Genomic DNA, 56,833 nt, shown 5'->3' on the forward strand with positions numbered 1-56,833 from the left:
GATCACCACATGAACACTTCAGCGAACACTCCCGTCCGCACCCGCAACATCCGCAAGGTCCTCGTCGCCAACCGCGGCGAGATCGCGTGCCGCGTCATCTCGACGCTGCACGAGATGGGCATCAAGTCGGTCGCGGTCTACTCCGACGCCGACGCGCAGGCACCCCACGTCAAGGCCGCCGACGAGGCGGTCCGGCTGGGTCCGGCCGCCGCGGTCGAGAGCTACCTGCGGATCGACGCCGTCGTCGAGGCCGCCCGCCTGTGCGGGGCCGACGCCGTGCATCCCGGCTACGGTTTCCTGTCCGAGAATCAGCAGTTCGCGAAGGCCCTGGCCGACGCGGGCATCGTCTTCATCGGCCCGCCCGCCTCCGCCATCGCCACGATGGGCGACAAGATCACCGCACGCGACGCCGTCACCAAGCGCGACGTGCCCGTGGTGCCCGGCATCTCCCGGCCCGGCCTCACCGACCAGGAGCTCATCGACGCCGCCGAAGGCGTCGGGTTCCCGGTCCTGATCAAGCCCAGCGCGGGCGGCGGCGGCAAGGGCATGCACCGCGTCGAGGACCCGGCAGACCTGCCCGAAGCCCTGGCGACCGCCCGCCGCGAGGCCGCCTCCGCCTTCGGCGACGACACCCTGTTCCTCGAGCACTTCGTCCTCACCCCGCGGCACATCGAGGTCCAGATCCTCGCCGACGAGCACGGCAACGTCATCCACCTCGGCGAACGTGAATGCTCCCTGCAGCGCCGCCACCAGAAGGTCATCGAGGAGGCGCCGTCGGCCCTGCTCGACGAGGCCACCCGCGCCCGCATCGGCGCCGCCGCGTGCGACGCCGCCCGCAGCGTCGGCTACACCGGCGCGGGGACCGTCGAGTTCATCGTCTCGGCGAAGGCGCCCGAGGACTTCTTCTTCATGGAGATGAACACCCGCCTACAGGTGGAGCACCCGGTGACCGAACTCGTCACCGGCGTCGACCTCGTCGAACAGCAGGTGCGGATCGCGCGCGGTGAGGCGCTGTCGCTGACCCAGGACGACATCGTGCTCACCGGACACGCGGTGGAGGCCCGCGTCTACGCCGAAGACCCCGCCCAGGGCTTCCTGCCGACCGGCGGCACCGTGACGCGACTGTCGTGGCCGCGGTTGGCGTCGTCGGGGCCGGCACATCCGGTCGCCGGCGGTCGCGGGCACGGCATCCGCGTCGACAGCGGCATCGAGGCCGGAACGGTCATCGGCAGCGACTACGATCCGATGCTCGCCAAGGTGATCGCCTACGGCGCCGACCGCGCTGAGGCCATCGACCGCCTCGACGAAGCCCTCGCCGAGACCCGACTGCTCGGCGTCGTCAGCAACATCGACTTCTGCCGGTACATCCTCGAACGCGAGGACGTCCGCGCCGGCGCCCTCGACACCGAACTGCTCGACCGCATCGCCGTCGACTACGCCGCACCGCAGCCGGATCCGCGGGCCCTGGTCGCCGCCACCCTCGGGGCCCTCGACCTCGGCAGCCCCGACGACCTGTGGTCCAGCGCCGTCGGCTTCCGGATCGGCGCGCCGTCGCCGGTGGTCGCCAAACTCGTCGAGTCCGGCCGCGTCTACACGGTGTCGGCGCTGATCACCGGCCGCGGCTACGAGCAGCGACGCGAGGGACTGTTCGACGCCGAGGTGACCATCGAGTTCGACGACGACCGCGAGCCGTGGCAGGCGCCGGTGCGACTCCACGAGGTCGCCGCGGGGGTCTTCGACCTCGTCTTCGACGGCCGCTCCCGCCGCTGGGAGGTGGAGGTCGATGCCCGCACCGGCCGCCGTTGGGTGTCGGGGCAGCCGGGAACCTGGATTCTGCAGACGGCCCGCATGCTCTCGGAGCACGATGAGTCTGATGCGGCCGGCGACGTCGTCAGCCCGATGCCCGGCACCGTCGTCGCCGTGCCGGGGGTCGACGGCGCCGCGGTCACCGCGGGCGAGGCCCTCGTGGTGGTGGAGGCGATGAAGATGGAGCACACCCTGCGCGCCCCGATCGACGGGACCGTCGGCATCGAGGTCCGCGTGGGTGAGAAGGTCGACGCACAGCAGCTCCTGGCGCACGTCGTCCCCGAAACCGAGTCCTGACCATCCCGACCACGTCCCTAGAAACCCGCACCATCTAGAAGCACAGAGGAATCACCACCCCATGGAACTGACGCAGGAATACACCGACCTGGTCGACACCGTGCGCGACTTCGCCCAGTCGGTCGTCGCCCCCGTCTCCGCCAAGCACGACGAAGAGAAGTCGTTCCCGTACGAGATCGTCGCGCAGATGGGCGAGATGGGCCTGTTCGGGCTGCCCTTCAGCGAGGAGTTCGGCGGCATGGGCGGCGACTACTTCGCCCTCGCGCTGGCACTGGAAGAACTCGGCAAGGTCGACCAGTCGGTCGCCATCACGGTCGAGGCCGGCGTCGGACTCGGCGCCATGCCGATCTACCGGTTCGGCACCCAGGAACAGAAGGAACGCTGGCTGCCCGACCTCCTCGCAGGCAAGCGCCTGGCCGGCTTCGGCCTGACCGAGCCGGGCGCCGGATCGGACGCGGGCGCCACCGCCACCACCGCCCGCGAGGACGGTGACGAGTGGGTCGTCAACGGCGGCAAGCAGTTCATCACCAACTCCGGCACCGACATCACCTCGCTGGTCACGGTCACCGCGGTCACCGGGCAGAAGGACAACGGACGCAAGGAGATCTCGACGATCATCGTGCCCGCCGGCACGCCCGGGTTCACCGCCGAACCGGCCTACAACAAGGTCGGCTGGAACGCCTCCGACACCCACCCGCTCAGCTTCGACGACTGCCGCGTCCCCCGCGAGAACCTGCTCGGCGAACGCGGCCGCGGCTACGCCAACTTCCTGTCGATCCTCGACGAGGGGCGGATCGCGATCGCCGGTCTGGCGACCGGCGTCGCCCAGGGCTGCGTCGACGAGTCGATCAAGTACGCGCGGGAACGCAAGTCGTTCGGCAAGGCCATCTCCGAGTACCAGTCGATCTCCTTCGCGATCGCCCGCATGGAGGCCCGCGCCCACGTCGCGCGCATGGCGTACTACGACGCGGCCGCCAAGATGCTGGCGGGCAAGCCCTTCAAGAAGGAGGCGGCCATCGCCAAGATGGTGTCCTCGGAGGCGGCGATGGACAACGCCCGCATGGCGACCCAGATCCACGGCGGCTACGGCTTCATGAACGAGTACCCGGTCGCGCGGCACTACCGCGACTCCAAGATCCTCGAGATCGGCGAGGGCACCACCGAAGTGCAGCTCATGCTGATCGCACGGTCGCTGGGGTTGCCGGCATGACCCCCGGCGAGGGCGCCAAGCGAGTCACCCAGCGTGGCCTCTGGTACGAGGAGTTCGAGGTCGGCACCGTCTACGAGCACCGCCCCGGACGCACCATCACCGAGGCCGACAACACCTTCTTCACCACCCTCACCATGAACACCCAGGCGCTGCACCTCGACGCGGCGTGGTCGGCCACGCAGCCCGGCTTCGGCGGGCAGCGACTGGTCAACTCCATGCTGACGCTGTCGACGATCGTCGGGCTGTCGGTGGCGCAGCTGACGCAGGGCACCCTGGTCGCCAACCTCGGCTTCCACGACATCGCCTTCCCCGCGCCGATGTTCGCCGGCGACACCCTGTACGGGGAGACCGAGTGCACGGGTAAGCGGCTGTCGAAGTCGCGGCCGGGGGAGGGGATCATCGACCTCACCCACATCGGGCGCAACCAGGACGGCGTGGTCGTGGCGCGAGCCTCGCGGTCGACGCTGGTCCGTGTCCGACCGGAAGGGGAGTGAGCGTGACCTCCGCAGCACCAGACTCCCGGGCGACGTGGACGCCGGCCGGCCCGGCACTGCTGTTCTGTCCCGCCGACCGGCCCGAACGCTACGGCAAGGCCCTCGACCGCGCCGACGTGGTGATCCTCGACCTCGAGGACGCCGTTGCGCCGGGCAACAAGGCCGCCGCGCGGGAGGCGTTGATCGCCGAACCCGTCGACCCGGAACGGGTCGTCGTCCGGATCAATCCGGCCGACACCGCCGACCATCGCCTGGATCTGGAAGCAGTCGCAGCCACCGCTTACCGCGTCGTCATGCAGGCCAAGGCGGAGTCGGCGGCGCAGCTGGCGCACGGCCTGCCGACGATCGCACTCATCGAGACCCCGCTCGGCGCGGTGCGCGTGGACGAGATCGCCGCCGCCGACAACTGCGTCGGCCTCATGTGGGGTGCCGAAGACCTGCTGGCGGCCATGGGCGGCACGGCGAGCCGATTCGGCGACGACGAGGCGCATCCCGGCCGCTACCGCGATGTGGCCCGGCACGTGCGGGCGCGGGTCCGGCTCGCTGCGGCCGCCTTCGAGGTGGCCGCGATCGATTCGGTCCACATCGACATCGCCGACGTCGACGGCCTCGTCGCCGAGGTGCGCGACGCGGTCGCACAGGGGTACACGGCCACCGCCTGCATCCACCCGAGCCAGGCAGCACACATCCGCGCCGGCTACGCGCCGTCGGCCGAACGCGTCGCCTGGGCGCGCGCGGTGATGGCCGGTGTGGCCGACAACGCGAACGGCGTCTTCGCCGTCGACGGCCAGATGATCGACGCCCCGCTGATCGCGCAGGCCCGCGCCGTCCTGGCCCGAGTGCAGGACGGCTGAGCATGGCGTCGGCGCGGGGTCTCGATACGCTCGCTCACTCCGTTCGCGGGCTACTCGACCAGCCTGCGGGGGCGCTTTCCGATGAGGCGGCCGTTTCAGGGTGGTCGAGTAGCCCCGGCGCGCAGCGCCGCGGCGTATCGAGACCTGCTCGGACGTGGGGGGTCTCGATACGCTCGCTCACTTCGTTCGCGGGCTACTCGACCAGCCTGGGGGAGGCGGCCTTTCCAGGCGTATCGAGACCTGCTCGGCCGTGGGTCTCGATACGCTCGCTCACTTCGTTCGCGGGCTACTCGACCAGCCTGGACGGGGCGGCCTTCCAATGCGTATCGAGACCTGCACGACGCACGACCAGTCACACTTCATCTCACACCCACTGGAGGACACCATGACCGGAACTGACGCCACCCTGTCCTACGCGGCGGGCGAATCCGAGCCCACGCTCCTGAGCCAGACGATCGGCACCACGCTGGCCGCGACGGCCGCCGCGCACGGCGACTCGCCGGCGCTGATCGACGCCGCCGTCGACCGCACGTGGACCTACACGCAGTTCCGGCACGACGTGCTCGCCCTGGCCGCCGGGCTGCTGCGACACGGCGTGCAGCCCGGCGACCGGGTGGGACTGTGGGCGCCCAACCGCTTCGAATGGGTGCTGACCCAGTTCGCCGCCGCCGAGATCGGCGCGATCCTGGTGGTGCTGAACCCGTCGTACCGACGTCACGAAGTGGCGTACGCGCTCGCCCAGTCTGGCACTACGCTGGTCCTGGCCGCCGAACGGTTCCGCGACTCCGAGTACGCGGTGATGCTCGACGACGTCGCCGGCGACCTGCCGGACCTGCGCGAGACCGTCCTGTTCGAGTCCGACACGTTCACCGAGATGCTCGCCGAGCCGACCGCCGACGAGATCGCGAAGATCGCCGAGATCGCCGCCGGCCTCCGGCCCGAGGATCCGATCAACATCCAGTACACCTCCGGGACCACCGGCTCGCCGAAGGGCGTCACGCTGACGCACCTCAACATCGGCAACAACGGTTACCTCGTCGGTGCGCTGCTCGACTACACCGAGGCCGACCGCATCTGTCTGCCCGTGCCCTTCTACCACTGCTTCGGCATGGTGATGGGCAACCTCGCGGCCATCGCCTTCGGCTGCGCCATGGTGATCCCCGGCCCGGCGTTCGATCCCGCCGCCACCCTCGCGGCGGTCGAGAAGTACCGCTGCACCAGCCTGTACGGCGTGCCGACGATGTTCATCGCCGAGTTGGCGCTCTTGGACTCGGGTCGGGCGTTCGACCTCTCGTCGTTGCGGACGGGCATCATGGCGGGCTCGCCCTGCCCCGAGCAGGTGATGCGGCGGGTGATCGACGAGATGAACATGGCGCAGGTGTCGATCTGCTACGGCATGACCGAGACCAGCCCGGTGTCGACGCAGACCCGGATGGACGACGCGCTCGATCGGCGGGTCGGCACCGTCGGACGGGTCGGTCCGCACCTGGAGATCAAGATCGCCGACCCGGAGACCGGGCAGACGCTGCCCTTCGGCGAGACCGGCGAGTTCCGCACGCGCGGCTACTCGGTGATGAAGGGGTACTGGAACGACCCCGAGAAGACCGCGGCCGCCATCGACTCCGAAGGATGGATGCGGACCGGCGACCTGGGCGTCATGGCGCCCAACGGCTACGTCCGCATCACCGGGCGAATCAAGGACATGGTCATCCGCGGCGGCGAGAACATCTACCCGCGCGAGGTGGAGGAGTTCCTGTACACCCATCCCGACATCGTCGACGCCCAGGTGATCGGTGTCCCCGACGAGAAGTACGGGGAGGAGCTGATGGCGTGGATCCGGCTGCGGGACGGTGCGGCGGAACTGACGGCCGAGGCGATCCGCGAGTTCTCGACCGGCCACATCTCCCGGCACAAGATCCCCAAGTACGTGCACATCGTCGACGAGTTCCCGATGACCGTCACCGGTAAGGTGCGCAAGGTGGAGATGCGGGAGCAGTCGATCGAATTCTTGGGGCTCGGATCATGACGGTGCTGGAGCGGTTCGCCGCCAGGTTCAGCGAGCGTGCGGGGCGGCCGCTGACGACGTACGACGAGGTGTGGCAGGCGTCGGTGACCGACCTGCCGGGCTTCTGGCGGACCGTGTGGGAGTTCTTCGAGCTCGACGAGGTGGCGCAGGCGCCCCTCGCCGACGGTGACGCCGCCGTCCTGGCCGACGACACGATGCCCGGCGCGGTGTGGTTCCCCGACGTGCGCCTCAACTACGTCGACGTGGTGCTGCGCCGCGCCGGGCAGCCGGGCGAGGCGATCGTCGGACTCGACGAGGACGGCGTGCGGACCGCGATCACCTGGGCCGAGCTGCCCGCTCGCGTCGGCGCCGTCGCGCATGCGCTGCGGCAGGCCGGGGTCGGCAGCGGCGACGTGGTCGCCGCCTATCTCCCCGACATCCCCGAAGCGGTGATCGCCTTCCTGGCGACGGCGTCGCTGGGCGCCATTTGGTCGGGCTGCGGCCAGGACTACGCCCCCGAGGGCGCCGCCGGCCGCCTGGCGCAGCTGGAGCCGAAGGTCCTCTTCTCGGCCGCCGGCTACCGCTACAACGGCAAGGACATCGACAAGCGCGCCGACTCGGCCGAACTCGCGTCGCTGCTCGGCGACGACGTCGCGCACATCATGGTCGGTGAGCCGGGCGAGGTCGCGGCGACGCCGTGGTCGCAGATCGTCGCCGACACCGACCACCTGCCCGAGCCGGTGAAGGTGCCCTTCGACCATCCGCTGTGGGTGCTGTTCTCCTCGGGCACCACCGGACGGCCCAAGGGCATCGTGCACGGTCACGGCGGCGTGATCGTCGAGCACCTCAAATGCGTCGCCATCCAGTCCGACCTCGACGAGTCGTCGGTCTTCTTCTGGCAGACCGCGCTGAGCTGGATGATGTGGAACTACCAGGTGGCCGGGCTGCTGGGCGGCGCCACGATCATCACCTACAGCGGCTCGGCCCTGTACCCGGACGCCGACCGCCTGTGGCGGATCGTCGCCGACGAGCGCGTCACCTTCTTCGGCACCAGCCCCGGCCAGCTGCAGGCCTCGCGCAAGGCCGGACTGCACCCGGGCGCCGACCACGACCTGTCCGCACTGAAGCTGCTCGGCAGCACCGGCTCCACGTTGGCCGCCGACCTGTTCGACTGGGTCGACGAGAACGTGAAGCACGAGCTGCCGATCTCGTCGATCAGCGGTGGCACCGACGTGGTCAGCGCCTTCGCCGGCGGGACCACCGGCGTCGAGGTGGTCGCTGGCGAACTGTCGGCGCGCTACCTCGGCGTCGGACTGGAGAGTTGGTCGCCGAGCGGCGAGCCGCTGATCGGCGAGGTGGGCGAGATGGTGGTCACCACACCCATGCCGTCGATGCCGGTCAGCTTCTGGAACGACCCCGACGGACAGCGGTACCGCAACGCGTACTTCGCCCACGAATGGGAGGGCGAGGGCCCCGCCGCGCCCGTGTGGCGACACGGCGACTGGGTCACCGTCACCGAGCGCGGCTCGCTGGTGATCCACGGCCGCAGCGACGCGACGTTGAACCGCCACGGCATCCGCATGGGATCGGCCGACATCTACGAGGTCGTCGAGGCGATCCCGGAGATCGCCGAAGCGTTCGTCCTCGGCGTCGACGGTCCCGGCGCGAAGTACTGGATGCCGCTGTTCGTGACGTTGGTGCCGGGTGCGGAACTGACCGACGAGCTCACCGCGCGGATCGCGGGGGAGGTCAAGACGAAGCTGTCGCCGCGACACGTGCCCGACGAGGTCGTCGTCGCGCCGGGCATCCCGCACACCCGGACCGGGAAGAAGCTGGAAGTGCCGGTCACGGCCATTCTCGCCGGTCGCAGCGAGGTCAACGTCGACCCGAGATCGGTCGACGACTACTCGCTGATCGAGTGGTACGCCGAGCGGGGACGCGCGCACCGCTGGTGAGCCGAACGGCCGACGGCGTTCAGCGGACGGTCAGGGACGTGTATTAGCGTGGATTGCATTCGTGGGCCATCACGGGGGTGGCCCGAGCGTCACTGAGGAGTGATTGGATGACTTACCCGCCATCGGGTTCGGGGCAGTCGGGCTACGGTCAGGGCGACGCCGGACAATACGGTCAGCAGGCTGCGTACGGTCAGCAATACGGTCAGCAGGCCGGCGGCTACGGTCAGCAGCCCGGCGACCAACAGTATGGTCAGCAGGCGTACGGGCAGCCCCAGTACGGGGAGTCGCAGTACGGGCAATCACAGTACGGACAGGCGCAGCACGGGCAGTCACAGTACGGGCAGCAGCAGTATGCCCAGCAGCAGTACGGCCAACAGCAGTACGGCCAGCAGGGCTACGGCTACCAGGCGCCCAAGCCCGCGAGCCACGGACTGCCCGCGAACACGCCGACCATCCTGGCCGGGGTCGTCGGCGTGCTGGGCGTCGTCACGCTGTTCTGCGGATTCGTCGACGCATACAAGGCCGACGGTGGCAATTCCGCTTTCCAAGTCTTCAACTCGACGTTCTCGACTCCGTACAGTCTGGTGTCCCTGGCCGGTGTTCTGGCTTTGCTCACCTTCCTTGTCGGGGCGACGAAACACTATGTCGCGCTTATTGCAGGGCTTGCGACGGTTGGCGTGCTGGTCACGATCTTTCAGTTCGCGACGACTGAGCCGTTCGTGGAGTTTTTGGACTCGTTCGGGAAGGAACTCGGTGGCGGCACCATCTCTAAGGCGGCGGGCGCCATCATCCTTCTCGTTACATCGGTTCTGGTGTTCGTAGCCGCAGCCCTCTGGCTGCTGGTGGAGTCCGGCAAGGTCAAGATCGAGTCGGCTGAGGCTCTCTCGACGCCTGCTGCGACCGCCGCACACGCACCGGCGGCACCCGCGGCCGATGCGTCGTCGTATGGCTACGGCGCGTACGGTCAGCAGGCTCCGCCGACCACCGCCTACGGCCAGCAGTCGCAGGCCGCGTATCAGCCGAGCGCCGGCTACGGTCAGCCCGCCGCCCAGTACGGCCAGGCCGAGCAGGGGCAGGCGGCCGAGCAAGCCGGACCCACGTCGTCGCCGTCGAATCCGCTTCCCGCGACCGACACCGATGCCGGCGCGACCACCGCGTTCGTGAAGCCCGAGCAGCGGCCGGAGTCCGGTCAGCACTGAATCTGACAGCATTCAGGCGATCGTCGGGTCGCGGTCCTTCTGGGCCGCAGCCCGGCGATCGCCGTTTGCGCGGCAGCGTCCCTGAGTGAAACCTGTGGGTTGCCGCGCATTCTCTGCGGGGCGCGGCGCGTCGGACGGTGGCCTCACGCGCGACATGACACCCTCAATGGTGATGTCTGCGCCCACTTCCGATTCGCTGGCGGCCCGTCTTCGGCAGGTCCGCCTGGACCGGCGTGCCGACCAGGCGCCCAAGGCGCCGGTGACCTGGGATGTGATCCGGGTGGGCCTGACGGTGCCGACGGTCGCCTGGCTGACGATCTTCCTCACGGTGCTGATCACCCAGGTCGCGTCCGGTGCCGGGTTCTCGAGTCTCGGCGCCGCGACGGCCGCCGGGTGGCTGGCGGTGAATCAGACCGCGCTCTCCATCGGGGGAGTGAGCATCGGGGTGCTGCCCCTGCTGCCGACCCTGCTCGTGGGGTACGGCACCTATCGCGTGGTGCGGCGGGCGACCGCGCACGCCTCCTCGTTCAACGAACTCCTGCGCGTGGCCGGGACCGCGGTGATCGGGCCGATCGTCGCGACCGCCCTGGCGCTGGCCGTGGTGGCCGACGGCGCCGCCGCGAGCCCGATCGGCAACCCGGCGCCCCTGGCCGCCTTCGGGCTCACCCTGCTCGTTCACGGCGTCGCGGCGCTGCTCGGCCTGGTGCCGCGGCTGCTGCATCCCTTTCTCGACGAGTTCGCGATTCCGGCCTCCGACCGGGTCGGTGCGCGGGGCGGTGCCGCCGCCTTCGGCGCGCTGATCGCCGGCGGCGCCGTCGCGGTCTTCGTCGGATTCGTCGTGCACTTCGATGCGGTCGCCGAAGTGATCGGAGCGGGGAACACCTTCGACGGGTATCTCGGCCTCACCGTCCTGTCGATCCTGTATCTGCCGAACTTCGTCGTCGGCGCCGCGGCGATCACGGTGGGGGCGAGCGCGCAACTGGGCGGGACCGTCATCGACGCGTTCAGCACCCACCCGGGCACACTGCCGCCCGTGCCCGTCGCCGCGGTGGTGCCGACCGCCGATGTCGGCGCCGTCGGTGGCCTCCTGTTCCTGGTCCCCGTCGTCGCGGGTGTCCTGCTGGGGTGGTTCACGCGCAGCCACGACGTGATCGCTCACCTGCGCGCCGTCGGCGTGGGGGCGGGCGTGGCGTCGGGCCTGATGGTGATCGCCGCGGGTCTGGCGGGCGGCACGCTCGGCGAGATGGGGCACGCCGGGGTCGGTGTGCCCGCCACCGGCGTCTACGCGTTCGCCGCCGTGGGCGTGACCGCCGCGGCGACCGCCGGCCTGTACCGGCTGCGCGACCATCGCACCGAGCGCGCGGCATCGGCGAGGCCGACGCTCCCGGCGCCGGCGCTCGATACGGCCGCCACTGACAACGAGGGCAGTGGAGTAGACGACGATCACGCGGACGACCGGGCGGCGGACGAGGACCTCGAGGCCGACCCGGCGGATGGGGTCGAGGACGGTGTCGACGTCGACGTCGACGCTGACGCTGCGGGCCCGACTCGGGAGTGAACCGCATTACCAACGCGTATGTGGCGATGTCTGGGCTGATCGGGGCCGAATCTGCCGTCTCGGTGGTAGAAATGCGACGGCACGACCCGGCTCGTCCGAGTGCGCCGCGCCCCGACTAAGCTGTACTCCGTGAAACCAGCCCAGGACGCCCGCGTGCCCGTGGTCGTCATGGCATCCGGAACCGGATCGTTGATGGCCGCAGTCTGCGACCTCGCCGACGCCGACGATGCGCCCTTCCGCATCGTGGGAGTCGTGGTCGACCGCGATTGCGCTGCCGCAGATCGTGCGATCGACGCGGGCCTGCCCGTGGTGCTGTGCGAACTGCGCGACTATCCCGACCGTGCGGCGTGGGACGCCGCGCTGACGGCCGCCGTCGCCGAACTGGCGCCCGCCTGGATCGTCACCGCAGGTTTCATGAAGATCCTCGGCAGCGCCTTCCTGGCTCGCTTCGGCGGTCGGGTCGTCAACTCGCATCCGGCGCTGCTGCCCGCCTTCCCGGGCGCACACGGCGTGGCCGACGCGCTCGCTTACGGCGTCAAGGTCACCGGGACCACGGTGCATCTGGTCGACGACGGCGTCGACACCGGGCCGATCCTCGCGCAGCGCATCGTGGAGGTGCTGCCCGAGGACACTGAAGAGACCCTTCACGAACGCATCAAAGAAGTCGAGCGCGTGCTGCTGCCAGAAGTGGTGCACGCGGTCGTCACCCGTGGCGTTGTCACCGATGGACGAAAGGCACACATCAAGTGAATGCACCCGCAGATTCCGCGGCCCTGGGCGCTCGCGCCGTCAGGCGCGCGCTGATCAGCGTCTACGACAAGACCGGCCTGGCCGATCTCGCGACCGCGCTGCACGCCGCGGGCGTCGAGATCGTCTCGACCGGCTCCACCGCCAAGACGATCGCCGCGGCGGGTGTCCCGGTGGTCGAGGTCAGTGAACTGACCGGTTTCCCCGAGTGCCTCGAGGGCCGCGTCAAGACGCTGCATCCGCGTGTGCACGCGGGCATCCTGGCCGACACCCGCAAGGACGACCACCTCGCGCAGCTCGCCGAGCTCGGCGTCGCACCCTTCGAGCTGGTGGTGGTGAACCTGTACCCGTTCACCCAGACCGTCGCCTCCGGCGCGACCCCCGACGAGTGCGTGGAGCAGATCGACATCGGCGGGCCGTCGATGGTGCGCGCCGCCGCGAAGAACCACCCGTCGGTGAGCGTCGTCGTCGACCCCGCCGACTACGCCCGGGTCGCCGAGGCCGTCGCCGCGGGCGGCTTCTCGCTCGCCGACCGCAAGGCGCTGGCCGCCAAGGCCTTCCGCCACACCGCCGACTACGACGTCGCGGTCGCCACCTGGATGAGCTCGACCGTCGCCCCCGATGTCGCCGACGACGGCGAGGTCAGCCGGTTCCCGGTGTGGACCGGCGCCACCTGGAAGCGCTCGGCCACCCTGCGCTACGGCGAGAACCCGCACCAGGCGGCCGCGCTGTACGTCGACACCGACGCCGCGCCCGGTCTCGCGGAGGCCGAGCAGCTGCACGGCAAGGAGATGTCGTTCAACAACTACACGGACGGTGACGCCGCCTGGCGGGCCGCCTACGACCACGCCGAGCCGGCTGTCGCGATCATCAAGCACGCCAACCCGTGCGGGATCGCGGTCGGCGCCGACATCGCCGAAGCACACCGCAAGGCCCACGCCTGCGACCCGGTCAGCGCCTACGGCGGCGTCATCGCCACCAACGGCGAGGTGTCGGTCGAGATGGCCGAGCAGGTCGCGGAGATCTTCACCGAGGTGATCATCGCCCCGAGCTACGCCGACGGCGCGGTCGACGTGCTCTCGCGCAAGAAGAACATCCGCATCCTGGTGGCGCAGGCCCCCACCGAGACCGGGCTCGAGATGCGTCCGGTGTCGGGCGGACTGCTGGTCCAGGAACGCGACGTCATCGACGCCGAGGGCGACGATCCCGCCAACTGGACCCTGGCCACCGGCGAGGCCGCCGACGCCGACACGCTGCGCGACCTCGTCTTCGGCTGGCGCGCCTGCCGCGCGGTCAAGTCGAACGCCATCCTGCTGGCCCACGACGGCGCCTCCGTCGGAGTCGGCATGGGGCAGGTCAACCGCGTCGACTCGGCACACCTGGCGGTCAACCGCGCCGGCGACCGCGCGACGGGTTCGGTCGGTGCCTCCGACGCCTTCTTCCCGTTCCCCGACGGTCTGCAGGTGCTGATCGACGCCGGTGTCCGCGCGGTCGTGCAGCCCGGCGGGTCGGTCCGCGACAACGAGGTCATCGAAGCGGCCAAGGCCGCGGGTGTCACCATGTACCTGACCGGGGCGCGGCACTTCGCGCACTGAGCCGACCGATCGTGGGCGGGTTTGACGGCCCATGAGCATTCTTGAACTGCTCGGCCTCGTCGTCGCCGGATTCGCGGCCGGGGTCGCCGGTTACGTGACCGGACTGGCGTCGATCGTCAGCTATCCGGCGCTGCTGGCCGTGGGGTTGAACCCGTTGGCCGCCAACGTCACCAACACGGTGGCGTTGGTGGCCGTCGGCGTCGGCAGCTTCGCCAAGTCCGGGCGTGCACTCACCGCGGGCGACGGAGGCCGGTCGCTGGCGCGATCGTCGCTGCTGGCCCTGGTCGGCGGAGTGGTCGGCGCGGCGCTCCTGCTGCTGGCACCCGCCTCCGTCTTCGGATACGTGGTGCCATATCTGGTGGGATTGGCGTCGGTGGCGTTGCTGGTCCAGCCCTACCTGCGGCGGCGGATCGAGCACGGGTCCGACCGTCGGCTCGGCTGGGCGATCGCGGTGTTCGCGGTCTCGATCTACGGCGGCTACTTCGGTGCGGGCGCCGGGGTCATCTTCCTGGCGGCCGCGATGCTGCTCACCAGCCTGCCGCTGTGGCATTCGGTGCTGCTGAAGTCGGCGCTGCTCGGGGTGGCGAACGCCGTCGCCGCGGTCGCGTTCATCATCTTCGGTCCGGTCCACTGGCCGGCTGCCGTCGCGATGGGCGTCGGGTGCCTGCTCGGCGGGTGGATCGGTCCGCCGCTGGTGGCACGGCTGCCCGCAGAGCCCCTGCGGATCGCGATCGGGCTCTGCGGCATCGGGTTGGCCGTGTGGCTGGGGATGGGTGGTTAGGACGTCACGGCACCGCCCGCCGCAGCGCGGCGTACGACAGCCCCGACAGCGCGGCGGCGATCACCAGCCCGCCCACGGCGATCCGTAGCGGCGTCAGATCCAGGAGCCACGAGCCGACCGCCGACCACGCGTCGCCGAGGCTGATGCCCAGGACGGCGACGGCCGCGGCCAGGGCGACGGCGATCCCGAGCACGACCAGCCAGGTCATCCCGAAGCGCTTGTAGACGGTGGCGGCGAAGAAGCCGATCGTGAAGGTCAGCACGGGCGCCATGAAGTACAGGAGCGTCGCGGTCGCCGCGCCCTGATTCCAGATCCACGGGACGGCGAAGAAGTAGCCGTTGACGCCCCACCCGTCGGTCGCCTTCTCGATGAGCCCGCCGACCAGATAGACCAGCGCCAGCAGCAGGGACGCACCGAGCGCGGTGAGGGTGGTCCCGACATAGAACTCGCGGCGCGTGACGCTCATGGCCTGGGAGAACGGGAAGGTCATCGACAACGCCTGGACACCGATCACGGCGAAGTACCAGAGCGGGGCCTGCGAGCCGCCGCCGTAGATCGGTTCGTTCAGATCGGTCACCGAGAGGTCGATCGCGACGTAGATGATCATCGACACCGCGAACGCACCGGCGAAGATGATCAACGGCAGCCAGAGGAACGTCCTCCGGTTGATCAACTGCATGCGGACGACGTTGAGCGTGCGGGTCATCGCAGGGCTCCCTTCGCGGCGGTGAGATGTTCGGTGGTGGAGTGCTGGGTGAGTCGGACGATCAACTCCTGCATGGGGACCGCCGCCGTGGTCAGGCCGAGTTCGGACAGGTCGACGTAGTCGTTCGGCGACAGGCCGCCGAGCGCGGTCACCGACGCGACCGGCCCCATCCGTTCGCGGTGGAGCACCTCGCGATCGCCGAGGAACCGGTCGATCGCCGCCTCGACACCGACGACGGTGAAGGCCAGGCCGCGTAGATCGTCGGCGGACTCGTCGAGCACGAGGCGACCCGCGTCGACGACGAAGACGTGTTCGATGAGGCTCGAGATCTCGTCGATCAGGTGGCTGGAGAGGACGATCGTGCGCGGGTGATCGCCGTAGTCCTCGAGGAGTCGGTCGTAGAAGATCTGCCGGGCGACGGCGTCGAGCCCGAGGTACGGCTCGTCGAAGAAGGTCACGTCGGCGCGGGAGGCGAGCCCGATCACCACCCCGACCGCCGACAGCTGTCCGCGCGAGAGCTTCTTGATGCGGGTGGAGACCGGAATCTGGAAGTCGGCGACGAGTCGGTCGGCGAACGCCTGGTCCCAGTTGGGAAAGAACAGTCGGGCCATCGCGAAGGCGTGGGTGGGGACAGCGTCCTCGGGGTACCGCTGGCTCTCCCGGACGAAGCAGATGCGGGGCAGCACGCGGGTGTTCTCGTAGGGGTCCTCGCCGAAGATGCGGGCGCGGCCGGAGGTCGGGAGGTTCTGCGCGGTGAGGATCGACATCAGGGTCGTCTTCCCGGCGCCGTTGCGCCCGAACAGGCCGCAGATGGTGTCGGCGGGAAGAGCGAAGCTGACCTCGTCGAGGGCGACGGTGGCCCCGTAGCGTTTGGTCAGGCGGTCGGCGGCGATCGCGGGTGATACGGCTGGGGCGGTCATGGCAGATCTCCTTCCGCGGGAGCCGCGGCGGTGGCTGGTGAACGGTGACGGATGAGGTCGACGACGTCGTCGGCGGACAGCCCGAGTCGGGCGGCCTCCGCGAGCAGCGGGGTCACGTAGCGGTCGGCGAAGTCCTCTCGGCGACGCCGACGCAGGGTCTGGCGGGCGCCGTCGGCGACGAACATGCCGACGCCGCGCTGTTTGTAGAGCACCCCTTGGTCGACGAGAAGGTTGATGCCCTTGGCTGCGGTCGCCGGGTTGATGCGGTAGAAGGCGGCGAGCTCGTTGGTCGACGGCACGCGGGTCTGTTCGGCGAGGGTCCCGTCGACGATCGAGTCGGCGATGTAGTCCGCGATCTGCTGGAAGATCGCCTTCCCGTCGTCGATCATCAGGCACCTCGGTTCTGTGGTTAGTTACTCTACTAACTAACCATGCAACCGATGGGCCTCGATTGTCAAGGGTCCACTCCGGGGGCGGCGGTAGTGTTCATCGCGTGACGGAACGGCGATGCCCCTGCGGATCGGGGGAGACTCTGGCGCAGTGCTGCGGGCGCTATCTGACCGGCCTGGGCGACGGGCGGTCCGCGCCCACCGCGGAAGCCCTCATGCGCAGCAGGTTCACCGCCTTCGCGCTCGGCGACGAAGAGCATCTGTTGGCCACCTGGCATCCGCGCACGCGTCCGGCGGCGTGCCCGCCCGACCCGGCAACCCGCTGGCTGTACCTGACCGTCGACGACGTCGTCGACGGCTCACCCCTGCATCGCAGTGGCGTCGTCGAGTTCACCGCCGTCTACCGTGACGACGACGGCCGCGGTGAGCTCCACGAACGCAGCACCTTCGAGCGTGTCGACGGCCGATGGTTCTACGTCGACGGCGTGCATTCGGGTATTCAACCCAACGGTTGACGATGTGCCCTCGCGGGCGCATGATGATACTGAACCATTTGGTTGAATACGGAGGTCTCGATGTCCGACGGGTTGTCTCGCATCTTCGCCGCGCTGGCCGATCCGACCCGGCGGGACATCGTCGCGCGGCTCACCTCGACCGATGCGACAGTGAGCGAGCTCGCCGCCCCGTATGCGGTCAGTGTGCAGGCCGTGTCCAAGCATCTGAAGGTGCTCGAAGGTGCAGGGCTCATCACTCGGTCGCGCGACGGCCAGCGGCGTCCGGTGCACCTCGAAGCGGACGTCTTCGACCTCATGACCAAATGGATCGAGCGGTATCGACGTCGAGCACAGGCGCGCTACCAGCGGCTCGACGCCGTGCTCGCCGAGATGGCGGCGGACCGCACTCCACTCCGATCCGAAGGAACGCCGATCATGAAGACCGACACGTACACCGATGCGGTGATCGAAGCCGACCCGGTACTCCCGATCATCCGCATCACCCGCGATTTCCGGGCCACGCCCGCCCAACTGGCCCGAGCTCACCTCGACCCGGACCTCTACCTGCGCTGGGTGGGACCGGACGGCATCTCCTCGCGCGTCATCGTCTGGGACGCGCGGGACGGGGGCGAATGGAGTTACGTCTCCGAACGCGACGGGCAGGAGTTCCGGTTCCGGGGCTGCTTCCACACCGTCAGCGATGAGCGCATCGTTCAGACCTTCACCTACGCGGGCATGCCCGACGATGTCACGCTCGAGACCCTGCGTTTCGTCGACCTCGGCGACGGACGCACCCGGTTGGAAGCACAGTCGTTGTGCGACTCCATCGAATCGCGCGACGCCTGGCTGCGGTCGGGCATGGAGACGGGCGTGACCGAGGGCTACGCGAAACTCGACCGCCTGCTCGCCGCCGGCGACTCGGCGTAGCGCTCACCACCGGCGGGGCCGCGGTCTGACCGCGCCGGGTCTGGCCCGGCTCACGGGGTCGGGGTCCACCGCGGGTCGCGCCCGGCGAAACCCAGCACCTGATCGGTCGCGTCGCTGCCGGCGGGGACGGCGACCGGCGCCGCGAAGACGCCGGGGCGGCGAGTGACCTCCTCGGGGACGTGCGCGAACACCCCGCGGATGAACTCGACGGCTTCGGCGGGGAACCGCACCGATCCGCCGGTGGCGGCCGCGAGATCCCAGCCGTGCAGGAACAGGTCGACCGCCGGGAACGACAATCCGTCGCGCACGCTGCGGCGACCGGCCGGACTGTCGACCTCGCGGTCGAGGTCGGTGACGCCGGCGAGTGCGTCGCGGGCCGAGGCGGCCAGCGCCGTCCACCACTGCCTCGGGTCGCCGTCGACCACCGACGACGGGGGATCGTGCCGTGCGAACTCGAGTTCGCCGCCGCGCAGGATCCGCGTGCCGACCGAGGTCGCCTCACCGACGTGCCCGAGGACGTCGAGCGCCGTCCAGCCCGCGCACGGCGAGTCGGCCGCCCACCGGTCATTCGGGACCGCGTCGACCACCCGGGTGAAGGAGCGCAGTCCGTTCTCGTAGGTGTCCAGGGCATTCCACGGCATGGTGAACTCCGATCCAGCGGGCCATGTTGATTCGGTTCCGGGGCGGGTCCAGCCTATTCGGGGCCGCCCGAGACCGCATGGTTTCGCGCCGCCGAAGTCGGTGCATTGTGCGGCCCCACGCCGCACGGATGCACCGGAGTCGCGGCGCGACCGGGATTCTGAGCCGGCAGGCGCCGACGGGGGATGTCGCGCACCCGCCTGGCGCCGCGACGATGCAGGTAGCGTGGAAGCCGTGGCTGTCACCGATATCGACACTCCTGCACCCTCCGCGTCCACGCTCGGCGAACTCCGCGCCTCCGGACACGTCGAACGCGAGATCCGCGACGAGATCCGCAACAATCTGCTGGCCGCGCTGCGGTCGGGCACCGATCCGTGGGAGGGCATCGTCGGCTTCGACGACACCGTCATCCCGCAACTGGAACGCGCGTTGATCGCCGGACACGACGTGGTCATGCTCGGCGAACGCGGTCAGGGCAAGACTCGGCTGCTGCGAACCCTGGCCGTGCTGCTGGACGAGTGGACGCCGGTGATCGCCGGATCCGAGCTCGACGAGCACCCGTACACGCCGATCCTGCCCGCGTCGATCCGGCGGGCGGCCGAACTCGGCGACGCCCTGCCGATCGAGTGGCGCCATCGCAGCGAGCGGTACCGGGAGAAGCTCGCCACCCCCGACACCTCGGTGGCCGACCTCGTCGGTGACATCGACCCGATGAAGGTCGCCGAAGGCCGGAGCCTGGGCGACCCGGAGACCATCGCGTTCGGCCTCATCCCGCGCTCGCACCGGGGCATCATCGCGATCAACGAGCTGCCCGACCTCGCCGAACGCATCCAGGTGTCGATGCTCAACGTGATGGAGGAGCGCGACGTCCAGGTCCGCGGCTACAGTCTGCGACTGCCGCTCGACGTGCTCGTCACCGCCAGCGCCAACCCCGAGGACTACACCAACCGCGGACGCATCATCACCCCGCTCAAAGATCGGTTCGGCGCCGAGATCCGCACGCACTACCCGCTCGACCTGGACGACGAGGTGGACGTCATCGAGCAGGAGGCCGACCTCGTGGCGTCGGTGCCGTCGTACCTGATCGAGGTGTTGGCGCGGTTCACCCGCTACGCCCGCGACCATCCGTCGATCGACCAGCGTTCGGGCGTCTCGGCGCGCTTCTCGATCGCCGGCGCCGAGACCGTCGCCGCGGCCGCTCTGCACCGCGCGGCGGTGGCCGACGAACAGTTCCCGGTGGCCCGGCCGATCGACCTGCAGTCGGTGATCGAGGTCCTGCGCGGCAAGATCGAGTTCGAGTCCGGGGAGGAGGGGCGCGAGCTGGAGATCCTCGACTATCTGCTGCGCAAGTCGGTGGCCGACACCGTCCGCGCCCATCTCGGCGGCGTCGACATGCGGCCGCTGGTCGCGGCCTTGGAGGCCGGGGAGGAAGTGCTCACCGGCGATCGCGTGCCCGGCGCCGACGTGCTGACCGCACTGGGCGACAGCGGACCGGTCACCGAAGTCCTCGACGACATCGCGGCCCGGCTCGACGCCACCGATCCCGCCGAGCGGGCCAGCGCGGCCGAGCTGGCGCTCGAGGGCCTGTACCTGGCGCGCCGGATCGGCAAGGACACCGACGAGTACGGACGCACCGCCTACCTCGTGGAAACCGAAGACCTCGTGGAAACCGAAGACGAGGAATAGCGCGGTCCGGGTGAGAAGGAGACGGCCATGACGCGACGACGTTTCCACCGATCGTCCTACCGGCGCTACACCGGCGGGCCCGACCCGCTGGCGCCGCCGGTGGATCTGCGCGAAGCCCTCGAGGCGATCGGCGACGACGTGATGTCGGGGTCGTCGCCCGAGCGTGCGCTGCGCGAATACCTGCGACGCGGAAGCGAGAATCTGCGCGGCCTGGACCGGTTGGCGCAGATGGCGAACCAGCGGCGGCGCGAGCTGCTGCGGAACCGCAACCTGGACGGCACGTTCGACGAGATCCGCGAACTGCTCGACTCAGCGGTGTTGAACGAGCGCAAGCAGCTCGCCCGCGATCTCGACGACGACGCCCGCTTCGCCGAGATGCAGATCGAGAACCTGCCGGCCTCGACCGCGCAGGCCGTCCGCGAACTGTCGGACTACGACTGGCGCAGCCCGCAGGCGCGCGCCGACTACCAGAAGATCTCCGACCTGCTCGGCCGCGAGATCCTCGATCAGCGGTTCGCCGGGATGAAGGAGGCCCTCGAAGGCGCCACCGACGAGGACCGGCAGGCGATCTCCGAGATGCTCACCGACCTCAACGACCTGCTGGCCGCCCACAATCGCGGGGAGGACACCACCGAGCAGTTCGAACAGTTCATGGACCGGCACGGGCAGTACTTCCCGGAGAATCCACGCAGCACCCAGGAACTGGTCGACTCGCTGGCCGCGCGGTCGGCGGCCGCCCAGCAGTTCTTCAACTCCTTGACTCCCGAGCAACAGGCCGAACTGGCCGAACTGTCGGCGCAGGCCTTCGGCTCGCCGCAGTTGATGGCGCAGTTGTCGCAGATGGACGACGCCCTGCGGCAGGCGCGCCCCGACCTCGACTGGAACGGCGGACAGCAGTTCTCCGGCGATCAGCCGATGGGTTTGGGCGAGGGCGCCGCAGCGCTGCGCGACATCGGTGAGCTGGAGAGCCTCGCCGAACAGCTGTCGCAGGGCTACGCGGGCGCCCAGCTGGAGGACGTCGACATCGATGCGCTCGCGCGTCAGCTCGGCGACGAGGCGGCCGCCGACGCCCGCACCCTCGCCGAACTCGACCGGGCGATGCGCGAAGAGGGCTTCTTCGACCGCACCCCCGACGGGCAGACGCGGCTGAGCCCGAAGGCGATGCGCCGACTCGGGCAGGCCATCCTGCGCGACATCGCCCAGCAGCTCTCGTCCCGCGGCGGCGACCGTCAGACCGACCTCGCGGGCCGGCTCGGCGAACCCACCGGCAGCAGCCGCGAATGGCAGTTCGGCGACACCTCGCCGTGGAACGTGACCCGGACCGTCACCAACGCCATCCTCCGGACGGTGTCGGAGGACCCGTCGGCCGCGGCCGGACTCGCCGCCGGCGCCGGAGTCCGGATCGACGTCGGCGACATCGAGGTGATCGAGACGGAGGCCCGCACCCAGGCGGCGGTGGTGCTGCTGGTCGACACCTCGTTCTCGATGGTGATGGAGGGCCGGTGGACGCCGATGAAGCGGACGGCGCTGGCCCTGAACCAGCTCATCGCCACCCGCTTCCGCGCCGACGAGCTGCACCTGATCGAGTTCGGCCGGGTCGCTCGCGACACCACCGTCGACAAGCTCACCGCACTGGAACCGCGGATGGAGCAGGGCACCAACCTGCACCATGCGCTGCTGCTCGCCCAGCGGCACCTGCGTCGGTTCCCGAATGCGCAACCGGTGCTGTTGATCGTCACCGACGGTGAGCCGACCGCGCACCTGGAGTCGAACGGGGAGGACTTCTTCTTCTATCCGCCGCACCCGCGGACCATCGGGCTCACGGTGGCCGAACTCGACCACCTGGCGCGGATGGGCACGCAGATCACGTTCTTCCGGCTCGGCGACGATCCGAGCCACGCCCGCTTCATCGACCAGATCGCCCGCCGGATCGGGGGCCGCGTGGTGGCTCCCGAACTCGACGGACTCGGCGCGGCGGTGGTCGGCGACTACCTGCGGTCGCGCCGCGCCCGGTGACGCGAGGTCCACACCGAGGGCTGGGGGCGCCGCGCCGACGCCGCGGGTGTTCTGGACGCGCTGCGATTCACCGCCGGTGAGGTCGGCCGCCGGCGGTTAGGCTGGCAGCCATGACCGACATGGAGCCGACCGATTCGCCCTCGTCTCACCCCGGTCCGGGCGATCGGCCCGCGGTCCGGGCCAGCGACGCCGACCGCGAACGCACCCACTCGTATCTGTCCGCGGCGATGACCCTCGGAGTGTTGACGCCCGAGGAGTACACCGAGCGCGCCGGGCAGGCGGTGGCCGCGCGGACCCGCGCCGACCTCGATGTCTTGACCGCAGACCTCCCGCTCGATCAACTCCGTTCGACGGCGGTCGAGGCGGCGTCCGGCACCACGCAGATCAGCGTCTCCGGTGCCCGGCCGGTGACGAAGGCCATGGCCGTCTTCGGCGCCAACGAGGTGGGCGGCGGCGCCGTCGTCGGAGCCGACCTCAAGGCCACCGCCGTGATGGGCGGGGTGGGTCTGGACCTGCGGAACGTCGAGTACACCGCCCCGGTCCTGGAGATCCGCTGCAAGGCGGTGATGGGCGGCATCGAGATCACCGTCCCGCCGGATGTGACCGTCGAAGTGCATGGCCGGGGCATCATGGGCGGATTCGACGGTTCGGCCGCGGGCCCCGGCGGGGCCGGCGCCCCGCGCGTCGTCGTGCGCGGCTTCGCCCTGATGGGCGGGGTCGACGTGCGGCGTCGCGCGCGCGGCGACGACATCGGTCCGCGCCGCGCCCGATAGGACGACCGCCGTCGCTCTCATCCCATCGCCGGACCGGGAGTCGCAGGACACTAGGCGAGCGTGACTGCGATCAGCGCGATCACCGGGATCGCCAGCAGCGTGGTGATCAGTGCGGAGTCGCGGGCGAGCACCTCGCCGCGTTGATAGCGCGTAGCGTAGACCAGCACGTTCTGCGCCGTCGGCAGGGCCGCGATCACCACCTGGGCGAACAACTGGTGCCCGGTGAGGCCGAAACCCCAACGTGCCAACGCGTAGGCGACCGCCGGCATGGCCACCATCTTCATCACCGACGCCAACGCGATGTCGCGCCGCGGACTCTGCCCCTTCTTGAACACCGCGACCCCGGTCAGCGTCAATCCGAAGGTCAGCAGCGCCAGCGGCACCGAGGCCTGGCCCAACATGTTCAGCGGTTCCATGACCGCCTGCGGCGGCGTCCACCCGATCAGCGAGATCGCCAATCCGACCACCCCGCCCACCAGGATCGGGTTGCGCAGCGGTACCAGGACGGTCTTGAGGGTGGACGTGCGCTCCGCGTCGGACGCCCCGCCCCGCCCCAACGCCGTCAGGTCCAGCGCGGTGAGCGCGACGGGGGAGTAGAAGACGATCTGGAACAGCAGCAGCGGGGCGATGAACGAGGCGTCGTCGAGCACGAAGATCGCGATCGGCAGCCCCAGGTTGACGCTGTTGACGTACGACGACGACAGCGCGCCGATGACGATCTCCGGGACCGCCCGCCGCAGCCACAGCTTCGCGATCACGGCGTAGGCGCCGCCGACGACGACCGCTGACGCCGACGCGATCGCCAGGGTGGCGGAGAACACCACCGACAGGTCGCTGGTGGCCAGCGAATGGATCAGCAGGGCCGGGGTGCAGACGAAGAAGACCATCCGCGCCAGCACCGACGCCGCGTGCTCGCCGAGGCTCCCGGTGCGGCCCAGGACGTATCCCAGCGCCACGACCAGGAAGATGACGGTGAATCCCGAAACGACGCCTGACACTCGTCGTATTATGCCGTCGCGGCCGCGGACGACGAATTCCTGCGACCTGCGCCGCACCTCGTGTTTTGCATCTGACGGCCTGCGCCCGCTAACCTGGTCTGGTTGTGTGCCGCGGTCGCTGAGTCCGTGGTGACAAGGCGATCAGCGGGTCTGGCGGGTCGGGAGTACCTCCCGAACCCACCCGCACCAGGTAAGAGAAGGGCTGGAACCATGGCAGTACCCAAGCGCCGGATGTCGCGGGCCAATACCCGCAGCCGTCGTTCGCAGTGGAAGGCTGACAACGTCGCACTGCAGGAAGAGAAGATCAACGGCGTTTCGCAGCGCATCCCGCGTCGTCTGGTCAAGGCGGCCAAGCTCGGCCTGGTCGACCTCGACCGCCGCTGAGCGCATCAAGCGCACGCGCAGATATTTCTAACGGCTGTGGCCGGCGAGCAATCGCCGGCCACAGCCGTTTCTGCACCCGGCAGACAGCTCCTATAGCACACGGATCGATCGGTCACGGTGAGGTCACGAAATGGCCCCCGGTTCGCTTCCGGCAGCGCCGTCGACGTAGGTTGGCGCCAGTTCGGAACTTGAAGTGATACGTAACCAGTGCGCAGTTTCTCAGGGATGTGATCGTGGCTGCAACAACTCAATCAGCAGATGCCGACGCGGGACCGATACGCGTCAATCGGACGGTGTTCCTCGGATCCGGCATCGGAATCCTCGGGATCATCGTGTGGGCGCTCGTCGACCGGGACGGGGCCGACCACGTCATCGGAACCGCGGTGAGCTGGGTCTCCCGCGAACTCGGCTGGTTCTACATCCTGCTCGCAACGTCGGTGCTCGTCTTCGTCGTCTGGACGGCGATCTCGAAGGTGGGCCGGGTCAAACTCGGCCCCGACCACTCCAAACCGACCTACAGCGTCTTCTCCTGGACGGCCATGCTGTTCGCCGCGGGAATCGGCATCGACCTGATGTTCTTCTCGGTCTCCGAACCGGTGACCCAGCGCGCGATGCCCCCGCTCGGGGAGGGCGGCACCTATGAGGCCACCCGCCAGGCCGTCGTCTGGACGCTGTTCCACTACGGGCTCATCGGCTGGGGACTGTATGCGCTGATCGGGATGGCACTGGCCTACTTCGCCTACCGCTACAACCAGCCGCTCAGCCTGCGGTCGGCCCTGCGGCCCATCTTCGGCGACCGCGTCAACGGGGTCCTCGGCGACAGCGTCGACATCGCCGCCCTCCTCGGCGCGATCTTCGGCCTGGCGACCAGCCTCGGCATCGGCGTCGCCCAGCTCAACGTGGGCCTGGAGGATCTGTTCGGCATCGCCGAGAGCACGTGGGCTCAGGCCGGGCTGATCACGGTCGCCGTGGCGGTCGCGACCCTGTCGGCGGTCTCGGGCGTCGACAAGGGCGTCAAACGGCTGTCGGAGGCGAACGTCGTCATCGCCATCGGGCTGATGCTGTTCATCCTGATCGCCGGATCCACGACCTTCCTGATGAACAGCCTGGTCCAGAACGTCGGCGACTTCGTCACCCGCTTCCCCGACATGGCCCTGGACACCATGGCCTACGACCGTCCCGAACAGTGGATGACCGACTGGACGCTGTTCTTCTGGGCCTGGTGGATCGCGTGGGCGCCCTTCGTCGGCCTGTTCCTGGCCCGGATCTCCCGCGGCCGCACCATCCGCCAGTTCGTCGCGGGCACGCTGATCGTGCCCTTCCTGTTCATCCTGGTGTGGATCTCGATCTTCGGAAACAGCGCGCTCGACGTCGTCCGCGGCGGCGACGCCCAGTTCGAGACGACCGCGATCGAGACCCCCGAACGGGCCTTCTACGCGCTGCTCGACCAGTATCCGGGCGCTCCGGCGCTGGTCGTGATCGCCACCTTCACCGGCCTGCTGTTCTACATCACCAGCGCCGACTCCGGCGCGCTGGTGATGTCGCACTTCACCTCGCGCATCGACGACAGCGAGTCCGACGGCCCCCGCTGGGTGCGGATCTTCTGGGCCTGCGCCACCGGTCTGCTGACCCTGGCGATGCTGATGATCGGCGGCATCTCGACGCTGCAGCAGGCGACGGTCATCATGGGGCTGCCCTTCGCGATCGTCGTCCTGCTGATGATGCTCGGCCTGTTCCGGGCCCTGCAGGTCGAGGCCACCTGGGTCGACTCGCAGCGGACCGCGCTCTCCCGCGCGCTGTCGCACCGCGCGTCGGGCGGCACCGCCCTCAACTGGCGCCAGCGCGTGGCCCGCGCGGTCCGGTTCCCCGACGCCGACGACGCCCGCCGCTTCACCGAGAACGCGGTCGCGCCGGCGTTGCAGGACGTCGCCGCCGAACTGCAGCGCTGCGGAATGGACGCCTCGGTGGCGGCCACCCACGTCGACGCCTACGACATGAACGCCTATCACCTGGACGTGAAGTTCAACGGCAAGAAGCCCTTCCACTACCAGGTCTTCCCGACGCGGCACCCCACCCCGGTGTTCGGGATGAGCCCGGAGCCGTCCGACACCTTCTTCCGCCTCGAAGTGTTCACCGCGCAGGGCAGTGAGGGGTTCGACGTCTTCGGCTTCACCAAGGAGCAGATCAGCTCCAACGTGCTCGACCACTACGAGCGGCACATCGCATACCTGCACTCGGTCGGCGACGCGGACTCCGAGCCCGTCGAATCCGAGGCGACCCTGGACTGGTCGGCAGACTTCGAGGAGGAGCTGCCGGAGAAGGAGACGATTCGTGAACCCTGAGACCTCAGTGACTGCGAAGACGCTGTTCATCGACGGCGGGTGGGTGGGCGCGGCCGACGGCGGGACCAGACAGATCCGGTGTCCGGCCGACGGCGCCGCGGTGGCCGTGGTCAGCGAGGCCACCGCGGCCGACACCGAGGCCGCGATCGCCGCCGCGCGTCGGGCCTTCGACGACCGCCGCTGGGCGGCCGTCCCGGCGCCGCAGCGGTGCGAACTGCTCCGCAAGGCCGCCGCCGCCATCCGTGACCGCCGCGAGGAGTTCGCGCGCGCCGAAGCGCTCGACACCGGGAAGCGGATCGTCGAGGCCCGGATGGACATGGACGACATCGCCGCCTGCTTCGACTACTTCGCCGACATCGGCGCGCAGGACGCCGGCCGCCTGGTGGACGCCGGCTCCGACGAGGTGGTCAGCCGCATCCAGTACGAGCCGGTCGGCGTGTGCGGACTGATCACCCCGTGGAACTACCCGCTGCTGCAGGCGGCGTGGAAGATCGCCCCCGCGCTCGCGGCCGGCTGCTCGTTCGTCCTCAAGCCGGCCGAACTGACTCCGCACACCGCGATTCTGACGGTGGCGCTGCTGCACGAGCTGGGCCTGCCCGCGGGCGTGGCGAACCTGATCACCGGCGCCGGCGCGACGGCGGGCGCGCCGCTGTCATCGCACCCGGACGTGGACCTGGTCTCGTTCACCGGCGGCCTGGTGACCGGCCGGGTGATCGCCGCCGGCGCCGCAGCCACCGTCAAGAAGGTCGCGCTCGAACTCGGCGGCAAGAACCCCAACGTGATCTTCGCCGACGCCGACTTCGACGCCGCCCTCGACAACGCGCTCAACGGCGCCTTCGTGCACTCGGGCCAGGTGTGCTCGGCGGGCGCCCGGCTGATCGTGCAGGATTCGATCGCCGACCGCTTCGTCGACGCCCTCGTCGAACGGGCCCGCGGCATCGTTCTGGGCGGACCGTTCGACGACGCCGCCGAGACCGGCTCGCTGATCTCGGCCGCGCACCGCGACAAGGTGCACGCCTACGTCCAGGCCGGGATCGCCGAAGGCGCCCGCGTGCGGTGCGGCGGCGCCTTCGCCACCGGCACCTCGGGGACCTCGGACCTCGACGCGGGCTTCTACTACCTGCCGACCGTCATCGACAACGTCAGGCGCGGCATGTCGGTGGTGGTCGACGAGGCCTTCGGCCCGGTCGTGACCGTCGAGACCTTCACCGACGAGGACGACGCCGTCGCCATCGCCAACGACACCGTGTACGGGCTGGCGGGCGCGGTGTGGACCCAGGACGCGGGGAAGGCGCAGCGGATCGCGAACCGGTTGCGGCACGGCACGGTGTGGATCAACGATTTCCACCCGTACCTGCCGCAGGCCGAGTGGGGCGGCTTCGGGCAGTCCGGTGTCGGGCGGGAGCTGGGGCCCACGGGCCTGGACGAGTACCGCGAGGCCAAGCACGTCTATCAGAACATCGCCCCGGCGGTCACCGGTTGGTTCGCCGATCGACGGCCGGCGGTCGGACGAGCAGAGGAAGGATGATGAGCACGGTGGTAGGCACGAACGCAGAGGTCGGGGAGTTCGACTACGTCGTCGTCGGCGGCGGCTCGGGCGGGTGCGCGGTCGCCGCGCGGCTGTCGGAGGATCCGTCGGTGTCGGTGGCGCTGATCGAGGCGGGCCCCGACGACCGGGGCATCCCCGAGGTGCTGCAGCTGAACCGGTGGATGGAACTGCTGGAGTCGGGCTACGACTGGGACTACCCGGTGGAGCCGCAGGCGCACGGCAACTCGTTCCTGCGGCACGCCCGGGCCAAGGTGCTCGGCGGCTGCTCGTCGCACAACTCGTGCATCGCGTTCTGGCCGCCCGCCGAAGACCTGAACTCGTGGGAGCGCGACTACGGCGCCACCGGCTGGAACGCGGACGCGCTGTGGCCGGTGCTCAAGCGGCTCGAGCGCAATGAGGACGCCGGGCCGCAGGCGCCGCACCACGGCGACAGCGGTCCGGTGAACTTGATGAACGTGCCGCCGACCGACCCGTGCGGGGTCGCTCTGCTGTCGGCCGCGGCCGAATACGGAATCCCGACCACCCGGTTCAACACCGGCACGACGGTCCGCAAGGGTGCCAACTTCTTCCAGATCAACAGCCTGCCCGACGGCACGCGGGCGTCGTCGTCGGTCTCGTACGTCCATCCCATCGCCGACCGCGAGAACTTCACCCTCCTGACCGGCCTGCGCGCCAAGAAGCTGCTGCTCGACGGTCTGCGCTGCGTGGGCGTGGAGGTGGTCGACAACCAGTTCGGCAAGACGCAGACCATCCGCGCGGCCCGAGAGCTGGTGCTGTCGGCCGGTGCCATCGACACGCCCAAGCTGCTGATGCTCTCGGGCGTCGGGCCGGCCGAGCACCTGGCCGGACGCGGCGTCGACGTGCTGCTCGACTCGCCCGGCGTCGGCAGCAATCTGCAGGACCACCCCGAGGGGGTGATCTCGTGGGAGGCCAAGCAGCCGATGGTCACCGAGTCCACCCAGTGGTGGGAGATCGGCATCTTCGACACGGTCGACTCGGGTCTGGACCGGCCGGACCTGATGATGCACTACGGCAGCGTGCCCTTCGACATGCACACGCTGCGGCGCGGCTATCCGACCGCCGACAACGTCTTCTGTCTGACGCCGAATGTCACGCATGCGCGCTCGCGCGGCACGGTGCGTCTGGCATCGCGCGACTTCCGCGACAAGCCGCTGGTGGATCCGCGGTACTTCACCGATCCGGAGGGCTACGACCTGCGGATCATGACCGAGGGGATCCGGCGGGCCCGCGAGATCGTCGCCCAGCCCGCGATGGCGCAGTGGGCCGGGCGCGAACTGTTCCCGGGCCCGGAGAAGGTCAGCGACGAGGACCTCGCCGGCTACATCACGCGCACCCACAACACCGTGTACCACCCGGTCGGCACCGCGGCGATGGGGTCGTCGGACGACGCCCCGGTCGACGCCGAGCTCCGCGTCAAGGGAGTGGACGGGCTGCGCGTCGCCGATGCATCGGTGTTCCCCGAGCACATCTCGGTGAACCCGAACATCACGGTGATGATGATCGGCGAGCGCTGCGCGGACCTGATCAAGGGGTAGAGCGCGCGAGCCGATCCCGATACGGCTCGTCGCCGTTGGACCTCACCTGCTCGACGGCCCCGCTCTTCGGGGCGTCGAGCAGGTGAGGGGTCTATCGCGTGGGCCGGCGCGTCGTCACTGCGACAGGATCTTGTTCACGCCGCGATTGAGCACGTTCGGGATGAACTTGGCGGCGTTGCCCAGCACCGTGGTCTGCAGGCCGACCGAGTAGCTGGTCCGGCTCAGCAGGCGGTCGGCGGCGCTCGGATGCACGGCCTCCCACACCTTGTCGGCCACCTGCTCGGGGGTGATGTGGACGCCGAGGGTCTTGGTCGACTTCGCGTCGTTGTCGGCCAGGGCGGTCTTGGCCCACAGCGGCCAGATCGACACCACGCGGATGTCGTCGGGCGCCCATTCCAGCTCGAGGGCCTCGGTGAGCCCGGCGACGTAGAACTTGGCGGCGCTGTAGGTCGCGATGCCGGGCTGGCCGTAGATGGCCGACGCCGAGGCGATGTTGACCAGGTGCGATCGGGGCGTGGCCTTCAAGTAGCGGTGCGCGGCCTGAGCGCCGAAGGTGACGCCGAGGGCGTCGATGTCGATCTGCGCGCGGATCGCGTCGGCCGAGATCTCGGCGAGCGGGCCGGCGACGAGCACACCCGCGTTGTTGTCGAGGACGTCGAGCTCCCCGCCGGTGTGCGAGGTGAAGTCGGCCAGGCAGTCGTCCCACTGCTGCCGGTCGCGGACGTCGAGGACACCGGTGACGAACTCGGGGTTCTCGGCCTTCACGGCGGCGAGGGCGTCGGCGCTGACGTCGTACACGCCGACCGTCCAACCTTCGGCGGCGAATCGTTTGGCGGTCGCCAGGCCGATGCCCGCGGCGCCGCCGGAGATGAAGATCGAAGGCATGCGTTCTCCCAACTGTGTGCGAGGTCAGGTCCCCGCGCTGACGTTACTCACCAGTAAGCGTGGCAGAGCCGTTTACGGTGTCGCAAGGCGATGCTAACGTGACAATAATCGTTGTTACAACGTGTGATGGAACGGTATGCGGAGGTCAGAGATGACTGCGTCGATGGAGCGGGAACAGGCGGGCGGCGAGAACATCGTCAGCCTCCGGGACAAGGGGACCGATCAAGTCTCCGAACGACTGCTCAGATCAGCGGCGCGACTGTCGCGCGATGCGATGACCGAGATCGACTGGTCGCTGCCGATGGAGCCCGACAAGTACGGCTGCAGCCCCGAATGGTCGTCGCTGTACGGGACCGACTACTGGGCCGAACTCAGCGAAGAACAGCGGATCGGCCTGACCCGACACGAGTTCGCGTCGATCATGAACATCGGCATCTGGTTCGAGATGATCCTTCAGGAGATGGTCCTGCGCGACCAGTACGTCGGGGACTACCACTCGCCGGAGTTCCAGTTCGCGCTCGTCGAGATCGCCGACGAATGCCGGCACTCGCTGATGTTCGCCAAGGCGTCGGAGAAGATGGTCGGCAAGTCGTACCGGCCGCACCCCAAGATCTCGCGGCTGGGCAAGCTGTTCCCGATCGTCACCAACCAGGAGACCGCGTACGCCGGAATCCTGGTGGCCGAAGAGGTCCTCGACGTCTTCCAGCGCGGCTGCATGCGCGACGACCGCGTGCTGCCGTTCATCCGGACGGTCAACGAGATCCACGTCCTGGAGGAGTCGCGCCACATGAAGTACGCGCGCGAACAGGTGCGCGACGCCGTCGCCGACATCGGTTGGCTGCGGCGGCAGACCAGCGCGCTCGGCGTGTCGATGGGCGCCTACCTGATCGTGTCGAGCCTGATCCAGCCGCAGGCCTACGCCGACGCGGGCCTGGACGTACGCCGCGCCATGTACGAGCGGACCCGCAACTCCCACTTCCAGTCCATGATCCGAAGCAGCTGCGCACACCTGATGGAGTTCCTCGACGAGGTCGGTCTGCTCACCAAGCCCGCCATGCGGTACTACCGCAAAGCCCACATGATCTAGGAGCCTCCGGTGGCCTTCGTCATCACCCAGTCCTGCTGCAGCGACGCCGGGTGCGTCTCGGTATGCCCGGTGAACTGCATTCACCCGACCCCGGAGGAACGCGGTTTCGGCACCTCCGACATCCTGCACATCGATCCGCAGGCGTGCATCGACTGCGGTGCCTGCGCCGACGCCTGCCCGGTGAACGCGATCTTCCCCGCCGACCGGCTCGGCGCACGGGACGCGATCTTCGCCGACATCAACGCCGCCTACTACCGTGACAACCCGGACATCTCCTCCGGCTGGTCGGACGTGGTGTACCCGCAGATCCCGCGCCTGCCGCGCGACCTGCGGGTGGCGATCGTCGGCACCGGACCGTCGGGCGGCTACGTGCTGCGCACCCTGCTGGACCGGACCGACGCGCACGTGACCGTCTTCGACAGGCTCCCGACCCCGGGCGGACTGGTGCGGGCGGGCGTGGCGCCGGACCATCCGAGCACCAAGGACGTGATGAAGACCTTCGACATCCTGTACCGCGATCCGCGGGTGCAGATGGCGACCAACGTCGAGGTGGGACCGAACCCCGCCGCCGGGCAGATCACTCCCGCCGAACTCGCCGAGCACTTCGACGCGGTCTTCTACGCCGTCGGCGCGTCGCAGGCGCGCAGCCTCGGCATCCCCGGCGAAGACCTGCCGGGCAGCACTTCGGCCACCGAACTGGTGGCCTGGTACAACGCGGTCCCGGGCGCGGCGGGACCGCGACTGCGGGCGGGCGGCAGCGGCCGCGCGGTCATCGTGGGCACCGGCAACGTGGCGCTCGACGTCGCCCGCATCCTGGTGTCGCCGCCCACCCTGTTGGCCGCCACCGACATCGCCGACCGCGCCCTGGACCTGCTGCGACGCCAGGACGTCCACGAGGTGGTGATCCTGGGCCGTCGCGGTCAGGACTCGGCCGCCTACACCGCCGCCGAGTACCGCGCGCTGTCGACGATCCCGGGCGTCGACGTGGCCGTGCACGACGGCGCCGACGGCCTGCCCGCCGAGTTGTCGGCACCGGCTGCGCCGGGTCGGCGACGCATCGTCTTCCTGTTCAACACCGTCCCCGAGGCCGCGACCGGCGCGGGAGCGGTGGAGTCGGTCGGCGTCCGGTCGGGCCGACACCTCGCCGCGTTGCCGGCCGACCTGCTGGTGCGGTCGATCGGCTACCGAGCGGTGCCGATCGGCGGGCTGCCCTTCGACGAGGCCGCGGGCCGGTTCCCGGTTCGCGACGGTCGGATGCTCGGCGCCGACGGTGAGCCGATCCCGGGTGTCTACGCCGTCGGGTGGGCGGCGCGCGGCTCGTCCGGCGGCATCGGCGCCAACAAGCAGCACGCGATCGAGACCGTCGAATCCTTCATCGCCGACGTCGCGGCCGGACTGGCCCGGACCGCCGCGCCCCCGAAGGCGTTCCCGGATCTGCTCCGACGCCGCCGGCGCACGTCGCTGGGCTACCGCGGCATCGCGGCCATCGATCGGCGCGAGCGGGAGCGCGGCGCCCGCGAAGGTCGTCCCCGCGTCAAGTTCACCGACGTCGGCGACATGCTCGCCGCCGCGGGGCGTCGACGGCGCTGACCGGGCGGAGACGCTGACCGGGAGGAACGGGAGAGTACGGCCGGTTCACCGGCGTGTTCGCTCAGTCGAATCTCAGTCGGCGCGATAAGACTGTATCCATGCGCATCCTGGTGGTGGACGACGATCGTGCGGTCCGCGAGTCGCTTCGGCGATCGCTCAGCTTCAACGGATACACCGTCGAGACGGCGGGCGACGGTCTCGAAGCGCTCGAGAAGGTGATCGCCGACCGGCCCGACCTGATGGTCCTCGATGTGATGATGCCCCGGCTGGACGGTCTGGAGGTGTGCCGCAGGCTGCGGTCGGCGGGCGACGATCTGCCGATCCTCGTTCTGACCGCGCGCGACTCGGTCTCCGAGCGCGTCAGCGGACTCGACGCCGGCGCCGACGACTACCTGCCCAAGCCCTTCGCCCTCGAAGAACTGCTGGCCCGGGTGCGCTCGCTGCTGCGACGCACCATCCGGGAGGAGGACGAGTCCGAGGCCGTCTCGTACGCCGACCTCACCCTCGACCCGGTGACGCGCGAGGTGACGCGCGGTGAGCGCCAGATCAGCCTCACCCGCACCGAGTTCGCACTGCTGGAACTGCTGATGAACAACCCCAAACGAGTGCTGACGCGCAGTCGGATCCTCGAGGACGTGTGGGGCTACGACTTCCCGACCTCGGGAAATGCCCTGGAGGTCTACATCGGCTATCTGCGCCGCAAGACCGAGGCCGACGGTGAGCCCCGGCTGATCCACACCGTCCGCGGCGTGGGATACGTGTTGCGCGAGGGCACGCCGTAGTGCGTGGCCCGCTGCGGCTCACACGCGCCGTCTCGCTGCGCCGGCGCGTCGCACTGTTGGCGTCGGCGGTGGTGCTGCTGTCGGCGGTCCTGATGGCCGGCGCCGCCTACCTGGTGGTGTCGCGGTCGATGTACAACGACGTCGACACGCAGTTGGTCGCGCGGGCCGACGGCCTCACCGCCCTGGCCAAGCTCGGCCGGCTGAGCAACGGCCCCGAGGCGCTGGTGGCCGGGACCGTCTTTTCCACCTCCATCTCCATCGCCCTCGTCGAGCAGGACGGTCACGCGATCATGGTCGGCGACGTGCCCTTCGGGACGCCCGAACAGGACATCGCCAAATCGACCAACCCGCCGGGCAAACTCAATCAGAGCCTGCGGACCACGTCGAACCACCGGGTGCTGGCGCGCAAGCTCTCCGACGGCAGCACGCTGATTCTGGCGCAGTCGCTCGACCGCACCGATGCGGTGCTCGCAAGACTCGCGTCGGTGCTGTTCATCGTCGGCGGCGCGGGGGTCGCCTTCGCCGCTATCGCCGGGACGGCGGTCGCGCGGACCGGCCTGCGTCCGGTCACCCGGTTGACCGCGGCCACCGAACGGGTGGCTCGCACCCAGGACCTGACGCCGATCCCGGTCACCGGCACCGACGAACTCGCGCGTCTGACCGAGAGCTTCAACACGATGCTGCGCGCACTGGCCGAGTCGCGCGATCAGCAGGCGCGCCTGGTCGCCGACGCCGGGCACGAGCTCAAGACGCCGCTGACCTCGCTGCGCACCAACCTCGAACTGTTGATCGCCTCGTCGGCCCCGGGGGCGCCGCCGGTGCCGGCCGCCGACATGGTGGAACTGCGGTCGGACGTGATGGCCCAGATCGAAGAGCTGTCGACGCTGGTCGGCGACCTCGTCGACCTCGCCCGCGACGACGCGCTCGAAGCCGTGCACCAGGAGGTCGCGATCGAGGACGTCATCGACTCGGCGCTCGAGCGGGTGAAGCGGCGTCGCACCGACATCGTCTTCGACGTCGAGACCACGCCCTGGTTCGTCTTCGGCGAGGAGCACGGGCTCTCCCGCGCGGTGCTCAACGTCCTCGACAACGCGGCCAAGTGGAGTCCGCCGGGACGGACTGTGCAGGTCCGGCTGGTGCAGGTGGGGCCGGCGTCCGCCGAACTGAGCGTCGCCGACGCCGGGCCGGGGATCGCGCCGGAGGATCGGGAGATGGTCTTCGAGCGGTTCTATCGGGCCGACGCCACCCGGACGATGCCGGGCTCGGGTCTCGGGCTGGCGATCGTCCGGCAGGTGGTGACGCGCATCGGCGGCTCGGTGGTCGCCGAGGGGTCCGAGGCCGGCGGGGCGCTCATCCGAATGCGACTTCCCGGGCTTCCCGAGCACACCGAACCGGAACCGATCGTGGTGCGCCGCTGATCAGAGCTGACAGCGAGTTGACAGGAACCCGGCAGCATTTCGGCAACGGAGACTGAGCCGCTTCACAGAATGGTGCAATACGCTTACTTCCATGACGAATGGCGAACACCCCGGCAACGGTGATTGGCGGCAGGTCCCCGGGTATCCGACGCAGCCTTCGACAGGCGGTTTCCCCGCCGCGCCGCAGGGGCCCGCAGCATCGGCGCCCGGCGCCGGGGCGGGTAGTACACCCAGCGGCCAGTTCCCATCCCAGCCCGCGGCAGGGCAGGCGCCCGCCGCTCCGTACGGCTACGGCCCGCCGCCCACCGGTCCGTTCCCGGCGGCCGGCGGTCCCTTCGGTGCTTCGGCGCCCGAACCCGCGCCGCCCGCCCCCAAGAACAACGGCAAGAAGCTGCTGGCAGGCGCCGCTGTGGTGGCTGTTCTCGCCGGCGGCGTCGGCGGCCTGCTCGGTGTCACTCTGACCGATCGCGCCGACACCGGATCGTCGTCGAGCGTCGTCGCCTCCGGTCCCACGATGACCGAGCAGCCGGCGGCCGCGCCCGGCTCGGTGCAGAACGTGGCGGCGCAGGTGCTGCCCTCGGTGGTCTCGATCACCGTTCAGGTGGGGCGGCAGACCGGTTCGGGCTCGGGGATCGTGCTCACCGACGACGGCGTCATCCTCACCAACAACCACGTCATCAGCGCCGGCGGCAATCAGCCCGCCGACAAGATCCTGGTGAGCTTCAACGACGGCAGTCGCGCCCCGGCCCGCGTCATCGGCACCGATCCGACCTCCGACATCGCGGTCATCCAGGCCGACAAGAAGGGTCTGAAGCCGATCACCATCGGCTCGTCGTCCAATCTGAAGGTGGGCCAGGAGGTGATCGCCATCGGGTCGCCGCTGGGGCTCGACGGAACGGTGACCACCGGAATCATCAGTTCGCTGAACCGGCCGGTGTCGACGTCGGGCGCCGACGGCTCGGTCGAATCGGTGATGGACGCCATCCAGACCGACGCCGCGATCAACCCCGGAAACTCCGGCGGTGCGCTGGTCAACGCCAACGGCGCGCTGATCGGCGTCAACAGCGCCATCGCCACCGTCAACGGAGGCGGCGCCGAACAGTCGGGCAGCATCGGCCTCGGCTTCGCGATCCCCGTCGATCAGGCGATGCGGATCGCGAACGAGCTGCGGAAGGACGGTCGGGCGACGCAGGCCAGCCTCGGTGTCAACGTGCGTCCCAGCGCCGATCTGACGCAGCCGGGCGCTCTCGTGGTCAGCGTCGTCGACGGCGGCGCGGCAATGCAGGCCGGAATCCCGAAGGACGCGCTGATCACGCAGGTCAACGACCGCAAGATCGCGTCCGCGGACGCGCTGGTGGCCGCCATTCGGTCGCACGCTCCGGGAGATTCGGTCAAGATCACCTATGTGATCGGCGGTCAGACCAAGACCGCAGATGTGAAGCTGGGTAGTAGCTGACCGACGCGATGCGGACGGAAACCGGTTTCGCCCGCATCTGCGCGGATCGCAGACGAGCGCCGCACCGGCGGCGGGATCGAGGAAGGGTGAACCATGATTGACTCCGCAGAAGCCGAGGCCGAGGCCGTCGTCCGCGGGATCGCGACACCGCGCGCGCTGGTGGTGGTCGTCGACGACCGGGTGGTGGCCGGTGAAGTCCCGGATCTGCTGGGGCCCCTGGTGGGGGAGCTGCTCGAGGAATCCGACTTCCACGTCGACGCGACCACCGCTGTCTCCGCAGACGAGGTGGAGATCCGGAATGCGATCAACACCGCGGTGATCGGCGGTGTCGACCTGGTGGTGTCGGTCGGCGGTGTGGGCGTGGGCCCGCGCGATGTGACGCCCGAGGCCGCCGAACCGCTGCTCGACCGCAGGTTGCGGGGCATCGAGGAGGCGATCCGCAGCTCCGGCTTGTCGGCCGGGTCGGCCGACGCCGGGCTCTCGCGCGGATTGGCCGGGATCTCCGGGCAGACGGTGGTGGTCAATCTCGCCGACTCCCGGGCCGCGGTCCGCGACGGCATGGCGACCCTGATGCCGCTGGCCCACCACGTGATCGCCGCGATCAGTGAGTTCTGACCAGCCCTCCGGGGCCGCGTCCGACACCGCGGAGGAGGCCGGGTCGGGCTCAGGTCGGGGGCGGTCGTCGGACTGGCGGCGGCGGCGTCGACTCGATGAAGTGTTCGGCGACGACCTGCCCGCCACGATCGGCGATCCGGGCGAAGATCCCCACTCCGGACGCGGACGTCGCTGGTACGACGAGAATCGTCCACCGCATCACGGCTGACTCACAACTCAGTACGGGCCGCAATACTGACTGAACAGTATGTGATCCTTTTCACTCGGATTCGGGCATCCTTCCCTGTCACACGGCAGCTTTCAAATGCTTGGGTTAACCTAAGCCCCGGCTTAGAAAGTGAATCGGCCACATATTCTTTGTCGGCGAGATGCCGGCCACATGAAGGGTGATACGTGTGAAGTTCAGTGGAGTCGGTATGCGACGCGCTGCGGTTGCAGCTGCCGTCGCAGTCACCGCAGTGTCCGGAGTAGTCGCCGTCGGTGCAGGTCAGGCCGATGCTGGTCGACTGCCGGGCGGTCACACCAAGGCTGTCGGCATCGACGGCCAGGTCGTCAACATCTCGCGCAGCAATGAGAGCAGCCGGATCCTGCCGTCGATGGCGGCCAACGGTGCAGGCCGCGCGGCTGCCGTGTCCGGTACCTACAAGGCTTCGCTGAGCAAGGGTACCGGCGTCATGACCGTCGGCTACCTCGTCGGCTGCCAGATCAACCTGCAGGGCTTCAAGGGAACCCTCGGCGGCTCCTTCGATCTCACCGGCGGCGTCACCGGCACCGGTTCGCTGAGCGTTCCGCTGGCTCCGGGTCAGGTCGTCTACGCGAAGACCGACTCGCTGAAGCTCAAGAAGGGCCACGGCACGGTCATGGTCGACAGCTTCGCCATCGACGTCCAGCAGTGCGGCGGCTACGCCTCGGCTCGTTCGGTGGTCCAGGTGGTCGCCGCTGACGGCTACTCCGCCGAAGACGGCGTCCTGTCCGGCAACAGCGGTTACGTGCAGGCGAACCTGTACGGCACCCCGTTCAGCCTCGGCTGACCCGAGATCACAGACTTAGCGAGGAACGAACTATGAACAAGCGCGTAGTCCGCGGTCTCACCGCGTCCGCAGCCATCGCCGGCGCCGTCGTCGTCGGCGCCACCACCGCAGCACCGGCCAACGCCTTCGCACTGCCGGGTGCCGTCAAGACCAAGAACCTCGACGGCGGCAGCGTCACCATCCGCCTGTACGACGAGGCCGCACGCGTCAGCCGCGCCGTCACCAACATCCCGACCTCCCGCGAGGTCATGGTGTCGGGCAAGGTCCGCGTCACCACCGCCGGTGGCGTCAAGGGTGGCAACATCAACGCCGGTTACGTCGTCGGCTGCCAGGTGAACTTCGGCGCGGGCGTCGGTGCACACGGCAAGATCACCGGCGGTCCGACCGATGAAGGCTACGCCTTCAGTGCTAGCCCCAAGGACTTCGGTGGCACCGGCCAGATCGAGCTGTCGCCCGGTAAGGCTGCATACGTGCCGGTCGTCAGCACCGTCATCGGTGATGACACCGTCAACAGCTTCACCTTCAAGGGCGCCCAGGGCGGCGTCGCCTACAGCGGCGAGCGCTTCGGCGTCGACGGCTGCGCCGGCTACGCCCAGGCTCAGGCTCGGGTGACCGTGAAGGTCTCGACCGACACCTTCAAGGGCAACGTGACCCTGTACGGCAAGCCGTTCAGCATCGGCTGACGTCTTCCGCCAGGAGGGCCCGCAACCTGTGAGGTTGCGGGCCCTCCTGCGTCGTTCGGGGCGTCGTCTCTCAGGCTCGTCGAGTAGCCCCGGCGCGCAGCGCCGCGGCGTATCGAGGCGTCTGGGTATGGGGCGGTTATTCAGGGTGGTCGAGTAAGCGTCCGGAGCGTAGCGGAGGCCGCGCATCGAGACCGGGTGTGGGGGTCTCGATACGCTCGCTCACTTCGTTCGCGGGCTACTCGACCAGCCTGAGACGGCTGCTCGGCCGGCCTGGGGTGGCGCGGTTTTTAGGGTGGTCGAGTAAGCGTCCGGAGCGTAGCGGAGGCCGCGCATCGAGACCGGGTGGCCGGGGTCTCGATACGCTCGCTCTCTTCGTTCGCGGGCTACTCGACCAGCCTGAGACGGCTGCTCGGCCGGCCTGGGGTGGCGCGGTTTTTAGGGTGGTCGAGTAAGCGTCCGGAGCGTAGCGGAGGCCGCGCATCGAGACCGGGTGGCCGGGGTCTCGATACGCTCGCTCTCTTCGTTCGCGGGCTACTCGACCAGCCTGAGACGGCTGCTCGGCCGGCCTGGGGTGGCGCGGTTTTTAGGGTGGTCGAGTAAGCGTCCGGAGCGTAGCGGAGGCCGCGCATCGAGACCGGGTGTGGGGGTCTCGATACGCTCGCTCACTTCGTTCGCGGGCTACTCGACCAGCCTGAGACGGCTGCTCGACCGGCCTGGGGTGGCGCGGTTTTTAGGGTGGTCGAGTAAGCGTCCGGAGCGTAGCGGAGGCCGCGCATCGAGACCGGGTGGCCGGGGTCTCGATACGCTCGCTCACTTCGTTCGCGGGCTACTCGACCAGCCTGAGACGGCTTCTCGACCAGCCTGTGGTGATTGTGCGGAGCGCTACAGGGTTGTCGAGTAGCCCCGGCGCGCAGCGCCGCGGCGTATCGAGACCCGCTGGCCGGGTCAGCGACGGAAGTCGTCGATGAGAGTGCCGAGTTCGGCGAACAGGTCGTGGTTGAGACGGAATGCGGCGCGGACCTCGTCGACGATCCGCTCGCGGTCGTCGGCGTCCAACCCGTCCCCGAGGGCGTCGAGGCTGCGGCGGTACTCGTCCCTGTACGGCTTGGTCGCCGACTTCAGGTCGAAGTAGTACATCGACACGCCTTCGCCGTCGAGCTCGAACGCGCGATCCAGCAGTCGGCCGATGGCCTGACCGCCCGACAGGTCGCCCAGGTAGCGGGTGTAATGATGCGCCACCAGCAGACCGGCCCAACCGCTCGCGTCGGCGAGCCGCGCCGCATACGCCTGCGCGGCGGGGGAGTCGACAACCGCCGGCTCGGCGCCCAGCCGTGCGGTCCAGTGGGCGATGTCCGCGTCGATCGTCCCGACCCGCTCCAGCGCTGGGTCGTGGACGTGACCGAACTGCGGATCGTCGGACAGCTCCCGAGCGGCCCGTTCGAGGGCGTCGTAGACGATGCGCAGACGCTGCAGGTAGGCCAGGTAGCCGGCCTCGTTGATCCGTCCGGCCAGCAGTTCAGCCATGAAGTCGGAGTTCTCGGCCTGCTCGTGTTCGACGAGGGATCCCTGCTTCATCTGCACCGACAGGCGCACATCGGAGGCGACGTCGGTCGACGCGGTCGCGGTCATGGAATCCCTTTCGGAGACTATTCAGTGAAGCCAAACCTAACGTAACAAATCAGGCGGCGTCGATGCGACATCGAATGCACGGGAATGACGACGGCGCCCGCCTCTTTCGAGGTGGGCGCCGTCGTTCTGGGTCGCAGTCGTCAGCGGGAGTGGCGGGGTGGCTCACCGCCCGGTTGCTGACCGGGAGGCGGCGGGTACTGGCCCGGGGCGTACTGGCCCGGCGGTAGGTTTCCGGGCGGCGGGTACTCGCCGGGAGCCGGGTTGGGGGTCGGGAAGCCGCCGGTCGGCGGACCCGACGGAGGCGTGAACCCCGACGGGCGGCCGTGCTGCGGGGGCTGCTGACCCTGGTGTGCCTGCGGCGTCTGCTGGGCCTGCGGCGGGATCGTCATCGTGTGCGTGCGATCGTCATACCCGGGTGACGGTGCGGCTGCGACCGGCGCGGGCGGGGCCTCGGCGGCCGCCTGTGCCGCGCGCTCTTCGGCGTCCTTGGCGGCACGCTCGGCGTCCTCGCGGGCCTTGGCCTCGGGGTTGAGCGCATTGCGGATCTGCGTGAGCAGAACGATCTGCTCGTCCGGGTCCTCTTCCTTGTCCTCCAGCTTCCGGAGTTCCTGCAACTTGTTGTAGGGCACCACGATGAGGAAATAGACGACCGCGGCGACGATCACGAAGTTGATGAATGCGGAGATGACGGCGCCGAAATCCAGGAATGTCGCGGGATCGCTCGACTTCACCGGGAATCCGAATCCACAGATCTGCGCGGGACCCGCTGCCCCGCCCTCGGCCGGTGCCGCCGAGGGGCAGTCACCACTGGGAATGGTCGCCAACAGCGGGTTGATGATCTTCTCGGTGAATGCGGTGACGATCGCCGTGAATGCCGCACCGATGATCACCGCCGTGGCCAGTTCGACCACGTTTCCTCGCATTAGGAAGTCTTTGAATCCTTTGAGCACGAGAGTTCCCCTCCGGTTCGGATGTGCCTATCGCGATTCGCTGATTCTAAACCACTCATCAAGAGTTCGCCGGGAAGTGAAGTGGCAAAGTGTCGTGCGTTCGGCGGACCCCCGACTGGCGCTATCAGTGCAACAGCAGAGCCAGGGCGGTACCCAGACCGGTGGCCGCGACCCGCTGGGCCGATGCCTGATCCATCGCGAGGAGAATGGGCTCGGAACCAGCCGGTCGATTGCCGGACGCGATGCCCGGCGCCACGGCGACCACGGCGTCGCGTGCCAGAACCGCCGATTCGGCGTCGACGACGTCGACCAGATCGCCCTGTCTGACCAACTGTGTCACGGCCCCGTCGGCGGGGCGGACCGGGACCAGCCGCGCCGAGCTGCTTCCGGTCAACAGCCGAGGCAGACGCGTTGTCAGCAGACGTGATTCGGTCAGGACCTCACCGGTGCGCAGCGGACCGGTGAGGCGTTGCCCGACGACCGCGTCGACGTCGCTGAAGGCCCCGACCGGACGGTGCTCGGGCGGAGTGCGCCGAACCGACAGATCCCCGGCCGAGATCACCGTCCCCGGGCGGAGGTCGGCGGCGGCCACCACGATCGGAGCGTCGGCGGGAGCGCGGGCCGCGGCGATCGCGACGACGCCTGCCGCGACGACCAGTCCGGCCGCGACGACTCGCCGCATCCGCACCGAACGGAAGGTCCCGCGGGTGCCGAGAGCGCGAATCCGAGAAGACAGCAGCGGCGAGAGGGAATCGGAACCACGGCCTGATGAGCGTCCACCGATCTTCATGTGCGTCAGCGTGCTCGACGGCGCAGGGGCATGCCGGCGAATCGTCCGGTTGTGGATGAATTCGAGTCCTGGGCGGCGAATTCCACAGAAGTGAATCTGAGAGGATGAGCCTATGAACGACGATGCAACCGCGAACCCGCCGTCGGCCGATCCGGCCGATTCCGACCCGCTGATCAAAGCGGGCTGGCGCGGATGGGTCAGCGGCGACATCCAAGGCGGGTTGATCCTGTTGGCCGCCGCGGTGATCGGCTTCGTTCTGGCGAACTCGCCGTGGCGCGAGGGTTACCATTCGCTGCTGGAAACGGTGGTCGGACCGTCGTCGCTGAAACTCGATCTCACCATCGGCGAATGGGCCGCCGACGGGCTGTTGGCGATCTTCTTCTTCGTCGTCGGCGTGGAACTCAAGCACGAGTTCGTCGCCGGGAGTCTGCGTGATCCGCGCCGGGCGGGGGTGCCGGTCGCAGCAGCGGTCGGCGGGATGGTGGCGCCCGCCCTCATCTACGTCGCGATCGTGGCGGCCGGCGATTCGGCCGCCCTGCGCGGCTGGGCCACCCCGACCGCCACCGACATCGCCTTCGCACTCGCGGTGTTCGCGGTCGTCGGGCGCGGGCTGCCCGCAGGCCTGCGAGTCTTCCTGATGACCCTGGCGGTCGTCGACGACCTGCTCGGCATCATCGTGATCGCGACCGTCTACACCGAGACCATCGACTTCGGGATGCTCGCCGCGGGCCTCGCCTGCGTGGTCGCGTTCGGCGTCGCCGTGCGACTGCGGCGCGTCCACTGGTGGCTGCTGATCCCGTTGGCGGTGGCCGCGTGGGGCTTCGTGCACGCCTCCGGGGTGCATTCGACGGTCGCCGGGGTGCTGCTCGGCTTCGCCGTCCCCGCCGTCACGCTGTTCGGCGAGAAGCACTCGCGCGTGGTGTCGCTGGGTGCGACGGTCGCGCCGATCTCGGCGGCGATCGCCCTGCCCCTGTTCGCCTTCGCCTCCGCCGGGGTGACCGTCATCGGAGTCGGGCACATCGTGCAGCCGGTGAGCGTCGGCGTGTTCTGCGGACTCGTCTTCGGCAAGGTCATCGGGGTCATGACGACCACCTTCCTGGTCACCCGACTGACGCCGCTGCGGCTCGCGGAGGGCATCACCCTGCGCGGGCTGCTCCCGGTCTGCCTGCTGACCGGCATCGGCTTCACCGTCGCACTGCTGATCGCGGAGCTGTCCTTCGCTCCCGACGCGGGCCTGTCGGCCGACCATCAGCCCGCCGCGAAGATCGGGATCCTGCTCGGCTCGCTGACCGCGGCGGTGCTGGGTGCGGCGCTGCTGTACCGCGACGCCAGGCGGTACCGGCCCGACACCGAGGCCGCCGTCGAACTGGGTCACTGAGCCCGCCGCGGGCCCGGATCCGACCTCCGGTTGGCACTCGGAATGATTGAGTGCCAAGTTCGGTTTACACTGGACGACGAGGTTCTTAACATTCGGAGGTTCCCGTGCCCACCTACAGCTACGCGTGCACTGTGTGCGACAACAAGTTCGACATCCAGCAGGCGTTCTCGGACGACTCGCTCACCCAGTGCCCGCAGTGCAACGGCCGCTTGCGCAAGCTGTTCAACTCGGTCGGCATCGTCTTCAAGGGCAGCGGCTTCTACCGCACCGACTCGCGGTCGGGTTCGTCGTCGGTCAGTGCCGGTTCGTCGAGCGACTCCACGAGCTCGTCGACGTCGAGCGACTCCTCGTCCTCGTCCAGCGCTTCTTCTTCGACGTCGTCGACGCCTGCCGCCACTCCGGCCTGAGACCCGAGCGAACCGGTCGGACCGGTTCGCCGCTGACGCGATCGCGTCGCCGGCGGCTCACGACGACACGCGGACGAAGCCCCTGCCCGGAGTGAGGACCCAGTCCATCGGAACGTCGGTGGCCTCGTGCGGGACGCCGTCGTCGAACAGTTCGTCGTCGTGCACCACCGCGATCACCGGTGCGTCGACGGCGGCCAGCGTCCGGTCGTAGTAGCCCGCGCCGCGCCCGAGCCGGGCCCCGGTGCGGTCGGCGGCCACCGCAGGCACCAGGATGACCGCGGCCTCGTGCAGCGTGTCGGGGTCGAGTCGGTAGCCGAGCGGTTCCAGCAGATGCCAGCGCCCCTCGCTCAGCGACGTCTCCCCGTGGTACTCGCCCCACTGCAACCGCGTCGGATCCCCCTCGGGGACGATCGGCAGGATGACCCGCAACCCGCGGTCGAGCAGGGCGTCGAGCATCGCGGTACCGCCCGGTTCGGCGCGGGTGGCGACGTAGGCCGCGACGACGTCGCCGGGGGCGAGGTCGACCGGCAGCCGGTACATCCATTCGGCGAGTTCGGCGTTGCACTGGGCGAGAAGGAAGGGCGAGAGCTGCGCGCGGGCCGCCAGGACGCGGCGGCGCATGTCCGACTTCTGCTGATTCATGGCGGCCTTTCTGTGACTCGCGTCCGATCCTGCCAGAAGCGATCATTACCCTTGTCGACATGCCAGACACCACATCGCGACCGTCTGCCCGGCGCATCGCCGAGGCGATGCCGCCGATCCCGCGCACCGCGGTCGTTCCCGCGGCCGGCCTGGGCACCCGCTTCCTGCCCGCGACGAAGACGGTCCCCAAAGAATTGCTGCCGGTCGTCGACACCCCCGGAATCGAGTTGGTCGCAGAGGAGGCGAAATCGGCGGGGGCCGAGCGGCTGTTGATCATCACCTCGCCCGGCAAGGACGGCGTGGTCGCGCACTTCGTCGAAGACCTGGTCCTCGAGCACACGCTCGCGGTCCGCGGCAAGGAGGCGATGCTCGCCAAGGTGCGCAATGCGCCGTCGCTGCTGGAAGTGGCTTCCGTGGTCCAGGACAAGCCCCTCGGGCTGGGGCACGCGGTCGGATGCGTCGAACCCGAACTGGCCGCCGACGAGGACGCGATCGCCGTCCTGCTGCCCGACGACCTCGTCCTGCCGGGCGGAACGCTGGGCGAGATGGCGGCGGCCCGCGCACGCTACGGCGGCAGCGTCCTGTGCGCGATCGAGGTGCCCGGCGACGAGATCAGCGCCTACGGCGTCTTCGACGTCGAGGACGATGCGGACGGCGACGGCGTCCGACGCGTCCGGGGCATGGTGGAGAAGCCCGCGGCCGACCAGGCGCCGTCGAACCTCGCCGCGGCCGGCCGCTACATCCTCGACCGCAAGATCTTCGACGCCCTCCGCGCCATCGAACCGGGGGCGGGCGGCGAACTGCAGCTCACCGACGCGATCGCCCTGCTGATCGAATGGGGAGAACCGGTGCACGTGGTCACTCATCGAGGCACGCGGCACGATCTGGGCAACCCCGGCGGGTATCTGAAGGCGGCTGTGGACTTCGCGCTCGACCGTGACGACTACGGTCCTGAGCTGCGCGCGTGGCTGAATCGGCGGCTGGCCCAGGACTGACCGGACCGCCGCCGTCGGTGCGGGCGGCGGCCGCGGCTCCGCGCGCCTGCGGGTGCTCGCGCGGCGCGGCCGATAATCTCGAGGGGCACTCGTCCGCGCGCTGCGCGGCGGACACGACCCGGGGATGGTGAGGAGAACTATGCGCTCGGTCGAAGACCATCTGAGCCTCGTGACGGCCTCGGTGGTCGCGCCGAGGCCGGTCCAGGTCGCCATCTCCGAGGCACAGGGTCTGCTGTGCGCCGAGGAGGTCATCACCTCCGACCCGCTGCCCGGCTTCGATCAAGCCGCCATCGACGGATACGCCGTCCGGGCGGTCGACGTCGCCTTCGCGGGCACCGAGGCGCCCGAGGACGTCAACACGCTCGCCACCGACGTCGAAGTCGAGGAACTCGACGACTCTGGACGCCTGGTGGTGCACCTGCCGGTCGTCGGAGACGTCGGCGCCGGATCGCGCACCCCCACGCGGCTGCAGCCCGGACAAGCGGTCCGGGTCGAGACCGGTGCGCCGATGCCGACTCTGGCCGACGCGGTGGTCCCGCTGCGCTGGACCGACGGCGGCGAGTCCCGGGTGATGATCGGGCACGGGGTCGACAGCGGCGACTACGTCCGCCGCACCGGCGACGACGTGCGCCCCGGAGACGTCGCGGTCCGCGCGGGATCGGTGATCGGACCGGCGCAGGTCGGTCTGTTGGCGGCCGTCGGTCGGTCCCGGGTCCTGGTGCACCCGCGGCCGCGGGTCTCGGTGATCGCGGTCGGCAACGAGCTGGTCGACATCGATCGTGAGCCGGGCGCGGGCCAGGTCTTCGACATCAACAGCTACTCACTGGCGGCGGCAGCCCGCGACGCCGGCGCCGACGTGCACCGGGTCGGCATCGCCGAACGCGATCCGGCGCGCCTGCGCGAAGCGGTCGAGGCCCAGCTCATCCGCTCGGAGATCGTGGTGATCTGCGGTGCGATCGGCGGGGCGGCGTCGGCGGCGATCACCGACGCCGTCGCCGACCTGGGCGATCTGGAGATCGGTCGCGTCGGCATGCATCCGGGATCGGTTCAGGGGTTCGGGCGCCTCGGGCGCGACGAGATCCCGACCTTCCTGCTGCCGGCCAACCCGGTGAGCGCGCTGGTCACCTTCGAGGTGATGGTGCGACCGCTGATCCGCATCGCACTGGGCAAGCGTCAGCCGATGCGACGCACGGTGCGCGCCCGGACCATCGGACCGATCCTCTCCGTGGAGGGCCGTCGCGGATTCCTTCGCGGTCAGCTGATGCGCGACGAACGATCCGGTGACTATCTGGTGCAGGTGATCGGCGAATCGGAGACCGGCACCTCGCATCTGCTCGCGGAGTTGGCCGAGGCCAACTGCCTGATCATGGTGGACGAGGACGTCGAGGAAGTGCGGACCGGCGATCACGTGGACGTGATGTTCCTGGCGCAGCGGGGATGAACCGGCGCCGGGCCGCGCGCGGCGGGCTGCCTACAATCGCACTGTGCTGAGGTGGTTGATCGATTCGCCGCGGAGCCCCGGGTGGCCCGCGCAGCTGGGGCCGGTGCGGGTGCAGGCCGGGGTGGTGACGGTCCGCCCGGTGCGGATGCGCGATGCGAGCGACTGGAGTCGGCTGCGGATCAAGAACCAGAACCAGCTGCTGCCGTGGGAGCCGACCGGGCAGGGCTCGTGGGACGCCCGGCACCAGCCGTCGTCGTGGGCGCCGATGTTCTCACTGCTCAAGAACGAGGCCAAGCACGGGACCATGCTGCCCTTCGTGATCGAGGTCGACGGCCGCTACGCCGGGCAGTTGACGATCGGCAACGTGCAGCGCGGCGCGGTGCGCAGTGCGTGGATCGGCTACTGGGTCGACGCCGACGCGGCGGGCGGGGGAGTGGCCTCGGCGGCCGTGGCGCTCGGCGTCGATCATGCGTTCGGCGCCGTCGGCCTGCATCGGCTCGAGGCCACCGTGCAGCCCGACAACCACGCCTCGCAGGCCGTGCTGGGCAAGGTCGGATTCCGCAACGAGGGCCTGCTCAAGCGGTACATGGACGTCAACGCCCGGTGGCGCGACCATCTGTTGTTCGCGCTGACCGCCGAAGAGGTGGCCGGCAGCGCTGTCGAGACGCTCATCCGGGCCGGCCGCGCCTTCGCCGTCTGACCGGTCGAGGCGAGTGCGACTGACTGTTCGCTGAGAATCGTCGATTCGTCCGGCGCGCCTGAGGGCCGTCGGTGGTCCGACTTCATACTCTGTTGAGTGGACTCGACTACCGCGACCAGGGACGTGCGATCTTGACGGTCGCGACCATTCGGAGAGGAGCTGCCGCTCATGCCGACCTCAGTGCTGTGGGTGACCTTGATCGGAGTCTGGCTGTTCGTGCTGGTCCCGATGGTGCTGCGCGGCCGTCCCCAGGCGCGCAAGACGACCGAAGCGGCGGCGAACACCCGATTGGTCCATCGCGGCGGGTCGCGGAGCGGCCAGACGCGAACCGCGACGCGGACCCGTGCGGCGCAACGCGCGGCGGCCAAAGCCGGTGAGCAGGCAGATGCGGTTCGCCGGAAGACGGCGGCCGTCGCCGAGACCGACGTCGAAGACGCCGAAGCGGATTCGGTGGCAGACGTCGAGAGTGCGGACCTCGAGAGCGCAGATGTCGAGAGCGCCGACGTCGAGAGTTCGGAAGTCGACAGCACAGATGCCGAAAGCGACGTCGAGGGCGCGGTGGCTGCCGAGGAGATCGCGGCGGAGTCCGACGAGTCCGATGACGACGCGGTCGAGAGCATTGCCGACGATGCGGACGAGAGCGCCGATGCGGTGAGCGCGGTCGAGATGACCGACCAGATCCCGCTGGTCGCCGACGACGTCGTCGATCTCGATCGGGCGCAGGCCGCCCGCGTGGCCGACACCGACGTGTACCGCGTCGAGGCCGACGACTTCGACGACATCGACGAGTGGATCGAGGTCGACGAAGCCTACGACGCGGACGAAGCCCACGACGCCGACGAGGTGGTCGCCACCGATGAATCCGACGACACGGAGACCGAGGATCTGATGATCGACGATGACGCACCGGCACCGCGCGAGGTGCGCGGTCGCGGAGGCTACGGTCCCGAGCGGGTGGCCGAGCGCGAGCAGATGCAGTACCGCGAGCGGCAGCGGATCGTCCTGGTGCTGGCAGCGGTGACGCTCGCTTCGATCGTGGCGGCGTTCGTGCTGAGGCCGTGGGGTGCGGTCGCCGCGGTGACGATGGTGGTGGTCTTCGGCGCCTATCTGTTCCTGCTGCGGCGGACCGTCCGCGAGGAGCAGATGCGTCAGGCCCAGCGTGCCGCGCGCCGACGCCGGCAGCAGCGGGAGGACGCGCGTCTGGAGTCGCTCCGGGCGGAACCGACGTACGTGGAGCCGCCTGCTCGGCTGCGTCGTCCCGGTGGCGCGATCGTCTTGGAGATCGACGACGAGGATCCGGCGTTCGATCACCTGCCGACCTACGACTTCGCGTACGCCGACCGGTACGACGACGAGGACTACTACGACGGTTACGACGACGTCGACCATCGTCGTACGGCGGTGTGATCGGTCCGCGGTAACGTCACCGATCGCTGCGATGTCCGCTTAGGCTGAAGCACATGAGCAATGACGACCAGTGGTACTTCGATGTCGCGTCCGGCAAGGTGACCCAGGGCAAGGTCGGGCACGTCTTCAACCGGATGGGGCCCTACCCCGATGAGGCGACCGCCCGTCGCGCCCTGGACATCGCGGCCGCGCGCAACGCCGCGGCCGACGACCAGGACGACGACGACTGAGCGCAGGCCTGGTGGACCTGCGACCCCTCGGGCACACGCGCCCGTGGGGACCGCTCAGTTCGTCGGTGACACGGTGTGCGGGTGCGCGACGATCCACTCGCGGCACATGGCCGCGGCGCGGCGAAGTGCGATGAGTTCGCCGAGGTAGCCCGCGGGACCACCGATCAGCGGGATCCACCCCAGCCACGACAGGATGCGCGGCGAACTGGGACGATCGCCGGTCGCGCGGGCCAGATCGTGCAGCATCCGCCCGACGGTCCACAGGCGGGTGATGAAGGCCTTGTCGCGGCGACCGGTACCGGGCGGCAGCGGATCGGCGTCGGCGGGAACGGCGAGTCGGCCGTCGAGGTCGCGACCGAACAGGATCGAGGCCAGCATGACGACTCCGGCCTCGCGGGATCGTGCGCCGTACTCGCGGCCCACCGCGCGCAGGACGAGCGCCTGGCTGGCGACCCCGAGATAGTCGGCGACGGGGAGCTTCTTGGTCCATGCGCCGAAGACGCCGGGGAAGGCGACCCCTCCGGTGGTGACCACGCCGATGCGGGAGACCCACCAGTCGGCGCGATCGCGCATGGGCAGCTCGTCCCAGCCTGCGGTGCCGGGCCAGTCGAGGAAGTTCAAGACCTGCGACGCCGCGCCCGCGGTGCGGTCGAGGCAGTTCAGCGGGGTCGCGTCGAGGAAGGTGCGCGGTTTGAGGCGCAACGGGTCGGCGGTGGCGAGGACATCGATCATCGGATCGATTGCGGCGACGGCTCGGTCGAGGATCTCTGCGATGTCTGCATCTGTGAGCGCCATGGGAAGAGACTACCGAGGCCCCTCCTGATCGGAGAGGCCTCGGCTCATGCGATCTCGATCACGGGGTCGAGTTCGGTCTCGGCGGTCGGAACGCTGTACGTGCAGTTCGCGGTGGCAGCCGGCCCGGTGCTGGTCTGCGTGTTCTTCACCGTCCCCTGAACGACGATCTCGCACGTGATCGCCTGGTCGGCGGACGCCTCGAAATCGTTCGTCGCGGTCAGAGAGGCGACCTTGCCCAGTCCGGTCAGCGACACCTCCTGGGTCCACGGCAGCTGCGCGGCCGTGTTCTGCGCCATGTTGAAGTCTTTGTCGCTGTACGTGATCGATGCGGTGCCGGTTCCGGTGACGCGGTAGGTCACCGTCGCGGTGCTGTTGGTGGCCTTGTCGATCTCGTTGACGACGCTGCCCGCCATCGCGGCGCAACCGCCGATGATCGCGATGAACACGACGACGATGGCGCCCACGATCCACGGCCACTTCTTGCGCTTCTTGGCGGGCTGGGGCGGAAGGTACGGCTGCGCATAGGGATTGGGCTGCCCATACGGGTTCTGCTGTGCTGCCGGATCGGGGCTGGGCTGCGGCGGCTGAGGTGTGGTCATTGAGGACTCCTAGGTAGGGAAGATGCCTGAGTGTCGTTGTGCGACCGCTTTGGTCGGACACGGAGAAACCTAGGAGGGGCCTGTGACATTCTTGGCCGGGCCGACCTTCAGATGTCGGTCAACCGAATGACTTGATGATGTCCTGTGAACGGATGAATAAGTGCAGCCGGCAATGGGGTGACCAGGGCGGATCGACGCTCTGCGCCAGTCGGGGCCGACGGAGGTCAGTACGAGCGCGCGTAACCGACGACGTCGTCGACGTAGGTCATGGAGTTGTTGTAGCGCAGGACCGCGCGCGTCACGTCGTTCGGGTTCCGCAGGTCCATGCCGTCGTCGCACAGATAGCGGGCGGTGGTCAGCGCAGCGTCGAAGATGTTCTGCGGGTCTGCGGTGCCGTCGCCGTCGGCGTCGGCGCCGTAGTGCTCCCACGTCGACGGCAGGAACTGCATCGGGCCGACGGCGCGGTCGTGAACCGCGTCGCCGTCGAGACGTCCGCCGTCGGTGTCGGTGATGACCTGATTGCCGGCGAGCGAACCGTCGAGGACGGGGCCGAAGATGGGGGTCCGCAACTGGCCGCGCGCGTCGGCGTCGCCGGAGTTCGCGTGGTGCGACTCGACCCGACCGATTCCGGCGATCAGACGCCAGTCGATGCCGCAGCGCGGCTGCTTCTTCGCCATCGTCTCGGCCGCCGACAGGTAGGCCTCGTAGTTGATCTTCGGGACCATGCCCGACATCACCGAGACCGGGAGGCGGACCGCGGCGGGGCGCACGGTCTCGGTGACGGTCGGGATCGCGGGAGCCTGAGGCTTCGCGGCAGCCGCGGGCTCGGCGTGCGCGACGCGGGCCGGCGCGGGGTCGGCGAGGTGATCGCCGGCGCCGGCGGTCGAACCGATCAGCAGCCCGCCGACGGGGATCAGGCCCGCGACGATGAGGGCTGCGGACTTGCGCGACGAACGGGGCAACTGCATGTGGAAAGACCTTGCGATGGGGAGAACGGGCACGTCCGTTGACTGCGCCGGGCCGGAGTGCGGCCGGTGCCGTCGGAAGGACTGCGGACGAACGTACATCAATCCGTAGCGGTGTCGTTATCTGACCGTTACTTGAGTGACTGGTCAGTGTAGATGTCGGTTGGAACCGTGCAGGTCGAGGCCGCGCCCACGGTGAAGTGTGAGTCCCGACACTGTGGTTCCTGTCGCAGTGGGCTTCGAGGCCTTTGTCGGGTGTTCGCGATGGAATGCGGCGGAGTGAGGGGCAGGCCACGTCAGGCCCGTCCTCGGGGTCGTCGAGCCGAGCCGGAGCCGCTGCTGCGCGCCGAGATCGGACACTTGTCATAACAACATGATGTAGCGTGGTGGGGTGAGTTCCCATGCCCCCTTGTACTCGCAGATCGAGCAGGCGCTCGTCGCCCGCTTCGGGGTCGATCTCCATCCCGGCGACCAACTGCCCACCGAGGACGAGCTGATCGAGACGTTCGGCGTCAGCCGGATCACGGTCCGGCGGGCCATGCAGAATCTCGCGTCCCGGAACCTCATCACGACCAGACGCGGCCGGGGCAGCTTCGTGACCGCACCGAGCTTCCGGCAGCCCCTCACGGCTCTGACCGGGTTCGTCGAGGACATGGACTCCCACGGTGTGCCTTCGCGCGCCGAAGTGGTGACGATCGAGGAGATCGTCGCGCCCGCCGAAGTCCGTGAGGCCCTGCAGTTGCCGCTCGGGGTGCGGGTGACTCACATCGAGCGTGTTCGACTCGCAGTCGGGCAACCGGTGTCCTTCGACGACACCTACCTCCCTCTTGAGCTCGGTCGTCTCATCGCGCAGGACGATCTGGAGAACGAGCAGATCTTCACGCTGCTCGAGACCCGCCACGGCACGCCGCTGCTCGAAGCCACGTACGCCCTCCAGGCCGACACGGCCGACGCCGCGATGGCGGAGGCGCTCGGGATCGCCCCGGGTGATGCGGTTCTCCGGATCGAACGGACATCGTTCACGGTCGGCCAGCGGCCGGTCGACTACGAGATCCTGCACTACCGCGGCGACGCGATCACCTTCACCGCGCGCCTGCCCCGGCCCGGCGGCGAGACGAGTCCGCAGACGTGACGCTCGCTCTCTTCTCCCTGCTCTTCCTCGGCTCGCTGGCGGCAGGAGCCCTGGGCAGCGCGCTCGGCATGGCCGGGGGCATCTTCGTCGTCCCGCTGCTGACCCTGTTCGCAGGCGTCTCGTTCCCCGTCGCGGTCGGGGTCAGCCTGGTCTCGGTGATCGCGTGCTCGTGTGCCAGCGCGCCCGAGTTCCTGTCCACCGGGCTGACGAACCTGCGCCTGGCCGTCGTTCTGGAGGTCGCTACGGCGCTCGGAGCGCTGGCCGGTCTGCTCCTGGTCGGCACCGTGCCCGACCGGATCCTCTATGCGATCTTCGCAGCGGTGCTGCTGCTGTCCGCCGTGCAGATGATCAACGGCCGTCGTCCCGCCGCTGCGCCACGTGATGTGCGCGGACGCCGGTACTCGTCCTTGTCGGGCACAGTCACCGGCGACGACGGGAATCCCGTCTCCTATCGGGTCGCGCGGCTGCCGCTCGGGGCCGGACTCATGTTCGGCGCCGGCACTCTCTCGGCACTGCTGGGCATCGGGTCCGGTGTCCTCAAGATCCCCGCGATGGACGCCGCCATGAGACTGCCGATCAAGGTCTCCTCGGCCACCGCGAACCTGATGATCGGAGTCACGGCCTGCGGAGCCGCGGCCGCGTACCTGCTGTCGGGCACCCTGGATCTCGAACTGTCCGCGCCCGTCGTTCTCGGTTCGCTCGCCGGCTCGGTCCTCGGCGCGAGGATCCTCGTCAAAGCGGCGGGACCCTCGCTGCGTGTCGTGTTCACGATCGTGCTGTTCGCCCTCGCCGTCCCCATGGCGGCCAACGCTCTCGGCATGGCCTGGACGGGGGCGTCGTGACGCACCGTGCCGGCTCGCCCACGGATTCCGGCGACCGCCGACTCGCTCTGGCCATCGCCGCTCTCATGCGGACCTGCACGATCATCGCCGCCGCCCTGTTGGTCGCCGGGGCAGCCGTCGCCTACCTTCTGCCGGGCCTGATCGCGACGGTCCTGCTCGCCGCCGGGTGTGCCCTGCTGATTCTGCTTCCTGTGCTCAGGCTGGCGATGATGGCGGGATACTTCGTGCGGCGAGGTGAGACGGCCTTCGTCGTCGTCACTGTCATCGTGATCGGACTCGTGATCGCGGGAGGGGCGATGGGGCTGCTCATCTGATCGATGAGGCACGGGCGGTGCAGGCGCTCGGTGGAGAACCGTGCGCGGAACGATGAAGGGCCAGGTCGGAGAAATATTCTCTGACCTGGCCCTTCTCGGTGGAGCTAGGGAGAATCGAACTCCCGACCTACTCGATGCGAACGAGTCGCGCTACCAACTGCGCCATAGCCCCGGGGCGTCGTGTCGACGACCGAGAGTCAGTGTAACAGGACGCAAACGCCGGTACACAAATCGCCCGGTGGGCGACGGTGTGTACCGGCGTCAGAGCGGGTGGACTAGCCGCCGAATCCGACGGTGATGGCGATGTGCAGGAGGTCGCCGCCGAAGATCGTGACGTCGTTGAAGAACTGGGTGAGGGCGGGGAACATGTGTCCACCTTTCTATGACGTGTGGGTGCATCGGACGATGCGAGAAAATCGTTACACGTTTGTCGGTTCAGCTCCTGTTGTCGGAATCAACTCACATAGTCTGCCCAAAAGTGTTGCGGCACACAATATTTCGACGACAGGCTCGCTTGAGCCTCGGGCCTGCGGGTTTGCCGTGAGCGGGCTGTGGATCGAGACGCCGGCGGCGCTCCCAGCTCCTGAAGTTAGGCTTCCTTTACCTGATGTTAACTTAGGCTACCCATACCAAGTTTCAAGGACTGGTCGAGACTTCAGCAGTTTCTCGAAAGCTGTTCACTCGCAAGCGATTCCGTCCCCATCCCGATCGAGCTTTCGGGAATAGCCGGGCTGTCCCGCCAAGATCGGAGCGGCGCCCGCTGCACGGGCGGCCGCGCAGTTCGCATAGAAGACGTCCGCGCCCGCGGCAGGCGGGGCCGGAGGGGCGGGCGGGGCGGGAGTCGGAGTCTGGACGATCGGTGCGCGGGTCGCAGTCACTGGCTCCTGACGCTGCGGCTGGGTGGTCGGCTCCGGCACGGCTGACGGGGTGGAGGGAGCGTCGCCACCGCACCCGCTCAGCACCTGTTGCATCGCGCTCTTCTCGGCCGCGGTGACCCAGAGGCGATACGACGCCTTCACATCGATCTGCCGTGCGACATAGGTGCACCGGTACGAACGGTTGGGCGGCAGCCAGGAGGCCGCGTCGCTGTCGCTCTTGCGCTGGTTGGTGGGACCGTCGACGGCCTGCAGATTGCGGGGATCGTTGGCGAGATCGGTGCGCTCCTCTGTCGAGAGCTGCTGGGCACCCTTCTGCCAGGCGTCGGACAGGGCCACGACGTGATCGATCTGGACCGCCGACGAGGTGGCGCCGCCGCGCTGGAAGGCGATCGTCTTGTTGGTGTAGACGTCGCGCAGGGTTCCCGACGCGACGACGCAGTCGCGAGTCTTGGTCTTGTACGTCACGTCGGTGAGATCACGACGCAGGATGTCGTTTCGCGTGTCGCAGCCGTTGTGGCCCCCGTCGACCGAGACGTCGTCGGTCCACGGCTGACCGAACAGTGCGCGGTCGTAGCCCGTCTTCGGCGCCCGGCCCTTGACCGGTAGGCGCTCGAGGGTCGACAGGGCGTTGGTGGCGAGCCGCGGCAGGTCCGCTGCGCGTGAGGTCGTGCTGGTCGCGGCGGCAGCCGAGCTCTCGGGCGTGCTCGACCAGGCGATGTCGCCGCGGTCGGCCACCGCACTCGGCGACGAGGCCGTCGTGGTGCTCGGCGCGTCGCACCCGGCGATCAGCACGGCCGCCAGCGCGGCTGCGGCGCTGACGCCGAGGCGAGCCGTGGGGAAACTGAACCGAGGCACTTGCTGATCTGTCATGCGGCCATCATGGCACCCGCCTCCGACAACCTCGGACCGGTAGTAGCGTGGCCCTGTGACCTCCATCTCCTCGGCGGCCGTGGCCGCGTCGTCTCCGATCGTGGAAACCTCCTCCGGGCCGGTTCGCGGCCGCGTCGACGGCGGGGTCCACGCCTACCTCGGCATCCCGTACGCGGCTCCGCCGGTGGGCCCCGCGGCGTTCGACGCGCCGCGGCCGCCGACGGCGTGGACCGGGGTCCGCGACACCACCGAGTACGGACCGACCGCCCCGCAGGCGGCCTACCCGGCGCCGATCGCCGCGATCCTCGACAACGTGATCGAACCGGGCGAGGACTACCTGCACGTCAACGTGTGGACACCCGATCCCGGCGCCGCGGGCCTGCCGGTCATGGTCTGGATCCACGGCGGCGCCTTCACCCGCGGATCCAACCGGATCGCGATC

General features: G+C 69.3%; 53 protein-coding genes, 1 tRNA gene and 1 pseudogene (1 of these 55 only partly in view). 40 read left to right on the top strand and 15 right to left on the bottom strand.

Annotated elements, in window-relative coordinates; all coding sequences use genetic code 11:
• The first annotated feature begins 9 nt into the window (after positions 1–9).
• From AAFO60_RS04595 to AAFO60_RS04645, 11 genes are all read left to right on the top strand, one after another.
• A complete protein-coding gene (locus AAFO60_RS04595; protein WP_347954980.1) occupies positions 10–2,103 on the top strand; it encodes a biotin carboxylase N-terminal domain-containing protein in 2,094 nt (697 codons plus the stop codon).
• 61 nt (positions 2,104–2,164) lie between these two features.
• Positions 2,165–3,313 (top strand): acyl-CoA dehydrogenase family protein, encoded by a 1,149-nt coding sequence (locus AAFO60_RS04600; protein WP_347954981.1) that lies wholly within the window; start codon positions 2,165–2,167, stop codon positions 3,311–3,313.
• Positions 3,310–3,807 carry a MaoC family dehydratase gene (locus AAFO60_RS04605; protein WP_347954982.1) on the top strand — a complete coding sequence of 166 codons (498 nt, stop codon included), beginning with the start codon at positions 3,310–3,312 and terminating at the stop codon, positions 3,805–3,807. Before AAFO60_RS04600 ends, AAFO60_RS04605 begins: the two co-directional genes overlap by 4 nt.
• Positions 3,808–3,809: 2 nt before the next feature.
• A complete protein-coding gene (locus tag AAFO60_RS04610; RefSeq protein ID WP_347954983.1) occupies positions 3,810–4,661 on the top strand; it encodes an HpcH/HpaI aldolase/citrate lyase family protein in 852 nt (283 codons plus the stop codon).
• Between the two features lie 385 nt (positions 4,662–5,046).
• Positions 5,047–6,687: an AMP-binding protein gene (locus AAFO60_RS04615; protein WP_347954984.1), complete on the top strand. Its 1,641-nt coding sequence runs from the start codon at positions 5,047–5,049 to the stop codon at positions 6,685–6,687.
• On the top strand, positions 6,684–8,621 hold the full coding sequence (locus AAFO60_RS04620) for an acetoacetate--CoA ligase (RefSeq protein ID WP_347954985.1): 1,938 nt from the start codon (positions 6,684–6,686) through the stop codon (positions 8,619–8,621). The genes AAFO60_RS04615 and AAFO60_RS04620 overlap by 4 nt, the downstream gene beginning before the upstream one ends.
• Positions 8,622–8,728: 107 nt before the next feature.
• Positions 8,729–9,820, top strand: coding sequence for a DUF5336 domain-containing protein (locus tag AAFO60_RS04625; RefSeq protein ID WP_347954986.1), 1,092 nt, complete (start codon positions 8,729–8,731; stop codon positions 9,818–9,820).
• A 172-nt stretch (positions 9,821–9,992) separates the two neighbouring features.
• Complete coding sequence (locus tag AAFO60_RS04630) at positions 9,993–11,378, top strand: cell division protein PerM (protein WP_347954987.1); 1,386 nt, start codon at positions 9,993–9,995, stop codon at positions 11,376–11,378.
• A 168-nt stretch (positions 11,379–11,546) separates the two neighbouring features.
• On the top strand, positions 11,547–12,128 hold the full coding sequence (gene purN / locus AAFO60_RS04635; protein WP_347955083.1) for a phosphoribosylglycinamide formyltransferase: 582 nt from the start codon (positions 11,547–11,549) through the stop codon (positions 12,126–12,128).
• Complete coding sequence (gene purH, locus AAFO60_RS04640; RefSeq protein WP_347954988.1) at positions 12,125–13,720, top strand: bifunctional phosphoribosylaminoimidazolecarboxamide formyltransferase/IMP cyclohydrolase; 1,596 nt, start codon at positions 12,125–12,127, stop codon at positions 13,718–13,720. Before purN ends, purH begins: the two co-directional genes overlap by 4 nt.
• Positions 13,721–13,751: 31 nt before the next feature.
• Positions 13,752–14,501 carry a sulfite exporter TauE/SafE family protein gene (locus tag AAFO60_RS04645; RefSeq protein WP_347954989.1) on the top strand — a complete coding sequence of 250 codons (750 nt, stop codon included), beginning with the start codon at positions 13,752–13,754 and terminating at the stop codon, positions 14,499–14,501.
• A gap of 4 nt (positions 14,502–14,505) precedes the next feature.
• On the opposite strand, the gene AAFO60_RS04650 is transcribed toward AAFO60_RS04645, so the two are convergent.
• Genes AAFO60_RS04650 through AAFO60_RS04660 form a run of 3 tightly spaced genes read right to left on the bottom strand, consistent with a single transcriptional unit; the run spans position 14,506 to position 16,516 of the window.
• Positions 14,506–15,207, bottom strand: a complete 702-nt coding sequence (locus AAFO60_RS04650) for a hypothetical protein (RefSeq protein ID WP_347954990.1) — start codon at positions 15,205–15,207, stop codon at positions 14,506–14,508.
• Positions 15,204–16,127, bottom strand: coding sequence for an ABC transporter ATP-binding protein (locus tag AAFO60_RS04655; protein ID WP_347954991.1), 924 nt, complete (start codon positions 16,125–16,127; stop codon positions 15,204–15,206). The genes AAFO60_RS04650 and AAFO60_RS04655 overlap by 4 nt, the downstream gene beginning before the upstream one ends.
• Positions 16,124–16,516, bottom strand: a complete 393-nt coding sequence (locus tag AAFO60_RS04660; protein ID WP_347954992.1) for a GntR family transcriptional regulator — start codon at positions 16,514–16,516, stop codon at positions 16,124–16,126. The genes AAFO60_RS04655 and AAFO60_RS04660 overlap by 4 nt, the downstream gene beginning before the upstream one ends.
• A 104-nt stretch (positions 16,517–16,620) precedes the next feature.
• On the opposite strand from AAFO60_RS04660, the gene AAFO60_RS04665 reads away from it, so the two are divergent.
• From AAFO60_RS04665 to AAFO60_RS04675, 3 genes and pseudogenes are all read left to right on the top strand, one after another.
• Positions 16,621–17,031, top strand: a complete 411-nt coding sequence (locus AAFO60_RS04665; protein WP_347954993.1) for a YchJ family protein — start codon at positions 16,621–16,623, stop codon at positions 17,029–17,031.
• Between the two features lie 60 nt (positions 17,032–17,091).
• Positions 17,092–17,403 (top strand): annotated as a pseudogene (locus AAFO60_RS04670) (ArsR/SmtB family transcription factor); the annotation flags it as partial.
• Positions 17,404–17,445: 42 nt separating this feature from the next.
• Entirely contained in the window at positions 17,446–17,937 is a 492-nt protein-coding gene (locus AAFO60_RS04675) for an SRPBCC domain-containing protein (RefSeq protein ID WP_347955084.1), read from the top strand.
• 50 nt (positions 17,938–17,987) lie between these two features.
• Here AAFO60_RS04675 and AAFO60_RS04680 read toward each other — a convergent pair whose 3' ends face one another.
• Positions 17,988–18,578: a TIGR03086 family metal-binding protein gene (locus AAFO60_RS04680; RefSeq protein ID WP_347954994.1), complete on the bottom strand. Its 591-nt coding sequence runs from the start codon at positions 18,576–18,578 to the stop codon at positions 17,988–17,990.
• A 232-nt stretch (positions 18,579–18,810) separates the two neighbouring features.
• On the opposite strand from AAFO60_RS04680, the gene AAFO60_RS04685 reads away from it, so the two are divergent.
• The 3 genes from AAFO60_RS04685 to AAFO60_RS04695 all read left to right on the top strand — a co-directional run bounded on the left by AAFO60_RS04685 (position 18,811) and on the right by AAFO60_RS04695 (position 23,051).
• On the top strand, positions 18,811–20,262 hold the full coding sequence (locus AAFO60_RS04685; RefSeq protein ID WP_347954995.1) for a magnesium chelatase: 1,452 nt from the start codon (positions 18,811–18,813) through the stop codon (positions 20,260–20,262).
• A 27-nt stretch (positions 20,263–20,289) separates the two neighbouring features.
• The gene (locus AAFO60_RS04690; RefSeq protein WP_347954996.1) at positions 20,290–22,278 is read left to right on the top strand and encodes a vWA domain-containing protein; all 1,989 of its coding nucleotides are present in this window, start codon (positions 20,290–20,292) and stop codon (positions 22,276–22,278) included.
• Positions 22,279–22,388: 110 nt separating this feature from the next.
• The gene (locus AAFO60_RS04695) at positions 22,389–23,051 is read left to right on the top strand and encodes a DUF1707 SHOCT-like domain-containing protein (protein ID WP_347954997.1); all 663 of its coding nucleotides are present in this window, start codon (positions 22,389–22,391) and stop codon (positions 23,049–23,051) included.
• Between the two features lie 50 nt (positions 23,052–23,101).
• Here the strand turns inward: AAFO60_RS04695 and AAFO60_RS04700 are convergent, their stop codons facing one another.
• Positions 23,102–24,049: an AEC family transporter gene (locus AAFO60_RS04700; protein ID WP_347954998.1), complete on the bottom strand. Its 948-nt coding sequence runs from the start codon at positions 24,047–24,049 to the stop codon at positions 23,102–23,104.
• A 210-nt stretch (positions 24,050–24,259) separates the two neighbouring features.
• Between AAFO60_RS04700 and rpmF the strand changes: the two genes are divergently transcribed.
• The 4 genes from rpmF (at position 24,260) to AAFO60_RS04720 (ending at position 29,880) form a co-directional block, all read left to right on the top strand.
• On the top strand, positions 24,260–24,433 hold the full coding sequence (gene rpmF / locus AAFO60_RS04705) for a 50S ribosomal protein L32 (protein ID WP_006894691.1): 174 nt from the start codon (positions 24,260–24,262) through the stop codon (positions 24,431–24,433).
• 233 nt (positions 24,434–24,666) lie between these two features.
• Positions 24,667–26,775, top strand: coding sequence for a choline BCCT transporter BetT (gene betT, locus AAFO60_RS04710; protein WP_347954999.1), 2,109 nt, complete (start codon positions 24,667–24,669; stop codon positions 26,773–26,775).
• Positions 26,776–26,782: 7 nt separating this feature from the next.
• Positions 26,783–28,303 (top strand): aldehyde dehydrogenase family protein, encoded by a 1,521-nt coding sequence (locus tag AAFO60_RS04715; protein ID WP_347955085.1) that lies wholly within the window; start codon positions 26,783–26,785, stop codon positions 28,301–28,303.
• Positions 28,303–29,880: a GMC family oxidoreductase gene (locus AAFO60_RS04720; protein ID WP_347955000.1), complete on the top strand. Its 1,578-nt coding sequence runs from the start codon at positions 28,303–28,305 to the stop codon at positions 29,878–29,880. The genes AAFO60_RS04715 and AAFO60_RS04720 overlap by 1 nt, the downstream gene beginning before the upstream one ends.
• 114 nt (positions 29,881–29,994) lie before the next feature.
• On the opposite strand, the gene AAFO60_RS04725 is transcribed toward AAFO60_RS04720, so the two are convergent.
• A complete protein-coding gene (locus AAFO60_RS04725; RefSeq protein WP_347955001.1) occupies positions 29,995–30,765 on the bottom strand; it encodes an SDR family oxidoreductase in 771 nt (256 codons plus the stop codon).
• Between the two features lie 151 nt (positions 30,766–30,916).
• Here AAFO60_RS04725 and AAFO60_RS04730 point away from each other — a divergent pair, with 151 nt between their 5' ends.
• The 8 genes from AAFO60_RS04730 to AAFO60_RS04765 all read left to right on the top strand — a co-directional run bounded on the left by AAFO60_RS04730 (position 30,917) and on the right by AAFO60_RS04765 (position 39,427).
• A complete protein-coding gene (locus AAFO60_RS04730) occupies positions 30,917–31,852 on the top strand; it encodes an AurF N-oxygenase family protein (RefSeq protein ID WP_347955002.1) in 936 nt (311 codons plus the stop codon).
• Between the two features lie 9 nt (positions 31,853–31,861).
• Positions 31,862–33,442 (top strand): FAD-dependent oxidoreductase, encoded by a 1,581-nt coding sequence (locus AAFO60_RS04735; protein WP_347955003.1) that lies wholly within the window; start codon positions 31,862–31,864, stop codon positions 33,440–33,442.
• A 98-nt stretch (positions 33,443–33,540) separates the two neighbouring features.
• Positions 33,541–34,224, top strand: a complete 684-nt coding sequence (locus tag AAFO60_RS04740) for a response regulator transcription factor (protein ID WP_347955004.1) — start codon at positions 33,541–33,543, stop codon at positions 34,222–34,224.
• Positions 34,224–35,642, top strand: a complete 1,419-nt coding sequence (locus AAFO60_RS04745) for a HAMP domain-containing sensor histidine kinase (protein ID WP_347955005.1) — start codon at positions 34,224–34,226, stop codon at positions 35,640–35,642. The genes AAFO60_RS04740 and AAFO60_RS04745 overlap by 1 nt, the downstream gene beginning before the upstream one ends.
• 91 nt (positions 35,643–35,733) lie before the next feature.
• Entirely contained in the window at positions 35,734–37,098 is a 1,365-nt protein-coding gene (locus AAFO60_RS04750) for a S1C family serine protease (RefSeq protein ID WP_347955006.1), read from the top strand.
• A gap of 93 nt (positions 37,099–37,191) precedes the next feature.
• The gene (locus AAFO60_RS04755) at positions 37,192–37,713 is read left to right on the top strand and encodes a MogA/MoaB family molybdenum cofactor biosynthesis protein (protein ID WP_347955007.1); all 522 of its coding nucleotides are present in this window, start codon (positions 37,192–37,194) and stop codon (positions 37,711–37,713) included.
• 458 nt (positions 37,714–38,171) lie between these two features.
• Positions 38,172–38,744: an MspA family porin gene (locus tag AAFO60_RS04760; protein ID WP_347955008.1), complete on the top strand. Its 573-nt coding sequence runs from the start codon at positions 38,172–38,174 to the stop codon at positions 38,742–38,744.
• Between the two features lie 32 nt (positions 38,745–38,776).
• A complete protein-coding gene (locus tag AAFO60_RS04765; protein ID WP_347955009.1) occupies positions 38,777–39,427 on the top strand; it encodes an MspA family porin in 651 nt (216 codons plus the stop codon).
• Positions 39,428–40,372: 945 nt separating this feature from the next.
• Here AAFO60_RS04765 and AAFO60_RS04770 read toward each other — a convergent pair.
• The 3 genes from AAFO60_RS04770 to AAFO60_RS04780 all read right to left on the bottom strand — a co-directional run bounded on the left by AAFO60_RS04770 (position 40,373) and on the right by AAFO60_RS04780 (position 42,688).
• Positions 40,373–41,056: a heme oxygenase (biliverdin-producing) gene (locus AAFO60_RS04770; protein WP_347955010.1), complete on the bottom strand. Its 684-nt coding sequence runs from the start codon at positions 41,054–41,056 to the stop codon at positions 40,373–40,375.
• A gap of 140 nt (positions 41,057–41,196) precedes the next feature.
• On the bottom strand, positions 41,197–42,006 hold the full coding sequence (locus AAFO60_RS04775; protein WP_347955011.1) for an MscL family protein: 810 nt from the start codon (positions 42,004–42,006) through the stop codon (positions 41,197–41,199).
• A gap of 124 nt (positions 42,007–42,130) precedes the next feature.
• Positions 42,131–42,688: an SAF domain-containing protein gene (locus AAFO60_RS04780; protein WP_347955086.1), complete on the bottom strand. Its 558-nt coding sequence runs from the start codon at positions 42,686–42,688 to the stop codon at positions 42,131–42,133.
• A 220-nt stretch (positions 42,689–42,908) separates the two neighbouring features.
• Between AAFO60_RS04780 and nhaA the strand changes: the two genes are divergently transcribed.
• Both nhaA and AAFO60_RS04790 read left to right on the top strand, forming a co-directional pair.
• Positions 42,909–44,174 (top strand): Na+/H+ antiporter NhaA, encoded by a 1,266-nt coding sequence (gene nhaA, locus AAFO60_RS04785; RefSeq protein ID WP_347955012.1) that lies wholly within the window; start codon positions 42,909–42,911, stop codon positions 44,172–44,174.
• Positions 44,175–44,278: 104 nt separating this feature from the next.
• Complete coding sequence (locus tag AAFO60_RS04790) at positions 44,279–44,581, top strand: FmdB family zinc ribbon protein (RefSeq protein WP_347955013.1); 303 nt, start codon at positions 44,279–44,281, stop codon at positions 44,579–44,581.
• A gap of 57 nt (positions 44,582–44,638) precedes the next feature.
• On the opposite strand, the gene AAFO60_RS04795 is transcribed toward AAFO60_RS04790, so the two are convergent.
• Complete coding sequence (locus tag AAFO60_RS04795; RefSeq protein ID WP_347955014.1) at positions 44,639–45,223, bottom strand: 5-formyltetrahydrofolate cyclo-ligase; 585 nt, start codon at positions 45,221–45,223, stop codon at positions 44,639–44,641.
• Positions 45,224–45,282: 59 nt separating this feature from the next.
• Between AAFO60_RS04795 and AAFO60_RS04800 the strand changes: the two genes are divergently transcribed.
• The 5 genes from AAFO60_RS04800 (at position 45,283) to AAFO60_RS04820 (ending at position 49,996) form a co-directional block, all read left to right on the top strand.
• Positions 45,283–46,218, top strand: coding sequence for a UTP--glucose-1-phosphate uridylyltransferase (locus tag AAFO60_RS04800; protein ID WP_347955015.1), 936 nt, complete (start codon positions 45,283–45,285; stop codon positions 46,216–46,218).
• A 139-nt stretch (positions 46,219–46,357) separates the two neighbouring features.
• Positions 46,358–47,659, top strand: a complete 1,302-nt coding sequence (gene glp, locus AAFO60_RS04805) for a molybdotransferase-like divisome protein Glp (RefSeq protein WP_347955016.1) — start codon at positions 46,358–46,360, stop codon at positions 47,657–47,659.
• 43 nt (positions 47,660–47,702) lie between these two features.
• A complete protein-coding gene (locus AAFO60_RS04810) occupies positions 47,703–48,359 on the top strand; it encodes a GNAT family N-acetyltransferase (protein WP_347955017.1) in 657 nt (218 codons plus the stop codon).
• Between the two features lie 168 nt (positions 48,360–48,527).
• Entirely contained in the window at positions 48,528–49,766 is a 1,239-nt protein-coding gene (sepX, locus tag AAFO60_RS04815; protein WP_347955018.1) for a divisome protein SepX/GlpR, read from the top strand.
• 53 nt (positions 49,767–49,819) lie between these two features.
• Positions 49,820–49,996 carry a hypothetical protein gene (locus AAFO60_RS04820; protein WP_347955019.1) on the top strand — a complete coding sequence of 59 codons (177 nt, stop codon included), beginning with the start codon at positions 49,820–49,822 and terminating at the stop codon, positions 49,994–49,996.
• 54 nt (positions 49,997–50,050) lie between these two features.
• Here the strand turns inward: AAFO60_RS04820 and AAFO60_RS04825 are convergent, their stop codons facing one another.
• The 3 genes from AAFO60_RS04825 to AAFO60_RS04835 form a co-directional block, all read right to left on the bottom strand.
• The gene (locus AAFO60_RS04825; RefSeq protein WP_347955020.1) at positions 50,051–50,791 is read right to left on the bottom strand and encodes a hypothetical protein; all 741 of its coding nucleotides are present in this window, start codon (positions 50,789–50,791) and stop codon (positions 50,051–50,053) included.
• A gap of 44 nt (positions 50,792–50,835) precedes the next feature.
• Positions 50,836–51,390, bottom strand: a complete 555-nt coding sequence (locus AAFO60_RS04830) for an MmpS family transport accessory protein (protein ID WP_347955021.1) — start codon at positions 51,388–51,390, stop codon at positions 50,836–50,838.
• 224 nt (positions 51,391–51,614) lie between these two features.
• Positions 51,615–52,358 carry a lytic transglycosylase domain-containing protein gene (locus tag AAFO60_RS04835; protein ID WP_347955022.1) on the bottom strand — a complete coding sequence of 248 codons (744 nt, stop codon included), beginning with the start codon at positions 52,356–52,358 and terminating at the stop codon, positions 51,615–51,617.
• A gap of 388 nt (positions 52,359–52,746) precedes the next feature.
• On the opposite strand from AAFO60_RS04835, the gene AAFO60_RS04840 reads away from it, so the two are divergent.
• The 3 genes from AAFO60_RS04840 to AAFO60_RS04850 are packed head-to-tail and all read left to right on the top strand — an operon-like array spanning position 52,747 to position 54,643.
• A complete protein-coding gene (locus AAFO60_RS04840) occupies positions 52,747–53,487 on the top strand; it encodes a GntR family transcriptional regulator (protein ID WP_347955023.1) in 741 nt (246 codons plus the stop codon).
• Positions 53,484–54,329: a sulfite exporter TauE/SafE family protein gene (locus AAFO60_RS04845; RefSeq protein WP_347955024.1), complete on the top strand. Its 846-nt coding sequence runs from the start codon at positions 53,484–53,486 to the stop codon at positions 54,327–54,329. The genes AAFO60_RS04840 and AAFO60_RS04845 overlap by 4 nt, the downstream gene beginning before the upstream one ends.
• Positions 54,326–54,643: a hypothetical protein gene (locus tag AAFO60_RS04850; protein ID WP_347955025.1), complete on the top strand. Its 318-nt coding sequence runs from the start codon at positions 54,326–54,328 to the stop codon at positions 54,641–54,643. The genes AAFO60_RS04845 and AAFO60_RS04850 overlap by 4 nt, the downstream gene beginning before the upstream one ends.
• A 99-nt stretch (positions 54,644–54,742) precedes the next feature.
• Here AAFO60_RS04850 and AAFO60_RS04855 read toward each other — a convergent pair.
• Positions 54,743–54,815 (bottom strand) — tRNA-Ala (locus AAFO60_RS04855).
• Positions 54,816–55,320: 505 nt separating this feature from the next.
• Positions 55,321–56,391, bottom strand: coding sequence for a GmrSD restriction endonuclease domain-containing protein (locus AAFO60_RS04860; RefSeq protein WP_347955026.1), 1,071 nt, complete (start codon positions 56,389–56,391; stop codon positions 55,321–55,323).
• A gap of 64 nt (positions 56,392–56,455) precedes the next feature.
• Between AAFO60_RS04860 and AAFO60_RS04865 the strand changes: the two genes are divergently transcribed.
• Positions 56,456–56,833, top strand: partial view of a carboxylesterase/lipase family protein gene (locus AAFO60_RS04865; RefSeq protein WP_424308806.1) — the start only. 1,050 nt of this gene lie beyond the right edge of the window; the window shows 378 of its 1,428 coding nt (coding positions 1–378); its start codon is at positions 56,456–56,458; its stop codon lies beyond the right edge, outside the window.

This window comes from Gordonia aichiensis (assembly GCF_039946255.1).
GTDB classification, from domain to species: Bacteria; Actinomycetota; Actinomycetes; order Mycobacteriales; family Mycobacteriaceae; genus Gordonia; species Gordonia aichiensis_A.

Excerpts from the sequence above, each read along its gene's own strand:
- AAFO60_RS04620 (WP_347954985.1), top strand. The coding sequence starts at position 6,684 with ATGACGGTGCTGGAGCGGTTCGCCGCCAGGTTCAGCGAGCGTGCGGGG.
- AAFO60_RS04730 (WP_347955002.1), top strand. The coding sequence starts at position 30,917 with ATGACTGCGTCGATGGAGCGGGAACAGGCGGGCGGCGAGAACATCGTC.
- purN (WP_347955083.1), top strand. The coding sequence starts at position 11,547 with ATGGCATCCGGAACCGGATCGTTGATGGCCGCAGTCTGCGACCTCGCC.
- AAFO60_RS04780 (WP_347955086.1), bottom strand. The coding sequence starts at position 42,688 with ATGCGGCGAGTCGTCGCGGCCGGACTGGTCGTCGCGGCAGGCGTCGTC.
- AAFO60_RS04725 (WP_347955001.1), bottom strand. The coding sequence starts at position 30,765 with ATGCCTTCGATCTTCATCTCCGGCGGCGCCGCGGGCATCGGCCTGGCG.
- AAFO60_RS04615 (WP_347954984.1), top strand. The coding sequence starts at position 5,047 with ATGACCGGAACTGACGCCACCCTGTCCTACGCGGCGGGCGAATCCGAG.
- rpmF (WP_006894691.1), top strand. The coding sequence starts at position 24,260 with ATGGCAGTACCCAAGCGCCGGATGTCGCGGGCCAATACCCGCAGCCGT.
- AAFO60_RS04680 (WP_347954994.1), bottom strand. The coding sequence starts at position 18,578 with ATGCCGTGGAATGCCCTGGACACCTACGAGAACGGACTGCGCTCCTTC.
- AAFO60_RS04600 (WP_347954981.1), top strand. The coding sequence starts at position 2,165 with ATGGAACTGACGCAGGAATACACCGACCTGGTCGACACCGTGCGCGAC.
- AAFO60_RS04650 (WP_347954990.1), bottom strand. The coding sequence starts at position 15,207 with ATGACCCGCACGCTCAACGTCGTCCGCATGCAGTTGATCAACCGGAGG.
- AAFO60_RS04835 (WP_347955022.1), bottom strand. The coding sequence starts at position 52,358 with ATGCAGTTGCCCCGTTCGTCGCGCAAGTCCGCAGCCCTCATCGTCGCG.
- AAFO60_RS04605 (WP_347954982.1), top strand. The coding sequence starts at position 3,310 with ATGACCCCCGGCGAGGGCGCCAAGCGAGTCACCCAGCGTGGCCTCTGG.
- AAFO60_RS04655 (WP_347954991.1), bottom strand. The coding sequence starts at position 16,127 with ATGACCGCCCCAGCCGTATCACCCGCGATCGCCGCCGACCGCCTGACC.
- sepX (WP_347955018.1), top strand. The coding sequence starts at position 48,528 with ATGCCGACCTCAGTGCTGTGGGTGACCTTGATCGGAGTCTGGCTGTTC.
- AAFO60_RS04750 (WP_347955006.1), top strand. The coding sequence starts at position 35,734 with ATGACGAATGGCGAACACCCCGGCAACGGTGATTGGCGGCAGGTCCCC.
- AAFO60_RS04675 (WP_347955084.1), top strand. The coding sequence starts at position 17,446 with ATGAAGACCGACACGTACACCGATGCGGTGATCGAAGCCGACCCGGTA.
- glp (WP_347955016.1), top strand. The coding sequence starts at position 46,358 with ATGCGCTCGGTCGAAGACCATCTGAGCCTCGTGACGGCCTCGGTGGTC.
- AAFO60_RS04740 (WP_347955004.1), top strand. The coding sequence starts at position 33,541 with ATGCGCATCCTGGTGGTGGACGACGATCGTGCGGTCCGCGAGTCGCTT.
- AAFO60_RS04825 (WP_347955020.1), bottom strand. The coding sequence starts at position 50,791 with ATGGCGCTCACAGATGCAGACATCGCAGAGATCCTCGACCGAGCCGTC.
- AAFO60_RS04660 (WP_347954992.1), bottom strand. The coding sequence starts at position 16,516 with ATGATCGACGACGGGAAGGCGATCTTCCAGCAGATCGCGGACTACATC.
- AAFO60_RS04755 (WP_347955007.1), top strand. The coding sequence starts at position 37,192 with ATGATTGACTCCGCAGAAGCCGAGGCCGAGGCCGTCGTCCGCGGGATC.
- AAFO60_RS04860 (WP_347955026.1), bottom strand. The coding sequence starts at position 56,391 with ATGACAGATCAGCAAGTGCCTCGGTTCAGTTTCCCCACGGCTCGCCTC.
- AAFO60_RS04695 (WP_347954997.1), top strand. The coding sequence starts at position 22,389 with ATGACCGACATGGAGCCGACCGATTCGCCCTCGTCTCACCCCGGTCCG.
- AAFO60_RS04800 (WP_347955015.1), top strand. The coding sequence starts at position 45,283 with ATGCCAGACACCACATCGCGACCGTCTGCCCGGCGCATCGCCGAGGCG.
- AAFO60_RS04720 (WP_347955000.1), top strand. The coding sequence starts at position 28,303 with ATGAGCACGGTGGTAGGCACGAACGCAGAGGTCGGGGAGTTCGACTAC.
- AAFO60_RS04770 (WP_347955010.1), bottom strand. The coding sequence starts at position 41,056 with ATGACCGCGACCGCGTCGACCGACGTCGCCTCCGATGTGCGCCTGTCG.
- AAFO60_RS04690 (WP_347954996.1), top strand. The coding sequence starts at position 20,290 with ATGACGCGACGACGTTTCCACCGATCGTCCTACCGGCGCTACACCGGC.
- AAFO60_RS04630 (WP_347954987.1), top strand. The coding sequence starts at position 9,993 with ATGTCTGCGCCCACTTCCGATTCGCTGGCGGCCCGTCTTCGGCAGGTC.
- AAFO60_RS04595 (WP_347954980.1), top strand. The coding sequence starts at position 10 with ATGAACACTTCAGCGAACACTCCCGTCCGCACCCGCAACATCCGCAAG.
- AAFO60_RS04820 (WP_347955019.1), top strand. The coding sequence starts at position 49,820 with ATGAGCAATGACGACCAGTGGTACTTCGATGTCGCGTCCGGCAAGGTG.
- AAFO60_RS04625 (WP_347954986.1), top strand. The coding sequence starts at position 8,729 with ATGACTTACCCGCCATCGGGTTCGGGGCAGTCGGGCTACGGTCAGGGC.
- nhaA (WP_347955012.1), top strand. The coding sequence starts at position 42,909 with ATGAACGACGATGCAACCGCGAACCCGCCGTCGGCCGATCCGGCCGAT.
- AAFO60_RS04830 (WP_347955021.1), bottom strand. The coding sequence starts at position 51,390 with ATGACCACACCTCAGCCGCCGCAGCCCAGCCCCGATCCGGCAGCACAG.
- AAFO60_RS04795 (WP_347955014.1), bottom strand. The coding sequence starts at position 45,223 with ATGAATCAGCAGAAGTCGGACATGCGCCGCCGCGTCCTGGCGGCCCGC.
- AAFO60_RS04765 (WP_347955009.1), top strand. The coding sequence starts at position 38,777 with ATGAACAAGCGCGTAGTCCGCGGTCTCACCGCGTCCGCAGCCATCGCC.
- AAFO60_RS04645 (WP_347954989.1), top strand. The coding sequence starts at position 13,752 with ATGAGCATTCTTGAACTGCTCGGCCTCGTCGTCGCCGGATTCGCGGCC.